This window comes from Paracoccus sp. P2 (assembly GCF_046335115.1).
Classification (GTDB): Bacteria; Pseudomonadota; Alphaproteobacteria; order Rhodobacterales; family Rhodobacteraceae; genus Paracoccus; species Paracoccus pantotrophus.
The window spans coordinates 1-41,815 of the sequence record NZ_JBGOSN010000035.1 but is presented as its reverse complement, the minus strand read 5'-3'; the positions used below and the strand labels follow the sequence as shown (position 1 = coordinate 41,815).

Here is a 41,815-nt window from a genome sequence, read left to right as displayed (position 1 = left end):
CCCTCTATCGCTACGTCGATGCCAACGGAAACCTCAGGGACCACGGAAGGCGCGTTTTATCGGCTTAGCGTAGGATTTAGCACCGTCCGGCAGCAGACCCCAGGTACTTGCCGACGTCCAACTGCGCGGTGAAGCCGTTCGCGAATTCGTAATAGGCCGAGACATGGCCCGTCGTGACCTCGTAGTCGCGGAAGCCGAAGACATCCTCGAAATCGCGCTTCTTCACCCGGTTGATCTCGGCCCCGAAGGCCAGGGGCGAATTGGCGGGCTTCCACAGCACCTCGCCCGAGACGCCGCCATAGGCGCGTTCCAGCAGGCCCACGGTCAGGCGGGTATAGACCGCCTCGGTGGGCTGGGCATACCAGGCCAGCGTCAGCTCGGGGATGGTCGGGCTGTCATTGCCGGTATACATGCGCGTATCCGAGCGGACCCGAGGCACGCCCTTGAAGGATTCATAGGCCGGGTTCGAGACATATTCCTCGGGCGTGTAATGCTCGCCGCGGCCGCAGCGGTCCATGCCCGGCGGTGGTGTGTTGCCGGAGCTGCAGGGAATCCCCGGCCCGCGCTGCTCCATGCTGCCGAAGGCGCGCTGGCGCAGCGTTCCTGACAGGATCAGGCCCGGCGTGATCTCGTAACTGGCCTTGAGTTGCGCGCCGACCTCATAGCGCAGCGGATCTTGCGGATCGAACAGCCCCAGTTCCAGATAGGGCCCGAGGTTCCAGCGGAAGCGCGGGAACAGGCCCGGCGTCGTCACCAGATCGCCCGGCCGCGGCTCGGCATCGACCAGTTGCGCGGCCTGGGCGATGCGGCCGGCCTCGGTATTTTCCAGCCGCTCGACATCCGAACGCTTCAGCACCACGGACGAGGTCGCCATGCCCTCGGCGTTCGAGGTGATGACCAGCGTCTCGACCGAAGGCGGCAGGGCGCGGGTCATCAGCCGCGCGGTGCGGCCCACGGCCTCGGACTGCTGGATATAGCGGGTATTGCGGATGCGGACCTCGGCCCGGTTGCCGGACAGGGACATGGATTCGAGGATCTGGCCCTCGTCCTTCAGCGCTCCGGCCAGCGCGGTCTGGATCGCCGGCTGCGCGGTCGGATCGGCCGACCAGGCGCCCGACCAGCCCTCGGGATCGGCCGAGGGCGCGGGGCGCGGCTTGACCGGCGCCGGCGCCTTTTCCAGCCCCGAGGGGAAGGGCGCGTTGCGCGGGTTCAGCGCAAAGCTGAACTGGGCGCCGAACATGTCGCCGCCGATGGTATAGAGCCCGACCTGATAGCTGGGGCTGAAGGTGTAATAGGCGCCCAGGTTCAGCTTGCTGCCCGGCTCGCCGTCGCCCTGCGGGATCTCCTCGACATGGCCGTCGGGGAACAGGTTGCGGACCAGATACTTGTCGTTGGAATATTCCGCCACCAGCCGCAGCTTGTCGGTGGCCTGCCAGGTGATCGAGCCGAAGGGCCGGGCCTTGCCGCGGAACCATTCGTCGACCTGCGGCTTGCCGCCGGTGTCGCCGATCTCGATCAGGCGCGGATTGCCCCCCAGCGTGCCCCAGCCGATGCCGACGCTGGCGCGCAGCCGGGGCGTGATGGTCTTGGTCGCGACGATGTATTCGCCGGAATAGATGCCGGTGCCCAGGAAGTCCTGCAGGCCGATGGCCACGGCCGGGCGCCAGCCCTGCTCGTCCACGACCTGGAAGCGGATGTCGAACGAGCGGTCCCAGATATGGCCCAGCTCGTTGTGGTCGTTGATGCCTTCGACCCGGGAATAGCGCAGCGCGGTGGTGATACGCGGATGCAGCTGGAAGATCACGTTATGGCGCCGCGCCGCCTCGTTATAGGACACGGTGCCGCCCAGGGTGCCGTCGGGCAGCATCTCGGCCGTGGGGGTTTCGACCCCGCCCGGCAGGCCATAGCTGTTCAGCACATCGCCTATCAGCGGATCGGTGCGGGCCGGGCTGGTGCCGAGACCCAGAAGCAGCGCAACTGGCACGGTCGAGGCCAGCAGGCGACGGGTAAGCATCGAATGGGCGCGCATCGCGGCTCCTCTCAGGTCGTGGCCCGCAGCGGGGCGGCGGGTTGGGCCGGCGCCGCGCGGGCCTTGCCGCACGGCGCCCGGATCTTGGCTTATTCGCTCGGGGCGGGCGGCTCGGGCAGGATCAGGGCCGGGGCCGGGACGCCGCCGGCCGCATCCGACCCGCCGGCAGCCGGAGCGGTCCCCGGCGCGGCCGGGCTGTCGGCAGCGGGCGCTTCGGCATCGGCCGCGGTGCCGTTGGCCGGGGTCTCGGCCGTGCTGTCCGCCGAAGGGGCGGTCGAGGACGTGCTACCGGGCGCCGTGGTCGCGGGCGCGGTACCGGTCGCGGGCGTGGTGGGACCGGTAGGCTCGGCCGGAGTGGTCGCCGGGGTTTCCGTCTCGGGCGCTTCCGCCGCCGCCTCGGTCTCGGGCTTGGCCGCGGGCGCTGCCGGCTTCGGCTGGGTCTTGGGCTTGGGGGCCGCGGACGAGGCGCGCACCTGTGCCTTGGGCATGGTGTCGGTCGGAACGGCGCAGCCGCTCAGGCGCTGGCTGCCGACGCGCAGCCGCGCGGTGAAGGGTGTCTTCTGCCCGCCCATCTCGCATTCCGCCGCCTGGATGTTCAGCGCGAAGACCGAACCGTTCATCGAGCCGATGAACTCGACCCCCCGGCCATAGGCCATGCGCCGCACGGTGACGCCGACGGATTTCGCGCCGGGCCGTTCATAGACGGCGGTCTTGTCGGCGGCGGTCACGGTCCAGCCCGACCCCGCGGCGCGGAACATGGCGGTGCCCAGCGTGCTGGCCTCGGCGGTGGCGACGGGCTTGCCCTCGGCGCCGGTCTCGATCGGCTGTTCCAGCGGCGAGACGCTGGGCGGGCCGGAATGGGCGGGGGTTTCGGGTTCGGAGGACTGGAAGGGCAGTTCGCCGCAGGCGGCAAGGGCTACAGTCATCGTGAGAACGGCGAATGCCGAACGGAATTTCATCTGCTCAGTCCCGGTTCCGTAGGTTTTGCTTATGCTGATTGGCTACAGGAAGGGCAGGGCCGGGGCAAGCGCCGACAGGGGGCGGTCCGCGTCAAACCCCCGCTTTGCGCGATTCTTCGCACGCGACTCAGCAGTTCGGCACATTGACGGCCAGACCACCCAGCGAGGTTTCCTTGTATTTGTCGCTCATGTCGCGGCCGGTCTGGCGCATGGTCTCGATGGCGGCGTCCAGCGGCACGAAATGCTGGCCATCGCCGCGCAGGGCCAGGCTGGCCGCCGAGACCGCCTTGATGGCGCCCAGGCCGTTCCGCTCGATGCAGGGCACCTGCACCAGCCCCTTCACCGGGTCGCAGGTCATGCCCAGGTGATGCTCCAGCGCGATCTCGGCGGCGTTCTCGACCTGGGCGGGGCTGCCGCCCATCGCGGCGCAGATCCCCGCTGCCGCCATGGCGCTGGCCGATCCGACCTCGGCCTGGCAGCCGCATTCCGCGCCCGAGATCGAGGCGTTGTGCTTGATGAGCCCACCGATGGCCGCCGCCGTCAGCAGAAACTCGTCGAGTTGGCGTTCCGAGGCGCCCGGCACGTGGTCCAGCCAATAGCGGATCACCGCCGGCACCACCCCGGCCGCGCCGTTGGTGGGTGCGGTCACCACCTGGCCGCCGGCGGCGTTCTCCTCGTTCACCGCCATGGCATAGATCGACATCCAGTCGTTGATGACATGCGGCGCGGTCAGGTTCATGCCGGCCTCGGCCCTCAGCGCCTCGTGGATGGCGGCGGCGCGGCGGCGGATCGACAGCCCGCCGGGCAGGATGCCGCCGGTCGCCAGCCCCCGGTCCATGCAGTCGCGCATGACTTGCCAGATGCGGCGGAGGCCGGCGGAAATCTCGGCATCGCTGCGAAAGACCCGCTCGTTCTCGCGTTTCATCTGGGCGATGGACCTGCCCGATCTTTCGGCCATCTCCAGCATCTCGGCGGCCGAGGCGAAGGGGAAGGGCACCTTGGGCGAGGCGTCGGTGCGGGTGTCGTCGCCGCGCGCCGCCAGCTCGGCCTCGGTCATCACGAAACCGCCGCCGATCGAGTAATAGACCTCGCGGAAGATCACGTCGCCCTGCGCGTCGGTCGCCATCAGCACCATGCCGTTGGCATGGCCGGGCAGGGCGCGGTCATAGTCGAAGATCAGGTCGCGCGCCGGGTCGAAGGCCAGGTCGCCCAGTCCCTCGGGCGACAGGATCCTGGTTTCGCGGTTGCGGGCCAGCGCCGCCTCGGCGGCCTCGGCATCCATGGTTTCGGGCAGGAATCCGGCCAGGCCCAGGATGGTGGCGCGGTCGGTCGCATGACCCTTGCCGGTGAATGCCAGGCTGCCATGCAGGCTGGCGCGCAGCCCGTGCGTGCGGAACGGCTGCTGGCGCAGTGCGTCCAGAAAGCGGCCTGCGGCCACCATCGGCCCCATGGTATGGGACGAGGACGGGCCGACTCCGATCTTGAAGATGTCGAAGACGGAAAGAAACATCGCGCACTCCCTGGCTGGCGCGGCAAGCCTAGCCGCGGACCCGGCGGCAGGCCAGAGCGGTTGCGACAGCGCGCCTGAAGCTCCGCGACATTTGACGAATCCGGGCCTGCCGACTATTTAGGCATCAAGCATTAAAAAGCGGCAAATTCGAGCGCGTCGGGAAAGCCTGCCGATCGGGCGCAAGCCGTTTTCTTTCGCATCCCCGCCGGCTGGCCTACGAGTTTTCCCATGACATTGCCCGAACCCATCATCCTTGGCTCCACGCGGCTCGGCCCGCCGGTCTTCCTGGCGCCCATGGCCGGGATCACCGACCTGCCCTTTCGCCGCGCCGTGGCGCGCCATGGCGGGGCGGGGCTGATGGTCAGCGAGATGGTCGCCTCGACCGAGATGGTGACGCCGCGCCCCTCGACCCGCGCCGCCGTGCGCGCCAAGGCGCTGACCGAGGGCGAATTGCCGGTCAGCGTCCAGATCGCCGGGCGCGAGGCGGGGGCGATGGCGGAAACCGCGCGAATCGTCGCCGGCATGGGCGCGCGCATCGTCGACATCAACATGGGCTGCCCGGCCAAAAAGGTGACGGGGGGGCTGTCGGGCGCTGCGCTGATGCGCGATCTCGACCACGCGCTGGGGCTGATCGACGCGGTGGTCGCCGCCGTGCCCGACCTGCCGGTGACGCTGAAGATGCGGCTGGGCTGGGACGCGGATTGCCTGAATGCGCCGGAACTGGCCGCCCGCGCCGCCGGGGCGGGCGTCAGGATGCTGACCATACACGGCCGCACTCGCGCGCAGTTCTATACCGGCAGCGCCGACTGGAATGCCATCCGCGAGGTCGCGAACCTGCCCGGCCGGCCGCCGCTGGTCGCCAATGGCGATGTGGTGGACGCGGCCTCGGCTCGCGCGGCGCTGCGCCAGTCCGGCGCCGATGCGGTCATGGTGGGCCGCGGCGCCCAGGGCGCGCCCTGGCGGCTGGCGCAGATCGCGCATGCGCTGTGGAACACGCCGGCGCCGGACATTCCCCAGGGCGCCCGCCTGGCCGAGGCGGTGGCCGAGCATTACGACGACATCCTGTCGCTTTACGGGCGCGAACTGGGCCTGCGCGTCGCCCGCAAGCACCTGGGCTGGTATGCCGAGTCGAACGGCGCCCCGAACCGCGCCGAACTCTTGCGCGCGCCCACGCCCGAGGCCGCGCTGGCCGCGATCCGCGCCGGTTTCGGCGATGCCGATGCCGCCCATGCCAATGCCCAGGCGACCGAGGTGCCTTCATGACAAGCCGGCCCAGGTCCGACATCCTGCCCGATCCCGAGATGGAGGCCGGCGGCGGTTTCACCCCGGCAGAGGTCGGGCCGAACTGGGCGGCGCTTCCCTTGCCCGCGATCATCCTGGACGCAGAGGGCCGCATCGCCGCGATGAACGACCTGGCCGAGGCTTTCCTGAACATCTCCTGCCGCTCGTCGCTGGGGCAGGCGCTGGAAGGGGCCGAGATGCTCAAGCGGCTGCGCATCGTGCCCACCCTGGGCTCGATCCTGGAGCGGATGCGCGAGGGCCATGACGCGCTGAACCGCGCCGGCGTGCGTTTCGAGATCGGCGACCGCTCGGGCGGGCATTCCGACCGCATCGGCACCATCCATGCCGGCCCCGCGCCCAGCCCGGCGGGGGGCACGGTGATCCTGATCTCGCCCCTGGAGGGGGCCGGGCGGCTTGGGCAGGGGCAGGCGGCGCGCTCGGCCGCGCGTTCGGCCATCGGCATGGCCGAGATGCTGGCGCATGAGATCAAGAACCCGCTGGCCGGCATCCGCGGCGCGGCGCAGCTGATCGGCATGAACCTCAAGGCCGAGGACCGCGACCTCGCCGACCTGATCGTGGCGGAATCGCGCCGCATCGTCGAATTGCTGGACCAGGTGGAACGCTTCGGCGACACCTCGGCGCCGCGGCTGGCGGCGGTGAACATCCATGACGTGCTGGAGCGAGTGCGCCGCTCGGCCGCGGTGGGCTTCGGCAAGGGGTTGCGCATCGTGCCCGATTACGACCCCTCGCTGCCGCCGGCGTTGGTCGATGCCGACCAACTGGTGCAGGTCTGCCTGAACCTGGTCAAGAACGCCGCCGAGGCCATCGGCCGGACGGGGCAGGGCGGCAGCATCCGCCTGCGCAGCTTCTACGACGGCACCCTGCGGCTGGCGCCGACCGAGGCCGAGCCGCAGGGCCGCAGCCTGCCCCTGCAGATCGAGATCGAGGATGATGGCCCCGGCATCCCCGAAACGCTGATCGCCGAGGTCTTCGAGCCCTTCGTCTCGGGGCGCGAGAACGGCACCGGCCTCGGCCTGGCGCTGGTTTCCAAGATCATCACCGACCACGGCGCCTGGATCGCGCTGGAATCGCGCCCCGGTCGCACCGTTTTCCGCATTTCACTGCCCAAAGCCTGAGGTTTTCCCATGGACGGCACCGTTCTGATCGCTGACGACGACCGCACCATCCGCACGGTCCTGACCCAGGCCCTGACCCGCGCCGGCTGCCGGGTCCATGCCACCGGCTCGCTGGCGCAACTGCTGCGCTGGGTCGAGGAGGGACGGGGCGACCTGGTCATCACCGACGTGATGATGCCCGACGGAAACGGCATCGACATGATCCCGGCGATCCGCAAGGCGCGGCCCGACCTGCCGGTGATCGTGATCTCGGCCCAGAACACCATCGTTACCGCCATCCGCGCCACCGAGGCCGCTGCCTTCGATTACCTGCCCAAGCCCTTCGACCTGCCGGACCTGATGGCGCGTGCCGGCCAGGCGCTGTCGCGGCGGCTGCGCAAATCCGATCCCGCACCGGCACCGGCGGCGCCCGAGACCGGCGCCGATCCCGCCTTGCCGCTGATCGGCCATGCGCCGGCGATGCAGAACCTGTTCCGCATGGTCGCGCGGGTGCTGAACGCCGACCTGCCGGTGATGATCGCCGGCGAGGCCGGGGTGGGCAAGACCGTGGTCGCGCGCTCGTTCCACGACCTGTCGGACCGGCGCGAGGCGGGATTCGTCGTGCTGACCTCGGCCGACCTGTCCGAGGAGACCATCCATGGCACCGCCGACCGCGCCCAGGGCGGCACGCTGCTGATCGAGGATCCGGCCGGTTTCGACGCCGCCGCCCAAGCCCGGCTGATCGGCATGATCGAAGCATGGGAGGTCGGCCCCGGCCGCAACCTGATGCCGCGCCTGATTTCCACCACCGGGCCCGATCCGCAGGCCGATGTCGCCTCGGGCCGGCTGCGGGCCGACCTGTATTACCGGCTGGCGGGCGTGACGGTCACCGTGCCGCCGCTGCGCGCCCGGCTGGACGACATCCCGCCGCTGGCGCGTCACCTGCTGGCCCGCGCCGCGGCGCAGGGCCTGCCGCTGCGCACGCTTTCCGAAGGCGCGGCGGCGCTGATCCGCGCCTATCCCTTTCCGGGCAACGTGCGCGAGCTGGAAAACCTGATGCGGCGGCTGGCGCTGACCGCCGCGGCCGCCGAGATCACCGAGGCCGAGACCCGCGCCGCGCTGGCGGAATCCAGCCCCATCGTGCCGCCGGCCGCGGTTGCCGCGCCCGCCGCCGCGATGGCGGCCAGCCCCGCCGTCACGCCGCTGGGCGAGCCCGCGAACATGCGGCTGGCGCAATCGGTCGAGATGCATCTGCAACGCTATTTCGACCTGCATGGCGACGACCTGCCGCCGCCCGGCCTTTACGACCGCATCCTGCGCGAGATCGAAAAGCCGCTCCTGGAGATCGCGCTGGACGCCACCGGCGGCAATCAGCTGCGTTGTGCCGATCTTCTGGGCATCAATCGCAATACGCTGCGCAAGAAACTGACCGATCTGAATATCGAGGTGACACGGCGCCGCAAACTGATGTAAAACAGCCACAGATGGCCTTGCGAGAGTCGCTTAACGGCCACAGGAAGGCCGCGGCACAGCGGCGAAACCGTGAGGACGGGCAAAGGTGGCGGGAACGCTGTCCAGGGACACATGGGAACGCGTCGCACGGCTGCGGCGCCTGCGGCTTTATCGCAATACCGCGACGCTTGGCCTTGCCCTGCTGGGCCCGGCGCTGGCCGGCCTGACCTTCGCGGTGATGGGGCCGTTCGCCGGCGCCACCTCGGGCGGCTCGGTGCTGCGGCTGGTGCTGCTGGCGGACCTGCTTTACCTGATCGTGCTGACCGGCCTGGTCGTGGCGCGCATGGCGCGGATCGTCGCGGCGCGGCGCAAGTCGGCGGCGGGCTCGCGGCTGCACATGCGGCTGGTGGGCGTGTTCGCCACCATCGCGCTGGTGCCGACGGTGCTGGTGGCGCTGTTCGCCGGGCTGACGGTGAACATCGGCCTGGAAGGCTGGTTCTCGAACCGGGTGCAGCAGGTGGTCTCGACCTCGCTCTCGGCCGCCGAGGCCTATCAGGACGAGCATCGCCGCGACCTGACCAACGATGCCAAGCTGCTGGCCGGGGCGCTGACCCAGGCCGCGCGGCAGAACCCGATGCTGGACGACGGCGACCTGCGGCTGCTGCTGTCGGACTATCAAAGCCAGATCCAGCGCGGGTTGCGCGAGGCCTATATCGTCGATGGCCGCGGCACCATCCGCGCGCGGGGCGAGCGCAGCTATCAGTTCTGGTACGAGGAGCCCTCTCCCGCCCAGTTTGACGAGGCGGCGATGCGCGGTCTGGTGCTGATCGAGGATTGGCAGAACAACGAGTTCCGCGCCCTGGTGCCGCTGGTGCCCCTGGCCGACCGCTATCTCTACGTCACGCGCGACGTGGACGGCAGCCTGCTGGGGCTGTTGGACGACACCCGCCAGACCGTCGGCGAATATCAGCGCCTGGAGCAGGAACGCGGCCGGGTTCTGTTCGAATTTTCCTTGCTGTATCTGGGGTTTGCCCTGCTTCTGGTCGCGGCGGCGATGTGGCTGGGCCTGTGGTTCGCCGACCGGCTGTCGCGGCCCATCGGCCGGCTGGCCGAGGCCTCCGAGCAGGTGGGCGAGGGCAACCTGGACTTCCAGATCCCCGCGCCCGATACCGGCGACGAGATCCAGACGCTGGGCGAAAGCTTCAACCGCATGACCCGGCAGTTGAAGCAGCAGCGCCAGGAACTGGTCGAAAGCTATCGCGCTGCCGACGACCAGCGCCGGCTGTTCGATTCCGTGCTGTCCTCGGTCACGGCCGGGGTGATCGGTCTCGACGCGGCGGGAGAGATCGACTTCCTGAACCGCTCGGCCGCCCGGCTGCTGGGCCTCGACCCGGCGGCGGCGCATGACCGGCTGCTCTCCGAGGCGGTGCCGGAATTCGCGCCGCTGTTCGAGCGGCTGGCGCAATCCGTGAACGAATCGGTGCAGGACGAGATCCGCCTGACCCGCGAGGGTCGGGTGGAGAGCCTGCTGGTGCGCATGGCGATCCGGCGCGGCGCGGCCGGCGGCCTCGAAGGCTATGTGGTGGCGCTGGACGACGTGACCGACCTGGTCTCGGCGCAGCGCATGGCGGCCTGGGGCGACGTGGCGCGCCGCGTCGCGCATGAGATCAAGAACCCGCTGACCCCGATCCAGCTTTCGGCCGAACGGCTGAAGCGCAAGTTCGGCCCCATCGCCGGCGAGGAACGCGAGGCGCTGGAGCAATATACCGAGGTCATCATCCGCCAGACCAACGACCTGCGCCGGATCGTGGACGAGTTCAGCCGCTTTGCCCGCATGCCCGAGCCGGACCGCAAGGAAACCGACATCGCCAAGCTCTTGCGCGATGCCGAGCTGATGCAGCGCGACGCGCTGCAAGGCGCGCTGATCTCGGACATTCCCGACGAGCCGGTGATCGTGGATGCCGATGCCGGCATGATGCGGCAGGTCTTCACCAACCTGTTGAAGAACGCGGGCGAGGCGCTGGACGAGTTGCGCGCGAACCCGCCCGAGGGCTGGGTGCCGCAGGTCCGGGTCTCGCTGCGCTCGGCCCCCGATGCGGTGACGATCCGCATCGCCGACAACGGGCCCGGCCTGCCGCAGGACCGCACCCGGCTGTTCGAGCCCTATGTGACGATGAAGCCCGGCGGCACCGGCCTCGGCCTGCCCATCGTCAAGAAGATCGTCGAGGAACACGGCGGCAGCCTGATGCTGACCGACACCCCCGAAGGACGCGGCGCCATGGCCGAAATCCGCCTGCCGCGCGAACGCCAGCCGGTGCGGCTTTCCGCGCGCCGCCAGAAAAACGAGCAGGAAGCAATGAAATGAGCGATATTCTGATTGTCGACGACGAGCGGGACATCCGGGAACTGATCTCCGACATCCTGCGCGACGAGGGCTTCTCGACCCGCCTTGCCGCCAATTCCGACCAGGCGGTGGCCGAGCTGAACGCGGCCGAGCCGGCGCTGATGATCCTCGACATCTGGCTCAAGGACAGCAAGATGGACGGGATCGACATCCTCAAGCAGGTCAAGCGCAACAATCCCGAGGTGCCGGTGGTCATCATCTCGGGCCATGGCAATATCGAGATCGCGGTGGCGGCGATCAAGCAGGGCGCCTACGACTTCATCGAGAAGCCCTTCAACATCGACCAGCTGCTGGTGGTGATCCGCCGCGCCATGGAGACGGCGCGGCTGCGCCGCGAGAACTCGACGCTCAGGCGCGGCGAGGCACGGGCGGCCGAGATGCTGGGCAATTCCGCGCCCTTCCGCCGGCTGCGCGAACAGCTCGACAAGGTGGCGAAATCGAACGGCCGGGTGATGCTGACCGGCGAGCCGGGGGCGGGCAAGGAGATCGCCGCGCGCTATGTCCACGCCCACAGCCCGCGCGCGCGCGAACCCTTCGTCACCGTGCCCTGCGCCACCATCGAGCCCGAACACATGGAGGAGGTGCTTTTCGGCCGCGAAACGCCCGAGCGCGGCATCGAGGCGGGTCTCCTGGAGCAGGCGCATGGCGGGGTGATCTATTTCGACGAGGTGGCGGACATGCCGCTGGGCACCCAGCCCAAGATCCTGCGCGTGCTGACCGAGCAGCAGTTCCAGCGCGCCGGCGGCACCGACAAGGTGCGGGTGGACCTGCGGGTGATCTCCTCGACCAATCGCGATCTTTCGGCCGAGATCGCCGCGGGCCGCTTCCGGCAGGAGCTTTACGACCGGCTGAACGTGGTGCCGGTGGCGGTGCCCTCGCTGGCCGAGCGGCGCGACGATATCCCGCTGCTGGCCTCACATTTCATCGAACAGTTCCATGCCGGCCAGGGCCTGCCGCTGCGCGCGCTGCCCGAGGAGACCTGCGCCGCGCTGCAGGCGATGAACTGGCCGGGCAATATCCGCCAGCTGCGCAATGTGATCGAGCGGGTGCTGATCCTGGGCGACGGCACCGGGCCGATCCAGCCCTCGGAACTGGAAGGCCAGAACGGCAGCGCCAGCACCAGCGAGGCCCTGGCGCTCGGCCCGCAGATCACCAGCCTGGCGCTGCGCGAGGCGCGCGAACTCTTCGAGCGCGAATACCTGCTGGCGCAGATCAACCGCTTCGGCGGCAATATCAGCCGCACGGCGCAATTCGTCGGCATGGAGCGTTCGGCGCTGCATCGCAAGCTCAAGTCGCTCGGCGTCGTCGGCGGCATGCGCGTCGAGGAGGAGCTGATGGGGAAATGATGGCGGCGCCATGCCGGTGGCGCGGTCGCATGGGTATTTATGGAACAGAGAAGCACGGGAACTGCGCCCCGGCCACCCCCGCGGATCAGGCGGGACAGGTTTTGGCCAGGTGACCGGGGCGACTTCTCCGTTCGCGGTCATCGGCTCCCCAGCCTGTACCGCGCAACCAGGCTAGGCGGAAAAGATTGAGAAATCCTTAACGGCTTCTTCGTTCTGCAAATACCCATGCGGCGATGACGCAGGCGGTATGGCTGCACGGCTGGTCCTGATGTTTTCGCTGTATCCGTCGCCTGCGGCCCGCGCTAGGATCGCGCTTCACGAAGGGGTTGAACCGGGGCCGGAATGAAGATCATCATCTGCGGGGCGGGGCAGGTCGGCTGGCATATCGCGCGCCATCTTGCGGGCGAGCGCAACGATGTCACCATCATCGACACCAATGCCGAGTTGATCCGGCGCGCCACCGATGCGCTGGACGTGCAGGGCGTGACCGGCTTTGCCAGCCATCCCGACGTGCTGGACCGCGCCGGCGCGCGCGATGCCGACCTGATCATCGCCGCAACCCATTCGGACGAGGTCAACATGGTCACCTGCCAGGTCGCCCATTCCGTCTTCCAGGTGCCGAGGAAGATCGCGCGGCTGCGCAGCTCGGCCTATCTGGACGCGATCTGGTCCGATCTCTACCGCACTGACCACCTGCCCATCGACGTCGTCATCAGCCCCGAGCGCGAGGTGGCGCGGGCGGCGATGCAGCGGCTTTCCGCGCCCTCGACCTTCGATGCCGAGACCTTCCTGGAAGGGCGGCTGCATCTGCTGGGGATCTCGCTCGAGCCTGACAGCCCGGTGCTGAACACGCCCCTGCGGCAGCTCAACGACATGTTCATCAGCCTCAGCGCCATCGTCGCCGGGGTGCGGCGTGGCGGCAAGCTCTTCGCGCCCGAGCCGGGCGACCAGCTTTTCGAGGGCGACCAGGTCTATGTCTTCACCCTGACCGAGGACGTGGCGCGCACGCTGGAGATCTTCGGCAAGCCCATGGCCAAGCAGGAAAGCGTCGTCATCATCGGTGCGGGCAATGTGGGCCTGGCCGTCGCCCAATCGCTCGAGGCGCGCCCCGAGCGCATCCGCGTCAAGCTGATCGAGCGCAGCCGCGCCCGCGCCGAGGATGCGGCCGATGCGCTCAACCGCACCATCGTGCTGAACGGCGACGGGCTGTCGGCCGAATTGCTGGAGGAGGCGGCCGTGCCGCGCGCCGATGCGGTCCTGGCCATCACCGACGACGACAAGACCAACATCCTGGCCGCGGTGCGCGCCAAGCAGGCGGGCGCGAAGCTTGCGATCTCGCTGGTCAACGACCCCACGCTGATGTCGCTGATGGAGCCTCTGGACATCGACGCCTTCATCAACCCGCGTGCCAGTACCGTCTCGACCATCCTGCGCCATATCCGGCACGGACGGGTGCGCGACATCTATTCCATCGGCGATGCCGAAGCCGAGGTGATCGAGGCGCAGGTGCTTTCGACCTCGCCCATCGCCGGCCGGGCCGTGCGCGACATCGAGTTTCCCGAAGGCGCGCTGATGGGCGCCGTGCGCAAGGGCGAGCGCGTGGTCAAGCCGACGGGCGACCTGCGCATCGAGGAGGGCGACATCGTGGTGATCTTTGCCCTCGTCTCCGACATTCCCGAGGTCGAACGCCTGCTGCAGGTCTCGATCGACTTCTTCTGAGGCCGGGGATGGGGTTTTTGCTGCGCCTGCCGCTTATCGTGATCCTGGGGGGTATCGGCGCGCTGGCGATGGTGGTGCCGGGGCTTTACGCCCATGCGCTGGACAGCCACAAGATCGGCTCGATCTTCCTGGGCGCGGCGGGGCTTTTCGTGATCCTGGCCGCGATCCTAGGGCTGGCGACCGCCGACCGGCCCGAGGGGCCGCGGGCGCGCAGCGTGCTTCTGACCATGCTGGGTACCATGGTGCTGCTGCCGGCCATGCTGGCCGTGCCCTTTGCCATGGCCTTGCCCGATACCGGCTTCTTCAATGCCTGGTGGGAGATGATCTCCTGTCTGACCACCACCGGCGCTACGCTTTACTCGGCCGATCTGCTGCCGGCGCCGCTGCATCTGTGGCGCGCCATGGTCGGCTGGCTGGGCGGGCTGTTCATGCTGGTCGCGGCTATCGCACTGCTGGCGCCCCTGCGGGTGGGGGGATTCGAGATCATGTCCTCGCCCTATGGTCGCAGCGAAAGGTTCGAGCGCCTGCCGCGCTCGGCCGAGGGCCCGGATGCCCTGGCCCCGCTGACCCATCCCGCCTTCCAGACCGAACTGGCCGATCCGGCACATCGGGTGATGCGGGCGGGCCGGGTGGTGCTGCCGGTCTATGCCGGGCTGACTCTGCTGATGTGGACGCTGCTGCTGATGCTGGGCGAGACCGGGCTGGTGGCGCTGAGCCGCGCCATGGGCACGCTGTCGACCAGCGGCATCAGCCCGGTCGCCGGCCCCGCCGGGCAGGGCAGCGGCATCGCCGGCGAGGTGGTGATCTTCCTGTTCCTGATCCCTGCGCTGTCGCGCCGCTTCTGGCCCGGCGGCGGCGAGCTGAAGGCCAGCGAGAGTTGGATCGAGGATCCCGAGCTGCGCATGGCCGCTGGCGTGGTGCTGCTGGTCTCGGTCCTGCTGTTCGCGCGGCATTTCGCCGGGGCCATCGGCGTTTCCCCGACCGGGGCCAAGGGGGTGCTGGACACGCTCGACAGCGCCGCCTCGGCCGCATGGGGAGGTATCTTCAACGGGCTGAGCTATCTGACCACGACCGGCTGGAACTCGGTCGAATGGCAAGGCGCGCGCAACTGGTCGGGGCTGAGCTCGCCCGGGCTAATGCTGGCGGGGCTGGCGATGATGGGCGGCGGCGTCGCCACCACCGCGGGGGGCGTCAAGCTGCTCAGGGTCTATGCGCTCGCCCGCCATTCCGAGCGCGAGCTGGAGCGGATCGTACACCCGGCCTCGGTCGGCGGCGGCGGGCTGATGGCGCGGCGGCTGCGGCGCGAGGGGGCCTATCTCGCCTTCATCTTCTTCATGCTCTTCGCCAGTTCCATCGCGGTGACGGTGATGCTGATCTCGCTGCAGCGCATCGAGTTCGATTCGGCCACCATCCTGTCCATCGCGGCGCTGACCAATACCGGCCCGCTGGCCGGCGCGATTCCGCTGACACCGACCTTCCAGGGCTCGGCCGGCATGGCGGGGGCGCCCTGGGCGGGCTGGGCCGGGCTGCCGGGGCTGACCAAGGCGGTTCTGGCCGGGGCCATGGTGGTCGGACGGGTCGAGACGCTGGCGATCCTGGCGCTGGTTTCGCCCGAATATTGGCGCCGCTAGCCCGGATCACATGCTTGCAAGCCGCTGCCCGCTCGCCTAAGTCTTGAAAACCAGCGATAAGAACAAGGTGCCCCGAATGGCCGGCGACAAACAGAACCTCCAGGACGCTTTTCTGAACCATGTGCGCAAGGGCAAGGTCCCGGTGACGATTTTCCTTATCAACGGTGTGAAATTGCAGGGTGTCATCACCTGGTTCGACAATTTCTGCGTGCTTTTGCGCCGCGATGGGCAATCGCAGCTTGTCTACAAGCACGCCATCTCGACCATCATGCCGAGGCAGCCGATCAGCCTCTATGACGGCGAGGACTGATTGGCCGAGCCGTCGGAAACCCGCGAGCGGCCGACCCGGGCCTATGTGATCCATCCCGATCTGGGCAATTCGCGCACCCGCCGCTCGCCCGAGCTGGCGCTGGAGGAGGCGGTGGCGCTCGCCCATGCGCTGCCCGCCATCGAGGTGGCCGGGGCCGAGGTGGCGCGGCTGCGCAATCCCGATCCGGGCATGCTGTTCTCCAAGGGCAAGCGCGAGGAGATCGGCCAGCACCTCAAGGCCGCCGCCGAGGGCGAGGGGGCGGAACTGGTGCTGATCGACGGGCCGGTGACGCCGGTCCAGCAGCGCAACCTGGAAAAGGAATGGGGCGTCAAGATCCTCGACCGGACCGGGCTGATTCTCGAGATCTTCGCGGATCGCGCCCAGACGCGCGAGGGCGTCTTGCAGGTGGAACTGGCCGCGCTGGCCTATCAGCGCACCCGGCTGGTCAGGGCCTGGACGCACCTGGAGCGCCAGCGCGGCGGCTTGGGCTTCGTCGGCGGTCCCGGCGAGACGCAGATCGAGGCCGACCGCCGCGCCATCGACGAACAGGTGGTGCGCCTGCGCCGGCAGCTCGAGCGGGTGGTCAAGACCCGCGAGCTGCACCGCAAGGCCCGCGCCAAGGTGCCCTATCCCATCGTCGCGCTGGTCGGCTATACCAACGCCGGGAAATCCACGCTTTTCAACAGGCTGACCGGGGCCGAGGTCTTGGCGCAGGACCAGCTTTTCGCCACGCTGGACCCGACCATGCGGCAGATGGTGCTGCCCGGCGGCCGGCGGGTGATCCTGTCGGACACGGTGGGCTTCATCAGCGACCTGCCGCATGAGCTGGTCGCCGCCTTCCGCGCCACGCTGGAGGAGGTGCTGGCCGCCGACCTGATCCTGCATGTGCGCGACATCAGCCATCCCGAGACCGAGGAGCAGGCCGGCGACGTGGGCGAGATCCTCGATTCGCTGGGGGTCGAGGAGGACGTGCCGCTGATCGAGGTCTGGAACAAGATCGACGCGCTGTCGCCCGAGACCCGTGCCGCCCTGCGGCGCACCGATGCGCGCACCGAGGGCGTGCAGGCGATCTCGGCCCTGTCGGGCGAGGGGCTGGACGATCTGCTGGCCGCCGTCGAGGCGCGGCTGGCCGAGGCGCTGGACGAGCCGCGCCGCGAGGCCGAACTGGTGCTGCCGCATTCGGACGGCCGGCGCCGGGCCTGGCTGCATGAGCAGGGCGTGGTCGCGGCCGAAGAGGTCGCCGAAGAGGGGGTGCGGCTGCGGCTGCGCTGGACGGACCGGCAAAGGGCGGCCTTCGAGGGGCTTTGAGGACGAATTCTCGCTGGGCGAGGGACAAGGGCCTTGGCGGGCCGAAGCCCGGCGGCGCGACTGCCCGCCCCGGCAGCCTTTCTCGTGCCCTCGGGCCTTTCATCTGCGTCCCGATGACCGCGACCCGCAGCGCGGCCGCTAGTCGCAGCCGACAAGGGTGGCGCAGTTGCCTGCCCCGACAGGCTTTTCCGTTCGCCCACAGGTCTTCCGACTGCGTGCCGTTTCCTCATCGCCGATCCGCGGCGTGCCGGGCTCCCATGGCGGGACGATGCGCGACGCATGATGCTGCCCGAAGGCGCGGAAATCAGCCGGCAGGGCGATCGCCGGGGCGGCTGTGGGTTTCCCGCATCAGCGCCCGGTAAGCCTGGGGCGTGCGGCCCGTCGCGGCCAAGAAGGCGCGCATGAAATGGCCAAGCCCGCTATAGCCCAGCCGCGCCGCGATCTGCGCCATCGGCAGGTCGCCGTCGCGTAGCGCCTTGCTGGCGCATTGCAGCCGCAGGTCGTAGAGCAGCTCCAGCGCGCTGCGACCCCGGCTCAGGCGGCAGGCGCGGTCGAGCTGCGCTTGCGAGCAGCCCAGCCGCAGCGCCAGTTCGGCGATGGTCTGGCCCGATTGCAGCTCGGCCTGCGCCAGTTGCAGGAAATGCCCGGTCAGCGCCCGGGCCTCGGCCAGGCCGGCGGGCGAAGGCGCGGATGGCGCCAGCCCCGCGCCCTGTCCATCGCCCAGCCGCGACAGCACGGCTGCGATCAGCCCCAGCCCGCGTGCGGTCGCGGCATCCTGTGCGGGGGCGCGCGGCATCCCCGCACCCAGCGCGGTCATTGCCGCGTCCAGCAGCTCGGCATCCGCGGCGCCAGGCAGGCCGTGGCGCAAGCCCTGCGGCAGCGTCAGCCCCCGGCACATGGCGGGCGGGATCAGCAGCGCCAACCCATGCACCTCGGGCGGCGGGTTCAGCGAAAAGGCGGTGCCCGCGGGAATGAAGGCGATGCGGCCGGCCGGCAGCGCATGGTGATGGCCTGGAAACATGATCGCGACNCAGCGTCAGCCCCCGGCACATGGCGGGCGGGATCAGCAGCGCCAACCCATGCACCTCGGGCGGCGGGTTCAGCGAAAAGGCGGTGCCCGCGGGAATGAAGGCGATGCGGCCGGCCGGCAGCGCATGGTGATGGCCTGGAAACATGATCGCGACCGTGCCGCCGGTCGGGCGAAGCAGCACATGGTCGCCGCGGACCCGCGGGCTGCGCGGCGCGGCCGGGCTGCGCACCGGCCCGCCCCAGTGAAGGCCGGCCAGCGGGATCAGCCGCAGCCCGCCGCCCGGCCGCCCGCCCGGCAAAGCGCGGCAGGGCTGGAGCGCCGCCGCCTGACCCGGCCCGGCCGGGCCGGGGAGAAGGTCGCGGAACGGGCTGGGGGCGAGGCAGGGGGCCGGGGCCAGCGGCCGGCCGAAAGCAGCTGGCGTCAGGGCCACGTTCGGCCGGGGATCGGGATCCGCCGGCTCCGGGATGGTTTCCAGGGTGATGCCGGCCGCGGCCAGCCGCGCCAGCACCGGATCGGGCGGGATCAGGTGGCGGCGGGCTTCATCCATCAGCCGCGGCTTTCAGCGGATCCATGACCAAGGGCTATCTCCATGACGCGAGTCCGTGAAGAATATACTCATCCCAGGGTTGCCAAAAGATGAATATGTCTTTGCCGTGCGGCATGCGCCACGGGCCGCGCCGGTCAGGGGTCGATCCCGATCCGCTGCCAATCCCCCAGCCGGCCGCGAAAGAAGCTGCGCTGCGCCTTGGCATATTGCCTCGTGGCGATGACCGCGCGCCGGATTGCCTCGTCCAGGTCGATCCGTCCCTGCAGATGCGCGACCAGTTCCGGCGCGCCGATGGCCTTGGCCCAAAGCGCATCGGGGCTCCAGCGCGGCAGCAGGGCGCGCACCTCGTCCAACGCGCCCTGGTCCAGCATCAGCCGGAAGCGGCGCTCGATGCGCTCGGCCAGCCAGTCGCGGTCGGGCTCCAGCACCAAGAGATGCGCGGCGGCGGGGTCGATCAGCGGCGGCGGGGTCTCGGCCTGCCAGGCGGCGATGCCGCGCCCGGTGGTGGTCAGCACCTCCCAGGCGCGCTGGACGCGCACCGGGTTTTTCAGGTCGATGCGTGTCCGGGTCTGCGCATCAAGATCCGCGACCATGCGTGCCAGGCCGCCGGGTTCGCGCACGAGCTGGTCGGCCCAGGCGCGGATTTCGGGCGGGGTGGCGGGAATCGCCGCCAGTCCGCGGCTGAGCGCATGCAGATAAAGCCCGGTGCCGCCGGTCACGATCAGCCGGCCGATGCCCCGGTCCATCAGCGCCGCCACCTCGGCCAGCCAGGCGCCGACGGAATAGCCGCGGTCGCAGGGCACATGGCCGTAAAGCACATGCGGCGCGCGCGCCTCGTCATCAGGCGAGGGCCGCGCGGTCAGCACGCGCCAGCAGGACCAGACCTGCAAGGCGTCGGCATTGACGATGGTGCCGCCCTGACGCTCGGCGATCTCCAGCGCCAGGGCGGATTTGCCGCTGGCGGTGGGCCCGGCAATCAGGACATGGCGGCGGGGCTCCAGCCCGGCCAGGATCGGGTGACGCGGGGTCATTTCGGGGCGGGTCGGCAGTGGTTGAACATGGGGCCTGTTTGCGACATTTTGCCCGGCAATGAAACAGCCGCAAAAAGGTGAACCCATGTCGGAAAGCGCGTCCAAGACCCGCGGAAGCTATTCGCGCGTGATGTTGAAGATTTCGGGCGAGGCGCTGATGGGGGACCAGGGTTACGGCCTGCACCCGCCGACCGTCGCCCGCATCGCGCAGGAGGTCAAATCCGTCCATGACATGGGCGTCGAGATCTGCATGGTCATCGGCGGCGGCAACATCTTCCGCGGCCTTCAGGGCAGCGCGCAGGGCATGGAGCGGGCGACCGCCGACTACATGGGCATGCTGGCCACGGTGATGAACGCGCTGGCCATGCAGGCGGCGCTGGAGGCGCTGAAGATCCATACCCGCGTGATCTCGGCCATCCGCATGGACGAGGTGGCCGAGCCCTATATCCGCCGCCGCGCCGTGCGCCACCTGGAAAAAAAGCGCGTCTGCATCTTCGCCGCCGGCACCGGCAACCCCTATTTCACCACCGACACAGCCGCCACGCTGCGCGCCAACGAGATGAATTGCGAGGCGATCTTCAAGGGCACCAAGGTCGATGGCGTCTATGACAAGGATCCGAACAAGTTCCCCGACGCGCGGCGCTATGACGACGTGACCTATGACGAGGTGCTGCAAAAGCACCTGGGGGTCATGGATGCCTCGGCCATCGCGCTGGCGCGCGACAACGACCTGCCGATCATCGTCTTCTCGCTGGATGAACCGGGCGGTTTCCGCGGAATCCTGGCCGGCACCGGCACATATACGCGCGTGCACGGCTGAAAAACCCGTATAGGCTTTGCCATGCCGGCGTGGCTCGGCTAAAAGCGGCGAAAATCACAGCACAGAGGCCATGACCGAGCATGTCCGACGAGATCGAGATCGACACCGACGACCTGGAACGCCGCATGAAGGGCGCGATGGAATCCCTGCGCCATGAATTCGCCTCGCTGCGCACCGGCCGTGCCTCGGCCAGCATGGTCGAGCCGATCATGGTCGATGCCTATGGCTCGCCCACGCCCATCAACCAGATCGGCACGGTGAACGTGCCCGAGCCGCGCATGGTCACGATCAACATCTGGGACAAGGCGCTGGTCGGCAAGGCCGAGAAGGCGATCCGCGAATCGGGCCTGGGCATCAACCCGCAGCTCAACGGCACCATCATCATGCTGCCGATCCCCGAGCTGAACGAGGAACGCCGGCGCGAACTGACCCGCGTCGCCGCGCAATATGCCGAGCACGCCCGCGTCGCCATCCGCAACGTGCGCCGCGACGGCATGGACCAGATCAAGAAGGCCAAGTCCTCGGGCATGTCCGAGGACGACCAGAAGTTCTGGGAAACCGCCGTGCAGGAGCTGACCGACAAGATGATCGCCTCGGTGGACCAGGCGCTCGAGGCCAAGCAGGCCGAGATCATGCAGGTCTGACCCGGATGGCCGAAACCGCAGCCAGCCTGTCGAAATCCGGCGGAGGGGACCAGCGGCCCCGGCATGTCGCCATCATCATGGATGGCAACGGCCGCTGGGCCAAGAACCGGGGCTGGCCGCGGCTGGTCGGGCATCGGCGCGGCGCCGAGCGCGTCAAGCAGATCGTGCGCGCCTGCCCCGACCTGGGGGTGAACTGGCTGACCGTCTATGCCTTTTCGACCGAGAACTGGAAGCGCTCGACCGAGGAGGTGCTGGGCCTGATGGGCATCTTCGCCCGCTATATCGAGCGCGAGGCCGACGGGCTTTCGGCCGAGGGCGTGCGCATGCGCTTCATCGGCGGGCGCGAGCGGCTGGAGCCCAAGCTGCAGCGGCTGATGGCCGGGATCGAGGCGCGCACCGCCGGCAATACCCGGCTGAACTTGACCGTGGCGATCAATTACGGCGGCCGGGACGAGCTGACCCGCGCCGCGGCGCGGCTTGCCGCCCGCATCGCGCGGGGCGAGGTGGCCGAGCCGACCGAGGCCGACCTGGCCGATTGCCTGGACACCGCCGGCCATCCCGACCCCGACCTGGTGATCCGCACCTCGGGCGAGACCCGGACCTCGAATTTCCTGCCCTTCCAGGCGGCCTATTCGGAATATGAGTTCACCCAGACGCTCTGGCCGGATTTCACGCCCGAGCACCTGGCCGAGATCCTCGACCGTTACGGGTTGCGCGAACGGCGCTTCGGCGGCGCATGAGCGGCGGCGGGTCACAGCCGGGCCGGTTGCGCGACGCCTTGCAGCGCGGGCGCGACAAATGGGCCGATCTCTGGCCGCGCCTGCTGTCGGGCGTGGTGCTGGCGGTGCTGGGGCTGTTGCTCCTGCTGTCCTCGGGGCTCTGGATCCGGCTGGGCGTCTCGGCCGTGATCGGGGTGATGATGTGGGAACTGGCGCGGCTGACCGGCTGGCGCCACCCCGAGTTCCGCAGCCCGCGCCATCCCGTGCTGATCGGCATCCTGTCGGGGCTGGTGATGCTGGCCATGCTGGTGCTGCCCGGCGACTGGCCTATGGCGCTGGCGCTGGTGCCGATGATCGCTGGCTGGCACGGCACGCATGAACACGAGCGCCCGGCCTATCTGCTGTTCACCCTGGCCATCCTGGGCGCGGGCTACGGGCTGGTGGTGATCCGCGAGGTGATGGGCCTGCCGACGCTGGCCTGGATCGTCGGCACCGTGGTGCTGTCGGATGTGCTGGGTTATTTTATCGGCCGCAAGCTGGGCGGTCCGCGCTTCTGGCCCGCCGTCAGCCCCAAGAAGACCTGGAGCGGCACCATCGCCGGCTGGGCGGGCGCGCTGGTGCTGGCGCTGGTCCTGCTGCTGGCCGGGCAGGCGCCCTGGCCGGTGCTGGTGTTGGGGCCGCTGGTCGCCTTGGCCGGGCAGTTCGGCGACATCGCCGAAAGCTGGCTCAAGCGCCGGGTGGGCGTCAAGGACAGTTCCGAGCTTATCCCCGGCCATGGCGGCGCCATGGACCGGTTCGACGCCATGTCGGGGGCGCTGCTGCTGGCGCTTGTGTTGTTGATCGGCAATCTTTTACCCGTGATCGGAGGCTGAAGGAATGCGCAGCATATCGGTGCTGGGCGCGACCGGGTCGGTCGGTGAAAGCGCGTTCGATCTGTTGATGCGGGCCGGCGGGCCCGAGCGGTTCCGCACCATCGCCCTGACCGGCGGCGCCAATGTCGCGCGCCTGGCCCGGATGGCCCGCGCGCTGCGGGCCGAGATCGCCGTCACCGCCTGGCCGCAATGCCTGGCCGACCTGCGTGCCGCACTGTCGGGCAGCGGCATCGAGGCCGCGGCGGGGCCGCAGGCCGTGGCCGAGGCCGCCGCGCGCCCGGCCGACTGGACGCTTTCCGCCATCGTCGGCGCCGCCGGCCTGCCGCCGGGGCTGGAAGTGCTGGCCCGCGGCGGCACGCTGGCGCTTGCCAACAAGGAAACCCTGGTCGCTGCCGGGCCTCTGGTCATGGCGCGTGCGCGGCAAACCGGCGCCCGCATTCTGCCGGTCGATTCCGAACATTCCGCGATATTCCAGGCGCTTCAGGGTGAAAACCTTGAAACCGTCGAGCATGTGACCATCACCGCCTCGGGTGGTGCCTTCCGCGACTGGCCGCTGGAACGGCTGGCGCAGGCCACCGTGGCCGAGGCCAGCCGGCACCCGAACTGGGACATGGGCCAGCGCATCACCATCGACAGCGCCAGCATGTTCAACAAGGCGCTGGAAGTCATTGAAGCGCATGAGTTCTTTGGCATCGGCGCCGAGCGTTTGCGGGTGCTGGTGCATCCGCAGTCGATCATCCATGCCATGGTCACGCATCGCGACGGCGGCTCGATCGCGCATCTGGGGGCGCCGGACATGCGCCATGCCATCGGCTATGCGCTGAACTGGCCGGCGCGCGCGCCGCTGCCGGTGCCGGCGCTGGACCTGGCGGCGCTTGGCAGCCTGACCTTTGCCCAGCCGGACGAGGCGCGCTGGCCCGCCCTGCGCCTGGCGCGCGAGGCGATCGAGGCCGGCGGCGCCGCCGGCGCGGTGCTGAACGCCGCCAAGGAACAGGCGCTGGACGATTTCATCGCCGGGCGCATCCGCTTTACCGACATGGCCCCGGCGGTCGAGCATGCGCTGGCCCTGGCCGCGCGCGAGGCGGGTTTCGGACAAAGCCCGCGCGAGCTGGCCGAGGTGCTGCATTGGGACGGTTTCGCCCGGCGGGCGGCGGCGCAATGGCAGGGGGCGGCATGAGCCTGGCTCTGGACATGATGGGTGGTTTCCTGTGGACCGCGGCGGCCTTTGTCGTGGCGCTGTCGGTCATCGTTACCGTGCATGAATATGGCCATTACATCGTCGGCCGGCTTTGCGGCATCAAGGCCGAGGTGTTTTCGCTGGGCTTCGGGCCCCGGCTGGTCTCGCGCCGCGACCGGCACGGCACGGTCTGGCAGGTGGCGGCGATCCCGCTGGGCGGCTATGTCCGTTTCCTGGGCGATGCCGATGCGGCCAGCGCCGGCTCGGTGCGGGTCGAGCCGGCCCGTGCGCGCCAAAGCCTGACCGAGGCGCCGCTCTGGGCGCGCTTCGCCACCGTGGCGGCGGGGCCGGTGTTCAACTTCGCGCTGTCGATCCTGGTCTTCGCCGGGATGGCGATCTGGCAGGGCCTGCCGGTGGACGAGGTCCGGGTGGGTCGGCTGCACCCGACGCCGCCCGGCGTCGAGATGCAGCTGCAACCCGGCGACCGCGTTCTGGCGCTGGACGGCCGGCCGGTCACGAGCTGGCACGATTTGGGCGCAGCGGCAGCCGAGCTGCCCGCGCGGCCCGTCCATGACTGGACCGTGCTGCGCGAGGGCGCCGAAATCACCGTGCCCGGCCCCGATCTCATGCCGCCCCTGGTCATCGGCATCGCGCCGCGCAGCCCGGCGGCCGCGGCCGGGCTGAAGCCGGGCGACGTGATCCTGGCCATCGACGGCGAGCCGGTCTCGCGCTTCGACGAACTGCGCGCGCATGTGGCCGAGGCCGAGGGCCGCCCGGTCCTGCTGCGCGTCTGGCGCGAGGGCGAGGGGGAAGCCGACTATACCCTGTCCGCGCGTGAACAGGATCTGCCGACCGACGACGGCTATACGCGGCGCTGGCTGATCGGCGTGACCGGCGGCGGCACCTATTTCGAGCCGGCGACGCGGCCGGCCGGCGCTGCCGAGGCGCTGGGGATCGGCGCCGCGCGCACCTGGGACATCATCGCCTCGTCCGTCTCGGGGCTTTGGGCGATGATTACCGGCCAGATCGGCAGCTGCAACCTGGGCGGCGCGATCTCGATCGCCGAGACCACGGGGCAGGCGGCCTCGGCGGGGGGCGGCAACTTCATCTGGTGGATCGCGGTGCTGTCGGCGGCGATCGGTTTTCTGAACCTGCTGCCGGTGCCGGTGCTGGATGGCGGGCACCTGATGTTCTATCTCTACGAGGCCGTGGCAGGGCGGCGCCCCTCGGACCGGGTGATGGACATCCTGTCGGCGCTGGGGCTGGCGGCGGTGCTGTCGCTGATGGTTCTGGGCCTCACCAACGATCTTTTCTGCCCCTGAACGGCGCTAGGCTTTTGACAGTGTGGCCCGCTTCGCGGTATCCATCGGGGCAAATATGGCGGGGCCAACCCGCCGGGAAACGCATTACTCGCGAGGGGCGGCGATGACGGACAGGAAACTCGGCAAAGGCGCGCTGGCGCTGATTTCGGCGCTGGCGGTGGCCGCGCCGGTCGCGATGGTGGCGACCCCCGCCTCGGCCTATGTCTTCAGCAATGTGCGGATCGAGGGCAACCAGCGCATCGAGCCTGCGACGATCCTGTCCTATCTGGACCTGCCGCGCGGCCAGGACGTTTCGGCCGGGGCGCTGAACGACGCCATGCAGCGGCTGCAGAACTCGGGTCTGTTCGAGACGGTCGAACTGGTGCCCTCGGGCGGGACGCTGGTGGTCAGGGTGGCGGAATACCCCACCATCAACACCGTCGCCTTCGAGGGCAACAGGCGTCTCAAGGACGAGAACCTGGCCGAGATCGTCAAGTCGCAGTCGCGCCGGGTCTATTCCCCCGCCCAGGCCGAGGCCGATGCCGCCACGATCAGCCAGGTCTATGCCTCGCAGGGGCGCCTGGCCGCCCGTGTCGATCCGCGCATCATCCGCCGCGGCGGCAACCAGGTCGATCTGGTCTTCGAGATCCGCGAGGGCGACTTGACCGAGATCGAGCGTATCGGCTTCGTCGGCAACCGCGCCTTTTCCGACCGCCGGCTGCGCAACGTGCTGCAAACCAAGCAGGCCGGCATCCTGCGCACCTTCATCCGCCGCGACACCTTCGCCCCCGAGCGGGTGCCGCTGGACGAAAAGCTTCTGACCGATTTCTACCGCTCGCGCGGCTATGCCGATTTCCGCGTGCAGGCGGTGGCGCCGGAACTGGCGCGCGAACGCGACGCCTTCTACATCACCTTCCAGATCCACGAAGGCCCGCGCTATACCTTCGGCACTATCAACACCGTCAGCGAGATCCCCGGCGTCGATGCGGCGGAATTCGCCGCCCAGAACCGGGTCAAGCGCGGCGCGGTCTACAACCCGACCGATATCGACACCACCATCCGCCGGATGGAGGCGCTGGCGCTGCGCAAGGGGCTGGATTTCGTCAATATCGAGCCGCGCGTCACCCGCAACGAGCGCAGCCAGACCCTGGACCTGACCTTTGCCCTGACGCGCGGCCCGCGCGTCTTCGTCGAGCGCATCGACATCGAGGGCAACACCACCACCCTGGACGAGGTGATCCGCCGCCAGTTCGCCACCGTCGAGGGCGACCCCTTCAACCCGCGCGAGATCCGCAACTCGGCCGAGCGGTTGCGCGCGCTTGGCTATTTCTCGGATGTGCAGGCGGAAAGCCGGCCGGGCTCCACGCCCGAGCAGGTGATCGTCGACGTGAACGTCGAGGAGCAGCCGACCGGCAGCCTGAACTTCGGCGTCAGCTATGGCGTTTCGACCGGGGTGGGCTTCAACATCTCGCTGTCGGAAAAGAACTTCCTGGGCCGCGGGCAGCAGGTTGACCTGGCCTTTTCGACCGGCACGGACACGCAAAGCTCGGGCCTGACCTTCGTCGAGCCCTATTTCCTGGGCCGCAATCTCAAGGCGCGGGTGCAGGCCTGGTATAACACCACCGACCGGCTGAACTCGGATTACAACACCCGCACCGTCGGCTTCCTGACCGGGATGGAATTCCCGGTGTCGGAGAACGGCCGGCTGGAGCTGCGCTACAAGCTCAGCAAGGACACGCTGTTCGATGTGGAAGAGCCGCATATTGAGGATGGCGAACTGGTCGGTTCGTCGCAGATTCTTTTCGATGAACAGGGCGGCTATTACACCTCGGCGCTCGGCTATACCTACAGCTATGACAGCCGCATCGCCGGGCTGGACCCGGTGACCAGCTATCGGCTGCGGTTCAGCCAGGATTTCGCCGGGCTGGGCGGGGATGTGAAATCCGTCACCAGCACGCTTTACGCCGGCGTCGAAAGCCGCGCCTGGCGCGAGAACGTCACCATGCTGGCCGAGTTCGAGACCGGCGCCGTCCACATGCTGGACGACCAGGACAGCCGCTTCCTGAACCGCTTTACCGGCAACGGCAAGATCCGCGGCTTCGAGCCGAACGGCTTTGGCCCGCGTGACCTGGCGGCGCCGAACGAGGATGCGCTTGGCGGCAATTATTACTGGGCGCTGCGCACCGAGCTGCAATTCCCGCTGGGCCTACCCGAGGAATATGGCATCACCGGCGGGCTTTTCGCCGATGCCGGCTCGGTCTGGGGGCTGGACCGGACCAGTGGCACCAACGGGGTCGAGGTCGACGACGGCATGAAGGTCCGCGCCGCGGTCGGCGCCTCGATCTTCTGGACCACGCCGATCGGGCCGCTGCGCTTCAACTTCGCCAAGGCCCTGAAGAAAGAGGACTATGACGAAGAGCAGTCCTTCGACCTGACGATCTCGACCCGCTTCTGATGGCTTGGGGACGCGGCATCGCGGTGCTGCTCCTGGCCGCGCTGCTAGCCGCGCCCAGGGGGGCGTCCGCCCAGCCCGTGCCGGAGCCCTCCGAGCAGCCCGAGACCCTGGCGCCCGAGGCGGCGCCCATCGTGGTCGAGACGCCGCCCCCGAACGGCCAGGCGGTGCTGCCGGTCCTGACGCTGGATCAGGATGCGCTGTATCTGCATTCGCTTTGGGGCCAGCGCGTGCAGGCCGACCTGGAGCGGCGCGGAAGCGAGATCGCGGCCGAAAACGAGCGGCTGGTCGAACAGTTTGCCGCCGAGGAGCGCGAGCTGACGGCGCTGCGCCAGACCCTGCCGCCCGACGAGTTCCGCAAGCGCGCGGACGAGTTCGACAAGCGCGTCGTCGAGGTGCGCCGCGCCCGCGACGCCGCCCCCCGCGCCTTGCAGGCCGAGGCCGAGGAAGAGCGCCAGGCCTTCTTCCGCGCCGTGCTGCCGGTCCTGGCGGCGCTGATGCGCGAAAGGGGCGCGGTGGTGGTCTTGGATCAGCGCGCGATCTTTGTCGCCTCGCAATCCATTGATGTCACCGAGGAACTGATCGACCGTATCGACCGCGAGATCGGTGCCGGCCCACTGGCCGATCCGCCCCAGGCGGATGCGCCGGAGCAGGCGGGGAATGCTGCGCGGCAGGGCGCATCGGGACAGGAGGCGGTCGAGACGCCTGCGCCGGAGGAAGGGGCATCCCCCGCGCCCGAGGTCCAGCCCGGCGAGACGCAGCCCGGTCCGGCGCAGGAATAGGCCCCCTCGGCCCAGGGGGAGGGATCGGCGGCTAGCCCGACCGGCGGTCCAGATCGCCGATCCGTTCCGTCAGCAGCGCGAAAAAGGCATCGGCATCGACATCGCGGATGAAGGTGGCGTTGGGCGTCCGCCCGCTGACCCGCCACCAGTCGGCGACAGTCATGCCCAGGGTGTATTCGCCCTGGGTCTCGATCTCGACATTGATGTAGCGGCCGGTGAACAGTTCGGGCTTCAGCAGCCAGGCGATGGTGCAGGGATCGTGCAGCGGCGCGCCCTGGCTGCCGTATTTCTCGCGGTCGTAGCGTTCGAAGAAATCGGTCCAGCTGGCGACGGCTTGGCCGATGCGGCCCATGGCGCGCATGCCCTCGACCCAGGCGCGGCTGGTCAGGGCGCGATGCGTCACGTCCAGCGGCATCACCGTCAGCGGCGCGCCGCTGGCAAAGACGATCTTCGCCGCCTCGGGATCGACATGGATGTTGAACTCGGCCGTGGGGGTGATGTTGCCGACCTCGAAATAGGCGCCGCCCATCAGCACGATCTCCTGCACGCGCGGGACGATGTCGGGCGCGCGCCGGAAGGCGGTGGCGATATTGGTCAGCGGGCCGATGGGCACCAGCGTCACGCTGCCCGGTTTTTCGCGGCGCAGCGTCTCGATCAGGAAATCGACGGCATGGCCGGGGGCGAGCGGCATGGCCGGCTCGGGCAGGGTGACGCCGTCGAGCCCGGTCTTGCCATGCACATGCTCGGCCGTGATCAGCTTGCGCTGCAAGGGCGCGTCGCAGCCGGCATGGACCGGAAGGTCGGGCCGGCCGGCCAGCTCGCAGATCATCCGGGCATTGCGCTGGGTGTGGTGCAAGGGCACGTTGCCCGCGACCACGCTTAGCCCCAGCACCTCGATTTCGGGGCTGGCGAGCGCCAGCAGGATCGCCACGGCGTCGTCCTGGCCGGGATCGGTGTCGATGATGATCTTGCGCGCCATGGGCTGTCCTTCGCTGCGTTGCGGGATGGCAGGGAAGCCCGGCCGGGCGCGGGATGCAAGCCCTCTAGTTGCCGGCAGGCCGCAGGTGGGTGATGCCCGCCGCCGCCGCCCGCGCCAGGGCCGGGTCCAGCGACATGACCACATATTCGCCGCGCCGCCACAGCTCGGCCATGTCGTCGTAATGGCGCGAGAAGGGATGGCCCGACTGCCCGGTCGAGATGATGAACACCGAACTGTCGGGATCGGCCAGGTCGTAGACCCCGCGATAGGCGGCCCCGGTCACGTTGAGCCAGGGATTGCGGCCATGGCCGAGGAACCCGGCCTGGGCGATGGTGGAACTGCCGCCCGAAGTCGGCTGGATCAGGTTCACGATGTAGGAGATGCCGCGCATGTCCCCCAGCGCCGGGTGGACATGGCGGGCGCGGTGCAGGTCGCCCCAGCGCCAGCTGGCAAGGTCGGGGCCAAAGCGCGCCACCAGCTCCAGCAGCGCCGCGTCCAGCGCCTGCCGGGCGATCTGGGTGCAGGTCTCGACCGGGGCGGACTGGCGGATGTCGCACCATTCCGAGGCGCCGCCCGTGTCGCGGAATACCCGGTCGATGAAAACCGGGAAAAGCTCGGTCAGATCCTGCGCCAGCGGGCCGAGGTCGTCGCGCACCAGCCGGTCCTGCAAGGCCCGCATCCAGGCGGCATAGATCAGCGGCTCGGGCAGATGCTCGCTCATCGCGCCGTCCCAATTGGCCAGAAGCGCCAGCGCGTCCTGGCGCAGCCGCTCGGGCGTGCCCTGGGCTGCGGGTTCGCCGGTGAACCATAGTTCGGCCCCGACCAACGGCAGCAGGCCGCGGGCCACCGGGCTGACGATGTCGGTCTGTGCGGCGATGAAGCTGTCTCGCGAATGCACCTCGCGCGATTCGATCAGGTGGCGCAGCCGGCCCAGCCGGTAGCCGTCGGCCCGGTCGTGGCCAAGCCCGGCCCAGCCCGTCTCGGCCGCCCCGGTCGCGGCGACGATGCCGCTTTCGGGGCTCAGCTCGGCCCGTTCGGCGGGCGCGGGGCCGATCCCCTGCCAGCGGTTCTGCACGACCCAGCCCGGCGTCGGCATGCGGCCCGCCGTCTGGTGCCCGGCCGGACGATGCGGCAGGGCGCCGGCCAGAACCTGACCCACGCCCTGCGCATCGGCCAGCGTCACGGTCAGGGCCGGGGCGACCATCCCGCGCAGCGCCTGGGCCGCCGCCCGGCGGTCCTGCGCCCGCATCAGGCCGATCAGCGCCGACATGCTGCGGTCCTCGCCATGGCCGCCGGTCCAGGACAGCGCCGCGACATGGCCGGCGGGCAGGATGGTGGCAAGGTCCAGATGCGCGGCGGGGATGACCGGGCCGTTCTCGGTCTCGCGCAGGGTGATGGTCTGCGGATCAGCGCCGCGGATGCGCAGCGTCTCGCGCCGGGTGGTGAACTCGGTCCAGCCGTTCGCGCCGCGATAGCGGTTGGGATCGCCGGGCTGGACCTCTTCGATATACAGATCCTGGTCGTCGACCCAGGCCGGGGTGATGCCCCAGGCCAGGCCGGGATTGCGCCCCGAGAGGATCGCGGGAATGCCGGGAATGGTGCCGCCGATCACCCCGCCCGATTGAAGCTCGATCCGTGCCAGGTACCACAGGCCCGGCGCGGTCAGGGCGAATTGCGGATCGTTGGCCAGAAGCGCGCCCCCCGCCGCCGTGCGCCCCGCCGCGGCGGCAAAGCCGTTGGCCGAGGCTCCCGCTGCCGGTGCCAGGTAGCCGGCCAGCGTCGCCGTCCAGTCCCGCGGTCCGGCGCCGCGGTCCGGCGCGGCGAAGCGCGCGCCTGGGAAAAGCGAGGCATAGCCGGGCAGCGGTGGCTCGCCGGGCATGGCGACCAGATCCTGCCCGCGTTCGGGCGCGGCCAGCGACAGCCGGGCCCGCAGCACCTCGCGGCGCATCTGCACGGTCGAGGATGCCGCCAGCAGCTTCAGGATCGCCAGCGAATCCGCCGGCTCCCAATAGGCGATGTCGTCGGGATACAGGAAGAGCTCCGGCGCCCCGCGCCCCCGCGCGCCCAGGTTGACCTGCTCGATCCAGGCATTGACCCCTTCGGCATAGGCCTCCAGCGCCTCCAGCACCTCGGGATCCTGGGCCTGCAGCGAGGCGCGGGCGTTGCGGTAAAGCCCCAGCCGCCGCGCCAGGTCGTCGGCGGGCAGCGCGCCCATGCCATAGATCTCGGCCAGCCGGCCCTGCGCCGCCCGGCGCAGCACGGTCATCTGGAACAGCCGGTCCTGGGCATGGGCAAGGCCGAGCGCGAAGAACATGTCGCGGTCGCTTTGGCCGAAGATATGCGGCACGTCCTCGGTCGTGCGCACGATCTCGACCGGGGCCGAGATGCCCTCGACCGTATAGGTGCCGTCGTAATCGGGCAGCGAGCGGATGGCGAAATACCAGGCCAGCGCCACCAGCGCGATGGTCAGCAGGATCAGCCCGACCGTCAGGCGCACAAGCCAGCGGAAAAGTGTCACCATGAAAAGGCACGGTCCCGAGCTTGGGCACGAGAGGTTGACCCCCGCGCCGGGTGATGAAATTCATGGGGTGAATAGGGCAGGGCGCGGGCCGGATCAACGCGCCTTTTCGACGGGAAAGGAAGAAACCGATGGCGCGCGTGGCATTTCTGGGACTTGGGGTGATGGGCTTTCCCATGGCAGGCCACCTGGCCGCCGCGGGGCATGAGGTGACGGTCTGGAACCGCAGCCCCGCCAAGGCCGAGACCTGGGCCGCAGCCCACAGGGGCCGCGTGGCCGTCACCGCGCGCGAGGCGGCCGAGGGCGCCGAATTCGTCATGGCCTGCGTCGGCAATGACGACGACCTGCGCCAGGTCTGCCTGGGCGAGGCCGGCGCCTTTGCCGGCATGGGGAAGGGCGCGGTCTTCGTCGATCACACCACGGTCTCGGCCGCGGTCACGCGCGAGCTTTCCGCCGTCGCCACCGAGGCCGGGCTGGGCTTCGTCGATGCGCCGGTCTCGGGCGGGCAGGCGGGAGCCGAGAACGGCCAGCTTTCGGTGATGTGCGGCGGCACCCCCGCCGATTACGCCCAGGCCGAGCCGGTGATCGCCGCCTATGCCAAGATCTGCAAGCTCATGGGCCCCTCGGGTGCGGGGCAGCTGGCCAAGATGTGCAACCAGATCGCCATCGCCGGGCTGGTGCAGGGCCTGTCGGAATCGCTGCATTTCGCCGAGAAGGCCGGGCTGTCGATCGCCGAGGTGGTCGAGGTCATCAGCCAGGGCGCCGCCGGCAGCTGGCAGATGGCGAACCGCCATCAGACCATGGCCGAGAACCGCTTCGACTTCGGTTTCGCGGTGGACTGGATGCGCAAGGATCTGGGCATCTGCCTGGCCACCGCCGACGAGACCGGGGCGAGCCTGCCGGTGACGGCGCTGGTCGACCAGTTCTACAAGGAGGTGCAGGCCATGGGCGGCGGGCGCTGGGACACCTCGTCGCTGATTGCGCGGCTGCGCCGGTGACGCCCGTGCTTGCCAAGGGCGCCGGGATCGCGCTATCAGCCGGCACGGGGGCGGTTAGCTCAGTTGGTAGAGCGTCTCGTTTACACCGAGAATGTCGGGGGTTCGAGTCCCTCACCGCCCACCATTTCCCCAAAGGCCAGCCATGAGCGGCGCGCTCTGCGGCCTGCGCATCGTCGAGATCGCCGGCATCGGCCCGACGCCCTTCGCCGCGATGTGGCTGGCCGACCACGGCGCGCAGGTGGTCCGCATCGCCCGGCCCGGCGCACCGCAGATCTTCCCGATGAAGCGCGACGTGCTGGACCGCGGCCGCGACTGGCTGGAGCTTGACCTGAAATCGCCCGAGGGCCGCGACATCGCGCGCGACCTGATCCTGCGCGGCGATGCGGTGATCGAGGGCATGCGCCCCGGCGTGATGGAGCGGCTGGGCCTGGGCCCCGGGGATTTCCCGGAAAACCCGCGGCTGGTCTATGGCCGCATGACCGGCTGGGGCCAGACCGGCCCGCTGGCACATTCGGCCGGCCACGACCTGACCTATCTGGCGATCACCGGCGCGCTTTCCGCCATCGGCCCCGCGAATCATCCGGTGCCGCCGCTGAACCTGGTCGGCGATTTCGCCGCCGGCTCGATGTATCTGGTCGCCGGCATGCTGGCGGCGATCCTGCGGGCGCGCGAGACCGGCCGGGGCCAAGTGGTCGATGCCGCCATCACCGACGGGGTGGCGCATCTGATGGCGATGATCTCGGGGCTGCGCGCGAACGGGCTGTGGCGCGATGAGCGCCAGGCGAACCTGCTGGACGGCGGCGCGCCCTATTACAGCTGCTATCCCTGCGCCTGCGGCGGTTTCCTGGCCGTCGCCGCCATCGAGCCGCAGTTCTGGGCCGAACTGGTCCGGCGGCTGGGGCTTTCCGAATCCGATCTGCCCGACCGTGCCGATCCGGCGAACTGGACCGCGCTGCGCGCGATCCTGGCGGCGCGGATCGCCACACGCAGCCGCGACGACTGGGCGGCCGAGCTGGAGGGGACGGATGCCTGCGCCTCTCCGGTGCTGTCCATCGCCGAGGCGCCGCGCCATCCCCACAACCGCGCCCGCGGCGCCTATCTGGGCACGGATCCGCGCCCGGCGCCGCTTTTGTCGGGCAGCCTGACAGAGCTTCGCGAAGCCCGGAGAATCACGGTCGAGGCGGCGCGCGATCTGTGGCGCTGAGCCGCCATTTCGGTTGACTTGCCCGGCCGAATCCGCGATATACCCGCGACCGGCCGGGCGCATGTCCGTTGCCGGCATCCTATTTTGAACCTCACCCGAGACAATGGGTGCGCTGTCCGAAGGCGGGGCCTGGCCCCGGCAACACCTGCAAGCCAGGGGCCGAAGGACGCGGCAGAGCAAGGAAAGACGGAATGTTCGCAGTTCTCAAGACGGGCGGCAAGCAATACCGGGTTCAGGCCGGTGACGTGCTGCGCGTCGAAAAACTGAACGCCGAGGCCGGCGACAAGGTCCAGTTCAACGAGGTGCTGATGATCGGTGCCACCGTCGGCGCGCCGCTGGTTGCCGGCGCCGCCGTGCAGGCTGAGGTGATCGACACCATCAAGGCCGACAAGGTCATCACCTATGTCAAGCGCCGCCGCAAGCATTCGTCGCAGCGCACCCGCGGCCACCGCCAGCAGCTGACGCTGGTTCGCATCACCGAGCTGCTTGAAAAGGGCGGCGACAAGACCGATGTGAAAGCCGCCGTCGGCGCGCGCACCAAACTCGCACCGGCCGCCAAGCCGGCGAAAGCCAAGAAGTCGGAAGCCGAAGCCTCGGCCGAAGACGCCAACTGAGGCAGAAGGAGACTGAGCCATGGCACATAAGAAAGCAGGCGGTTCGTCCCGCAACGGCCGCGATTCGGCCGGTCGTCGTCTCGGCGTGAAACTCTTCGGCGGCCAGCAGGCCGTTGCCGGCAACATCATCGTGCGTCAGCGCGGCACCACCTGGTGGCCGGGCCAGAACGTCGGCATGGGCCGCGACCATACCCTGTTCGCGCTGGCCGACGGCCATGTAACCTTCAAGAAGGGTCTGAAGGGCCGCACCTATATTTCCGTGCTTCCCGCCAATCTCGAGGCCGCCGAGTAAGCCGATTTCAACGCCCGGACGTCAAATTGGGGGATCGGCAAGGCCGGTCCCCTTCGCGTTTTCCGGGGCCGTACCCATATGATTGCGAGTAATTGGGGGAGAAGAGTGACATGAACGAATTGATTTCCTCGGACGCACGGCAGATCGAGATCGTGACCGAGCGCTTCGTCCTGCGCCCGCTTCGGGCATCGGATGCCGGGCTCATCGCGCATTACACCGCCGACCGACGCGTGGCCGAGGGAACCCGTTCGATCCCGCACCCCTTGCCGCCCGGCGCGTCCGAGGCCTATGTCCGCCGCGCCATGGCGGCCGACCGGGACGAGGATGTCTGGGCCATCGACGGCTCGGCCAACAAGCTGGCCGAGGTTCTGGGCGTGGTCTCGCTGACCCGGATCGACAAGGAGCAGTCCGAACTGGGCTTCTGGATCGGCGCAGGGTTCTGGAACACCGGTTTCGCGACCGAGGCGGTCTCGGCCCTGGTCGAGGCCAATCCGCACGGCTCGCGCACCCTGTTTGCCGAGGCGTTCCAGGACAATCCCGGCTCGGCGCGGGTGCTGACCAATTGCGGCTTCGAATATCTCGGCGATGCGGAGAGCTGGTCCGTGGCGCGCGATGCCCGCGTGCCGACCTGGACCTATCTGCGCAAGATGGCCTGACCGGCCCGCGGCCACCGGCATTTCGAGAGCGGCCCGCATGGTCTCATGCGGGCTTTTCCTGCCGCGGCGGCCACCCTGCCTGCGTTCAGCCCAAGACTGTGCATTCCCGGCACGTCGGCGCGGTGATCGGATGGCGGATGGGGCGATGCGGCAAGGTCGCCATGGGTATTTGAGGAACGAAGAAGACAGGGGCGACGCCATGATCTTCACCGTTTCCCAAATACCCAAGGTGCCACCGCGCCGGCCGCGGTTTGCCTGCAGCCCTGCGCGCGGCCGAACCGGGCTTGTGCCCGGCGTCAGCGGCGCAGCGTGATCGCGTTGCCGGCGCCGGTGATCACCACCTCGCGCAGGTCCGCCAGGGCGGCGTTGGGAAGCGTCAGCGCCACCGTCACCGTGTCGCTGGCGGGCTGCGGCGGATTGGCGGCGGCGAAGCTGTCGGGCAGGGGCGGCTGGCCGACCAGCCGCAGGCGCAGCACGCCGTCCTGATCGGGGCGGATGCGTCCCCTCGGCATGGGCACCTCGGTGATCAGCGCCACGTTCCACCAGCCCTTGCTGGCGGCAAGCCCAGTCACGACCAGCATCCGCCCTTCGTAGAGCGGTTCCCATTTCGCGCTGGTGACCTGGGCCAGCGGCAGGCGCCCGTCCTGCACCGTGGTCGGATAGCCGCCCTCGGGTTCCAGCGACTGCTGGGGCGCCGCGCCGCCGCCGAACCAGCGGAACGGGTTGAGGCTGCTGTCCCCCATGCGGCCGCAACCGCCCAGCACCAGCATCGCACAGGCAAGAATGCCCAAGGTTCCCGACCGCATGAAGGCTGCCCCCGTTTGTCCCAAGTCTTTGCCGCAGTGATAGGCCAAGTCGGGCGGGCGCGAAAGCCTCTTTGACCTTGCGGGCCCATCGCGCTATGCCAGTGCCGCCCGATGCAAGAGGATGCCCCGATGGCCACGCCCGCCTTTGAAGAAATCGCCGAGACCTTCGATTTCCTGGAGGATTGGGAAGAGCGTTATCGCCATGTCATCGAACTGGGCAAGGCGATGGCGCCGATGGACCCCTCGTTGCAGGTGCCCGCCACCAAGGTCGAGGGCTGCGCCAGCCAGGTCTGGATCATGCCCCGGATCGAGGACGGGCGCTTCGACTTCCAGGGCGACAGCGATGCGCTGATCGTGCGCGGGCTGATCGCCATCCTGCATGCGCTTTATTCCGGCGTGCCGGTGCAAGAGGTGGCGGCGATCAATGCCAGCGCCGAACTTGGCCGGCTGGGGCTGGAGGAGCATCTTTCGGCGCAGCGATCCAATGGGTTGCGCGCCATGGTCGAGCGCATCCGCCTGCTGGCTGCGGCGGCCTGAACTCAGCCGCCGCGGCGGTGTGCGATCCAGCCGCCGCCCAGCACGCGGCTGCCCTCGGTGGCATAGAAAACGCAGGCCTGGCCGGGGCTGACGCCTTCCTCCGGGGCCAGCAGTTCCACCTCGGCACGCCCATCGCCGGTCGCGCGCAGGATGGCCGGGCGCGGCGGCCGGGTCGAGCGGATGCGGGCGGTGATCGGGATTTCGCCGGCAAGCGGTTCGTCGCCCAGCCAGTTCACCTCGGTCACGGGCACGATCCGGGTCGCCAGCGCCTGTTTGGGGCCGACGACGACGCGCCGCGTTTCGGGCTCCAGCCGCACCACGTAAAGCGGATCGCCCAGGCCGCCGATGCCCAGGCCGCGGCGCTGGCCGATGGTATAGTGGATCACGCCGCGATGCGTGCCCAGCACCTGGCCGTCCATATCCACGATTTCGCCGGGATCGGCGGCGCCGGGACGCAGCTTCTCGATCACGCTGGCGTAATCGCCATTCGGCACGAAGCAGATGTCCTGGCTGTCGGGCTTGTCGGCAACCGCAAGCCCGTATTGCGCCGCCAGCGCCCGCGTTTCGGCCTTGCTGGCCAGCCCCCCCAGCGGGAAGCGCAGGAAATCCAGCTGCTCCTGCGTGGTCGAGAACAGGAAATAGCTCTGGTCGCGGTTCGGATCGGCCGCCATGTGCAGCTCGGCGCCCTTCGCGCCGTCGAAGCGGCGGATGTAATGTCCCGTCGCCATGCAATCGGCGTCAAGCTCGCGCGCGGTCTCCAGCAGGTCGCGGAACTTCACCCGCTCGTTGCAGCGGATGCAGGGCACCGGGGTGGCGCCGGCCAGATAGGCGTCGGCGAATTCCTCGATCACCGATTCGCGAAACCTGTTCTCGTAATCCAGCACGTAATGCGGGAAACCGATGCGCTCGGCTACGCGGCGGGCGTCGTGGATGTCCTGCCCGGCGCAGCAGGCGCCCTTTTTCGCCAGCGCCGCGCCGTGGTCGTAAAGCTGCAGGGTCACGCCGATCACGTCGTAGCCCTGCGCGGCCAGCATGGCGGCCACCACCGAGCTGTCGACCCCCCCCGACATGGCCACGACCACGCGCGTCTGCGCCGGCGGCTTGGCAAAGCCCAGCGAATTCATGGTCGAATCTGGCGCGGCATGGCGCAGAGAGGGGCTTGGCGCTGTCATGGATCGTCCTTTGCGCGGGCGCGCTGCTCTGGCCCGCAGTTCATGACATTTATAGGCAAAAACCGGCAATTCTCAAGGGCCGGGGCCGGAAAAACCCTGAGCCGCTTCACCGGGGCTTAAGAAGTTTGCGCGACAAGGAGGCAGAGAGAACAGGGACTTGCCGATGTTTTTGAAGAAAACGCCCGGTCTGCGCACCGCGATCCTGCCCGATGGCAGCATCCTGACCCAGGCCGATCTGCCCCAGCCGCAGACCCGCTGGGTGGCCAGCCGCAAGGCGGCGGTGGTCGATGCGGTGCATTACGGTCTTCTGACGCGGGACGAGGCGATTCGCCGCTATGGCCTGACCGAGGAAGAGTTCGACGCCTGGGCCAGCGCCTTTCGCCAGCACGGTCGCAATGCGTTGAAAATCACGCATATGCAAAAATTTCGGCAACCATAAGTTGAGACAAATTTGATAAATAAACCGGTAACGTGATATTAACCTTTTGCTGGGAGGTTTTGCCAGTAGCCTGGTTAGCAAGGGGAAATGACATGCGAATCCTTCTGGTCGAGGATGATCCGACCACGGCGCGCAGCATCGAGCTGATGCTGATGAACGCGAGTTATAACGTTTATCGCACCGGCATGGGCGAGGAGGGCATCGACCTTGCCAAGCTCTACGATTACGACCTGATCCTGCTGGACCTGGACCTGCCGGACATGCACGGGATGGAGGTGCTGCGCCAGATCCGCATGTCGCGCATCGACACGCCGATCCTGATCCTGACCGACTCGGACGACACCGAAAGCAAGCTGCGCGGCTTCGGCTTCGGCGCCGACGACTACATGACCAAGCCCTTCAACCGCGACGAGTTGGTCGCCCGCATCCAGGCCATCATCCGCCGCTCCAAGGGCCACAGCCAGTCGGTGATCCGCACCGGCGAGATGGTGGTGAACCTGGACGCGCGCTCGGTCGAGGTGGGCGGGCGCGCGGTCAACCTGACCGGCAAGGAATATCAGATCCTGGAACTGCTGAGCCTGCGCAAGGGCACGACGCTGACCAAGGAGATGTTCCTGAACCACTTTTATTTTACCGTAACATGTTGATTTTTCATAGTCCGAATATGCCGTTTCAGCCTGCATTTCCTGTTTCGTGCTTCGTTCGCCGTGCGTTCTGCGCCTCTCTGGCCTTCGCGCGCATGTCGGCTTTCCGGCTGTAGTGGCGCGCCATTTGCTCGCTCGAATGGCCCGTGATTGCCATCACATGCTCGATGCTCATGCCCGGCAGGCTGGCAATTTCAGCGGCGGCGGAATGGCGCAGAGCATGTATGTCCCAAGCCATGGCGTCGATCTTGACCCGCACCTCCGTCACCAGCTTGTGGGCGAACGAGTAGCTGCACGGCCGACCGTTCGGCTGCGCTATGATTGTATCGCCCTGTCGTGGCGTCTGTTCGAGGATAGCGGCCAGCCCATCGGTGAACGGCACGAAGATGCCGGCTCCGGTCTTCTGCTGCCGAACCCAGATCCCGCCGTCCTCAATATCATCCCAGCGCATTTTCAGCACATCCCCGATTCGCTGTCCTGTCCCCAGCAGCATCTCGAAGATGAGCAAGGGCAGGGGCGCGGCCTCCCCTCTGAACGCCTCAATCTTGGCCTCTGGCCACGGCTCGCGCGGTGGGCGCAGGCCCTTGAGCTTTTCGACCCCCTCGGCTGGGTTCCGGTCCAGCCAGCCGATTCGGACGCCATGCGCCAGCAGCGTGGATAGGGCGCCGATCTTGCGGTTGGCATCGGTCGGCGTCTCGCGGAGGGCATCCCGCATCTCGTAGATATGGGCGGTGCGCAGCGTGGCTGGATCGATGTGACCCGCAACCTCTTCCAGATAGCCGAAATGCCGACGATAGGATTTCTTGGTGTTCTGAGCGAGCGCGGGCCAGCGTTCGGATTCCATGTATTTCTGGATCAGGCCCTTGATCGTGCGCTTCGGGGCAGGTGGCCGGCCGCGCATCAGCAGGGCATATTCCGCCGCAAACTCGGCCGTTCCCGGCTCGGCATACATCCGCTGGGTCTTGCCCCAACGGCAGAAGTAGAGATAGCCCCGCTTCCCCTTTGCATAGACATATGCCGGCAAAGACCGCTTCACTTCTTGCGGCTCCAATTGATCAGGTCAGCGGGCAGGGCATCCTTCGGCGTCTCGAATATCAGTTCGATCTTGTCGCCCTCGGCCTTGGCGCCGGCCACGATATAGCCGGCTTCCTTGCTGGCGATCAGCATACGCTTGAGCGTGGTGTCCGGCCTCCCCATCTACGCCTCCCTCTGTGCGGTGCGATATGCCGGCGGTGTCAGCGACGATGAGTGATTGCACTTGCACCGCCACGGCGTTCCACAGCTAAAATGCAGCCAACCTTGCCCCCGGCAGAGCGGGCACAGAAGCTTAGCGGTCCCCGCAGCAGAGTAGGTTTCCACCCATCTCATGGCTGTAGGGAATTGCTCTCCCTCACTCATCCCCGCCTCCCTGTCCGGTGCGGCGGTTCCACCCATCTCGCAGCGCCTCATAGCTATCATGCTCACAGTTTGGCATGATGCAGTCCACGGTTTGGCACTCGGTATAGAACCGTCCACTGGACGCGGGACTGTAGTCGTCGCAATTGACGAAAACTGGCTGCCCACACAGCGGACACGGCAGAAACTCGCTCTTCCATGCCATCACCCCTTCTCCCCCGTGCTGGACAGGGCGATGCGCAGAACACGGCGAGCGCCGAGCTCAATGGCAAATCCGCAACCTTCCAGAATGTCGTCAGCGTGACGGATCGCCTCCCGCAGCCGCTGGTTCTCAGACTCTAGTTTAGCGACCGCTGCCATAACCTGATTGGGTGTCAATGAATCCTCGCAGGGGCATTCAGGCCAATCTTCCCAGAAACAATCTTCTCCATAACCAGCCGAAATCCACTGTTCACATGCGCGCTTTACAGAATCAGTCATGGCTGGCCTCCGTGCTGCGCAGCACGGCGCGGACTTCCGCGAACTCACAGCGGCCAGTAGAGGCAATCTTTTCCAGCACCCCGCGCAGCCTCCGGTTTTCCTCGGCCAGCGCGGTGATGAGGTCGGCGACGGCCTCTACGTCGCGCTCAAGGCCTGGGGCAGGCCAACAGCCATCCCACTGCCGCAACTGCTCCACCAGTTCCCGCGCTTTGTCGTGATGGGTCATTTCAAAGGCTCCCGAAGTTCAATTCGTGTGCCAATGGCGTAGTTGTCAGCGGCCATTCGGATTTCAGGGCCAAGATCTACCCATCCGTCACGCGAACTGAAAAAGAACGATGGGTTCCCACTATCATCCAGTCTAACCTCGACCTGCTCCGTCTCGCCAAACTCATAGTTTTCGTTCTGGGTCATTCCCCGGCCTCCTTCTCCATGGCGGCGAGGATGCGCTGTTCTACATGAAACCCATCATCACAGGCACATCCATCAGGGCATCGTTTGTTTCGCTCATATGCAGTCCGAGCAATATTCGCCGCCATCTTCATCCCCTCCCGCACCTTCTCGCGTCCATAGGCTTCAAGGGCGGCTTTGGCGTCAGCGGGAATGAGGGCGCGGATGCGACACGCTACGTCGCAGATTGCCCTA

At 68.6% G+C, this 41,815-nt stretch carries 39 protein-coding genes, 1 tRNA gene and 1 pseudogene; 26 read left to right on the top strand and 15 right to left on the bottom strand.

Going from position 1 to position 41,815, the window contains the following annotated elements; all coding sequences use genetic code 11:
* Window positions 1-76: 76 nt before the first annotated feature.
* The 3 genes from ACDP63_RS18350 to ACDP63_RS18340 all read right to left on the bottom strand — a co-directional run bounded on the left by ACDP63_RS18350 (window position 77) and on the right by ACDP63_RS18340 (window position 4,498).
* The gene (locus tag ACDP63_RS18350; RefSeq protein WP_409928392.1) at window positions 77-2,029 is read right to left on the bottom strand and encodes a YjbH domain-containing protein; all 1,953 of its coding nucleotides are present in this window, start codon (window positions 2,027-2,029) and stop codon (window positions 77-79) included.
* 89 nt (window positions 2,030-2,118) lie between these two features.
* Entirely contained in the window at window positions 2,119-2,988 is an 870-nt protein-coding gene (locus ACDP63_RS18345) for a hypothetical protein (protein ID WP_024844441.1), read from the bottom strand.
* Window positions 2,989-3,115: 127 nt separating this feature from the next.
* On the bottom strand, window positions 3,116-4,498 hold the full coding sequence (locus tag ACDP63_RS18340) for an L-serine ammonia-lyase (protein WP_024844442.1): 1,383 nt from the start codon (window positions 4,496-4,498) through the stop codon (window positions 3,116-3,118).
* Between the two features lie 228 nt (window positions 4,499-4,726).
* Here ACDP63_RS18340 and dusB point away from each other — a divergent pair, with 228 nt between their 5' ends.
* The 9 genes from dusB to hflX all read left to right on the top strand — a co-directional run bounded on the left by dusB (window position 4,727) and on the right by hflX (window position 17,064).
* Window positions 4,727-5,761, top strand: coding sequence for a tRNA dihydrouridine synthase DusB (dusB, locus tag ACDP63_RS18335; RefSeq protein WP_024844443.1), 1,035 nt, complete (start codon window positions 4,727-4,729; stop codon window positions 5,759-5,761).
* Window positions 5,758-6,915: a two-component system sensor histidine kinase NtrB gene (locus tag ACDP63_RS18330; protein ID WP_024844444.1), complete on the top strand. Its 1,158-nt coding sequence runs from the start codon at window positions 5,758-5,760 to the stop codon at window positions 6,913-6,915. Before dusB ends, ACDP63_RS18330 begins: the two co-directional genes overlap by 4 nt.
* 9 nt (window positions 6,916-6,924) lie before the next feature.
* Window positions 6,925-8,367 (top strand): sigma-54-dependent transcriptional regulator, encoded by a 1,443-nt coding sequence (locus ACDP63_RS18325; RefSeq protein WP_024844445.1) that lies wholly within the window; start codon window positions 6,925-6,927, stop codon window positions 8,365-8,367.
* An 85-nt stretch (window positions 8,368-8,452) separates the two neighbouring features.
* Window positions 8,453-10,711 carry a sensor histidine kinase NtrY-like gene (locus tag ACDP63_RS18320; RefSeq protein WP_024844446.1) on the top strand — a complete coding sequence of 753 codons (2,259 nt, stop codon included), beginning with the start codon at window positions 8,453-8,455 and terminating at the stop codon, window positions 10,709-10,711.
* Window positions 10,708-12,096 carry a sigma-54-dependent transcriptional regulator gene (locus ACDP63_RS18315; protein WP_024844447.1) on the top strand — a complete coding sequence of 463 codons (1,389 nt, stop codon included), beginning with the start codon at window positions 10,708-10,710 and terminating at the stop codon, window positions 12,094-12,096. Before ACDP63_RS18320 ends, ACDP63_RS18315 begins: the two co-directional genes overlap by 4 nt.
* A 342-nt stretch (window positions 12,097-12,438) precedes the next feature.
* Window positions 12,439-13,815, top strand: coding sequence for a Trk system potassium transporter TrkA (gene trkA / locus ACDP63_RS18310; RefSeq protein ID WP_024844448.1), 1,377 nt, complete (start codon window positions 12,439-12,441; stop codon window positions 13,813-13,815).
* 8 nt (window positions 13,816-13,823) lie between these two features.
* Window positions 13,824-15,446: a potassium transporter TrkG gene (locus ACDP63_RS18305; protein WP_409928391.1), complete on the top strand. Its 1,623-nt coding sequence runs from the start codon at window positions 13,824-13,826 to the stop codon at window positions 15,444-15,446.
* Between the two features lie 76 nt (window positions 15,447-15,522).
* Window positions 15,523-15,756: an RNA chaperone Hfq gene (hfq, locus tag ACDP63_RS18300; RefSeq protein WP_409928390.1), complete on the top strand. Its 234-nt coding sequence runs from the start codon at window positions 15,523-15,525 to the stop codon at window positions 15,754-15,756.
* Window positions 15,757-17,064, top strand: a complete 1,308-nt coding sequence (gene hflX / locus ACDP63_RS18295; RefSeq protein ID WP_024844450.1) for a GTPase HflX — start codon at window positions 15,757-15,759, stop codon at window positions 17,062-17,064.
* 304 nt (window positions 17,065-17,368) lie between these two features.
* Here hflX and ACDP63_RS18290 read toward each other — a convergent pair whose 3' ends face one another.
* Together ACDP63_RS18290 and miaA are read right to left on the bottom strand one after the other, a co-directional pair.
* Window positions 17,369-18,085 (bottom strand): helix-turn-helix transcriptional regulator, encoded by a 717-nt coding sequence (locus ACDP63_RS18290; protein ID WP_409928389.1) that lies wholly within the window; start codon window positions 18,083-18,085, stop codon window positions 17,369-17,371.
* Between the two features lie 690 nt (window positions 18,086-18,775).
* Entirely contained in the window at window positions 18,776-19,672 is an 897-nt protein-coding gene (miaA, locus tag ACDP63_RS18285; RefSeq protein ID WP_024844452.1) for a tRNA (adenosine(37)-N6)-dimethylallyltransferase MiaA, read from the bottom strand.
* An 85-nt stretch (window positions 19,673-19,757) separates the two neighbouring features.
* On the opposite strand from miaA, the gene pyrH reads away from it, so the two are divergent.
* The 8 genes from pyrH to ACDP63_RS18245 all read left to right on the top strand — a co-directional run bounded on the left by pyrH (window position 19,758) and on the right by ACDP63_RS18245 (window position 28,439).
* Window positions 19,758-20,492, top strand: a complete 735-nt coding sequence (gene pyrH / locus ACDP63_RS18280) for a UMP kinase (protein ID WP_024844453.1) — start codon at window positions 19,758-19,760, stop codon at window positions 20,490-20,492.
* 80 nt (window positions 20,493-20,572) lie between these two features.
* Window positions 20,573-21,136, top strand: coding sequence for a ribosome recycling factor (gene frr, locus ACDP63_RS18275; RefSeq protein WP_024844454.1), 564 nt, complete (start codon window positions 20,573-20,575; stop codon window positions 21,134-21,136).
* 5 nt (window positions 21,137-21,141) lie between these two features.
* Window positions 21,142-21,876 (top strand): polyprenyl diphosphate synthase, encoded by a 735-nt coding sequence (uppS, locus tag ACDP63_RS18270; RefSeq protein WP_024844455.1) that lies wholly within the window; start codon window positions 21,142-21,144, stop codon window positions 21,874-21,876.
* Complete coding sequence (locus ACDP63_RS18265) at window positions 21,873-22,727, top strand: phosphatidate cytidylyltransferase (protein ID WP_024844456.1); 855 nt, start codon at window positions 21,873-21,875, stop codon at window positions 22,725-22,727. The genes uppS and ACDP63_RS18265 overlap by 4 nt, the downstream gene beginning before the upstream one ends.
* 4 nt (window positions 22,728-22,731) lie before the next feature.
* Complete coding sequence (gene dxr, locus ACDP63_RS18260) at window positions 22,732-23,904, top strand: 1-deoxy-D-xylulose-5-phosphate reductoisomerase (RefSeq protein ID WP_024844457.1); 1,173 nt, start codon at window positions 22,732-22,734, stop codon at window positions 23,902-23,904.
* Window positions 23,901-25,226 carry an RIP metalloprotease RseP gene (gene rseP, locus ACDP63_RS18255; RefSeq protein WP_024844458.1) on the top strand — a complete coding sequence of 442 codons (1,326 nt, stop codon included), beginning with the start codon at window positions 23,901-23,903 and terminating at the stop codon, window positions 25,224-25,226. The genes dxr and rseP overlap by 4 nt, the downstream gene beginning before the upstream one ends.
* Before the next feature lie 103 nt (window positions 25,227-25,329).
* Window positions 25,330-27,660, top strand: a complete 2,331-nt coding sequence (bamA, locus tag ACDP63_RS18250) for an outer membrane protein assembly factor BamA (RefSeq protein WP_024844459.1) — start codon at window positions 25,330-25,332, stop codon at window positions 27,658-27,660.
* Window positions 27,660-28,439: an OmpH family outer membrane protein gene (locus ACDP63_RS18245; RefSeq protein ID WP_024844460.1), complete on the top strand. Its 780-nt coding sequence runs from the start codon at window positions 27,660-27,662 to the stop codon at window positions 28,437-28,439. The genes bamA and ACDP63_RS18245 overlap by 1 nt, the downstream gene beginning before the upstream one ends.
* Before the next feature lie 31 nt (window positions 28,440-28,470).
* Here ACDP63_RS18245 and ACDP63_RS18240 read toward each other — a convergent pair whose 3' ends face one another.
* Together ACDP63_RS18240 and ACDP63_RS18235 are read right to left on the bottom strand one after the other, a co-directional pair.
* Window positions 28,471-29,418, bottom strand: coding sequence for a nucleoside hydrolase (locus tag ACDP63_RS18240; RefSeq protein WP_024844461.1), 948 nt, complete (start codon window positions 29,416-29,418; stop codon window positions 28,471-28,473).
* Window positions 29,419-29,482: 64 nt separating this feature from the next.
* On the bottom strand, window positions 29,483-31,939 hold the full coding sequence (locus tag ACDP63_RS18235) for a penicillin acylase family protein (protein WP_024844462.1): 2,457 nt from the start codon (window positions 31,937-31,939) through the stop codon (window positions 29,483-29,485).
* A gap of 128 nt (window positions 31,940-32,067) precedes the next feature.
* On the opposite strand from ACDP63_RS18235, the gene ACDP63_RS18230 reads away from it, so the two are divergent.
* From ACDP63_RS18230 to ACDP63_RS18205, 6 genes are all read left to right on the top strand, one after another.
* A complete protein-coding gene (locus ACDP63_RS18230) occupies window positions 32,068-32,934 on the top strand; it encodes an NAD(P)-dependent oxidoreductase (protein WP_024844463.1) in 867 nt (288 codons plus the stop codon).
* 48 nt (window positions 32,935-32,982) lie between these two features.
* Window positions 32,983-33,058: transfer RNA gene (locus ACDP63_RS18225), tRNA-Val, on the top strand.
* A gap of 18 nt (window positions 33,059-33,076) precedes the next feature.
* Window positions 33,077-34,138 (top strand): CaiB/BaiF CoA transferase family protein, encoded by a 1,062-nt coding sequence (locus ACDP63_RS18220; protein WP_024844464.1) that lies wholly within the window; start codon window positions 33,077-33,079, stop codon window positions 34,136-34,138.
* Between the two features lie 191 nt (window positions 34,139-34,329).
* Window positions 34,330-34,752, top strand: a complete 423-nt coding sequence (rplU, locus tag ACDP63_RS18215) for a 50S ribosomal protein L21 (RefSeq protein WP_024844465.1) — start codon at window positions 34,330-34,332, stop codon at window positions 34,750-34,752.
* A 19-nt stretch (window positions 34,753-34,771) separates the two neighbouring features.
* Complete coding sequence (gene rpmA, locus ACDP63_RS18210) at window positions 34,772-35,044, top strand: 50S ribosomal protein L27 (protein WP_024844466.1); 273 nt, start codon at window positions 34,772-34,774, stop codon at window positions 35,042-35,044.
* 110 nt (window positions 35,045-35,154) lie between these two features.
* On the top strand, window positions 35,155-35,700 hold the full coding sequence (locus ACDP63_RS18205) for a GNAT family N-acetyltransferase (RefSeq protein ID WP_024844467.1): 546 nt from the start codon (window positions 35,155-35,157) through the stop codon (window positions 35,698-35,700).
* 296 nt (window positions 35,701-35,996) lie between these two features.
* Here the strand turns inward: ACDP63_RS18205 and ACDP63_RS18200 are convergent, their stop codons facing one another.
* Window positions 35,997-36,506: a hypothetical protein gene (locus ACDP63_RS18200; RefSeq protein ID WP_036747517.1), complete on the bottom strand. Its 510-nt coding sequence runs from the start codon at window positions 36,504-36,506 to the stop codon at window positions 35,997-35,999.
* A gap of 129 nt (window positions 36,507-36,635) precedes the next feature.
* Between ACDP63_RS18200 and ACDP63_RS18195 the strand changes: the two genes are divergently transcribed.
* Window positions 36,636-37,043, top strand: coding sequence for a SufE family protein (locus ACDP63_RS18195; RefSeq protein WP_024844469.1), 408 nt, complete (start codon window positions 36,636-36,638; stop codon window positions 37,041-37,043).
* Window positions 37,044-37,045: 2 nt separating this feature from the next.
* Here ACDP63_RS18195 and mnmA read toward each other — a convergent pair whose 3' ends face one another.
* Window positions 37,046-38,215: a tRNA 2-thiouridine(34) synthase MnmA gene (gene mnmA, locus ACDP63_RS18190; protein ID WP_024844470.1), complete on the bottom strand. Its 1,170-nt coding sequence runs from the start codon at window positions 38,213-38,215 to the stop codon at window positions 37,046-37,048.
* Between the two features lie 163 nt (window positions 38,216-38,378).
* Between mnmA and ACDP63_RS18185 the strand changes: the two genes are divergently transcribed.
* Entirely contained in the window at window positions 38,379-38,654 is a 276-nt protein-coding gene (locus ACDP63_RS18185; RefSeq protein ID WP_024844471.1) for a DUF1153 domain-containing protein, read from the top strand.
* Window positions 38,655-38,746: 92 nt separating this feature from the next.
* Window positions 38,747-39,283, top strand: a pseudogene (locus tag ACDP63_RS18180) (response regulator); the annotation flags it as partial.
* A gap of 43 nt (window positions 39,284-39,326) precedes the next feature.
* Here the strand turns inward: ACDP63_RS18180 and ACDP63_RS18175 are convergent.
* The 6 genes from ACDP63_RS18175 to ACDP63_RS18150 all read right to left on the bottom strand — a co-directional run.
* Window positions 39,327-40,322, bottom strand: a complete 996-nt coding sequence (locus ACDP63_RS18175) for a tyrosine-type recombinase/integrase (RefSeq protein ID WP_409928388.1) — start codon at window positions 40,320-40,322, stop codon at window positions 39,327-39,329.
* Between the two features lie 8 nt (window positions 40,323-40,330).
* A complete protein-coding gene (locus tag ACDP63_RS18170) occupies window positions 40,331-40,495 on the bottom strand; it encodes a hypothetical protein (RefSeq protein WP_276242074.1) in 165 nt (54 codons plus the stop codon).
* A gap of 402 nt (window positions 40,496-40,897) precedes the next feature.
* Entirely contained in the window at window positions 40,898-41,173 is a 276-nt protein-coding gene (locus ACDP63_RS18165) for a hypothetical protein (protein WP_409928387.1), read from the bottom strand.
* The gene (locus tag ACDP63_RS18160; RefSeq protein ID WP_409928386.1) at window positions 41,166-41,399 is read right to left on the bottom strand and encodes a hypothetical protein; all 234 of its coding nucleotides are present in this window, start codon (window positions 41,397-41,399) and stop codon (window positions 41,166-41,168) included. The genes ACDP63_RS18165 and ACDP63_RS18160 overlap by 8 nt, the downstream gene beginning before the upstream one ends.
* A complete protein-coding gene (locus tag ACDP63_RS18155) occupies window positions 41,396-41,584 on the bottom strand; it encodes a hypothetical protein (RefSeq protein ID WP_409928385.1) in 189 nt (62 codons plus the stop codon). The genes ACDP63_RS18160 and ACDP63_RS18155 overlap by 4 nt, the downstream gene beginning before the upstream one ends.
* Window positions 41,581-41,815: hypothetical protein (locus ACDP63_RS18150; RefSeq protein ID WP_409928384.1), on the bottom strand; the 235-nt coding region annotated here is incomplete at its 5' end. The genes ACDP63_RS18155 and ACDP63_RS18150, both read right to left, overlap by 4 nt.

Bases quoted from the DNA above. Each gene is read 5' to 3' on its own strand.
- rplU (WP_024844465.1), top strand. From the start codon at position 34,330: ATGTTCGCAGTTCTCAAGACGGGCGGCAAGCAATACCGGGTTCAGGCC.
- ACDP63_RS18325 (WP_024844445.1), top strand. From the start codon at position 6,925: ATGGACGGCACCGTTCTGATCGCTGACGACGACCGCACCATCCGCACG.
- ACDP63_RS18220 (WP_024844464.1), top strand. From the start codon at position 33,077: ATGAGCGGCGCGCTCTGCGGCCTGCGCATCGTCGAGATCGCCGGCATC.
- ACDP63_RS18340 (WP_024844442.1), bottom strand. From the start codon at position 4,498: ATGTTTCTTTCCGTCTTCGACATCTTCAAGATCGGAGTCGGCCCGTCC.
- ACDP63_RS18195 (WP_024844469.1), top strand. From the start codon at position 36,636: ATGGCCACGCCCGCCTTTGAAGAAATCGCCGAGACCTTCGATTTCCTG.
- ACDP63_RS18245 (WP_024844460.1), top strand. From the start codon at position 27,660: ATGGCTTGGGGACGCGGCATCGCGGTGCTGCTCCTGGCCGCGCTGCTA.
- pyrH (WP_024844453.1), top strand. From the start codon at position 19,758: ATGTCGGAAAGCGCGTCCAAGACCCGCGGAAGCTATTCGCGCGTGATG.
- mnmA (WP_024844470.1), bottom strand. From the start codon at position 38,215: ATGACAGCGCCAAGCCCCTCTCTGCGCCATGCCGCGCCAGATTCGACC.
- uppS (WP_024844455.1), top strand. From the start codon at position 21,142: ATGGCCGAAACCGCAGCCAGCCTGTCGAAATCCGGCGGAGGGGACCAG.
- bamA (WP_024844459.1), top strand. From the start codon at position 25,330: ATGACGGACAGGAAACTCGGCAAAGGCGCGCTGGCGCTGATTTCGGCG.
- ACDP63_RS18305 (WP_409928391.1), top strand. From the start codon at position 13,824: ATGGGGTTTTTGCTGCGCCTGCCGCTTATCGTGATCCTGGGGGGTATC.
- ACDP63_RS18200 (WP_036747517.1), bottom strand. From the start codon at position 36,506: ATGCGGTCGGGAACCTTGGGCATTCTTGCCTGTGCGATGCTGGTGCTG.
- ACDP63_RS18205 (WP_024844467.1), top strand. From the start codon at position 35,155: ATGAACGAATTGATTTCCTCGGACGCACGGCAGATCGAGATCGTGACC.
- ACDP63_RS18165 (WP_409928387.1), bottom strand. From the start codon at position 41,173: ATGACTGATTCTGTAAAGCGCGCATGTGAACAGTGGATTTCGGCTGGT.
- ACDP63_RS18155 (WP_409928385.1), bottom strand. From the start codon at position 41,584: ATGACCCAGAACGAAAACTATGAGTTTGGCGAGACGGAGCAGGTCGAG.
- ACDP63_RS18315 (WP_024844447.1), top strand. From the start codon at position 10,708: ATGAGCGATATTCTGATTGTCGACGACGAGCGGGACATCCGGGAACTG.
- trkA (WP_024844448.1), top strand. From the start codon at position 12,439: ATGAAGATCATCATCTGCGGGGCGGGGCAGGTCGGCTGGCATATCGCG.
- ACDP63_RS18160 (WP_409928386.1), bottom strand. From the start codon at position 41,399: ATGACCCATCACGACAAAGCGCGGGAACTGGTGGAGCAGTTGCGGCAG.
- ACDP63_RS18240 (WP_024844461.1), bottom strand. From the start codon at position 29,418: ATGGCGCGCAAGATCATCATCGACACCGATCCCGGCCAGGACGACGCC.
- ACDP63_RS18170 (WP_276242074.1), bottom strand. From the start codon at position 40,495: ATGGGGAGGCCGGACACCACGCTCAAGCGTATGCTGATCGCCAGCAAG.
- ACDP63_RS18185 (WP_024844471.1), top strand. From the start codon at position 38,379: ATGTTTTTGAAGAAAACGCCCGGTCTGCGCACCGCGATCCTGCCCGAT.
- miaA (WP_024844452.1), bottom strand. From the start codon at position 19,672: ATGACCCCGCGTCACCCGATCCTGGCCGGGCTGGAGCCCCGCCGCCAT.
- hfq (WP_409928390.1), top strand. From the start codon at position 15,523: ATGGCCGGCGACAAACAGAACCTCCAGGACGCTTTTCTGAACCATGTG.
- rseP (WP_024844458.1), top strand. From the start codon at position 23,901: ATGAGCCTGGCTCTGGACATGATGGGTGGTTTCCTGTGGACCGCGGCG.
- ACDP63_RS18330 (WP_024844444.1), top strand. From the start codon at position 5,758: ATGACAAGCCGGCCCAGGTCCGACATCCTGCCCGATCCCGAGATGGAG.
- rpmA (WP_024844466.1), top strand. From the start codon at position 34,772: ATGGCACATAAGAAAGCAGGCGGTTCGTCCCGCAACGGCCGCGATTCG.
- ACDP63_RS18235 (WP_024844462.1), bottom strand. From the start codon at position 31,939: ATGGTGACACTTTTCCGCTGGCTTGTGCGCCTGACGGTCGGGCTGATC.
- dusB (WP_024844443.1), top strand. From the start codon at position 4,727: ATGACATTGCCCGAACCCATCATCCTTGGCTCCACGCGGCTCGGCCCG.
- ACDP63_RS18265 (WP_024844456.1), top strand. From the start codon at position 21,873: ATGAGCGGCGGCGGGTCACAGCCGGGCCGGTTGCGCGACGCCTTGCAG.
- frr (WP_024844454.1), top strand. From the start codon at position 20,573: ATGTCCGACGAGATCGAGATCGACACCGACGACCTGGAACGCCGCATG.
- ACDP63_RS18230 (WP_024844463.1), top strand. From the start codon at position 32,068: ATGGCGCGCGTGGCATTTCTGGGACTTGGGGTGATGGGCTTTCCCATG.
- ACDP63_RS18350 (WP_409928392.1), bottom strand. From the start codon at position 2,029: ATGCGCGCCCATTCGATGCTTACCCGTCGCCTGCTGGCCTCGACCGTG.
- dxr (WP_024844457.1), top strand. From the start codon at position 22,732: ATGCGCAGCATATCGGTGCTGGGCGCGACCGGGTCGGTCGGTGAAAGC.
- ACDP63_RS18290 (WP_409928389.1), bottom strand. From the start codon at position 18,085: ATGTTTCCAGGCCATCACCATGCGCTGCCGGCCGGCCGCATCGCCTTC.
- ACDP63_RS18345 (WP_024844441.1), bottom strand. From the start codon at position 2,988: ATGAAATTCCGTTCGGCATTCGCCGTTCTCACGATGACTGTAGCCCTT.